The sequence below is a fragment of the Streptomyces sp. NPDC087844 genome, assembly GCF_044742785.1.
In the GTDB taxonomy this organism is placed as follows: Bacteria; Actinomycetota; Actinomycetes; order Streptomycetales; family Streptomycetaceae; genus Streptomyces.
Genome location: NZ_JBIUVD010000022.1, coordinates 1 through 55957 on the forward strand (window position 1 = coordinate 1; position 55957 = coordinate 55957).

Below are 55957 nucleotides of genomic sequence, written 5' to 3' on the forward strand. Positions count from 1 at the left end.
GGCTTCGGGTGGCCCATTCGCGCCCGCTTTCCGCCCCACTCGCTGGTCACCGGCCCGGGGGGGGGGGGAGGGGGGGGGGGGGGGGGGGGGGGGTGGGGGGGGGGGGGCGGGGGGGGGGGGGGGGGGGGGGGGGGGGGGGGGGCGCCCGGGGGGGGGGGGGGGGGGGGGGGCGGGGGTGGGGGGGGGGGGGGGGGGGGGCGGGAGTGGGTTTCGCCCCCGCCGCCCCTACCCTCCCCCATCGTCACGTACTCGGGGGCGCTGCCCCCGAACCCCCGGTCCTCAAGCGCCGGACGGGCTGAGATGTTGCGGACGGGCTGAAAAAGAAGAACAGAGGCGGTACTACGGCGTGACCGTGAAGTGGTGGAGGATCGCCGCTGTCAGTTCCGGGTCGCCCTCTGTCTTCAGGCGGTCCGCGACCGCCTCCGGGGTCACCCGGCCGCAGGCCAGGCGGAAGTACGTCTCCCAGTCGAGGGCGAGGGTGGCGGCCGGGCCGAGGGAGGGGGCGCCGTCTATCGAACCGACGCCATCGGCGTCGACGCGGACCGTGCGCAGGAACTCCACGGGCCCGTGGACGTCGAAGACGACCGCCGAGTTGGCCGGTGCGCCCGCGTCCTTGGCGACGACCTTGGGGAGCCTGCTGAGCAGTACGTCGCGGGCGATGTACGCACCCGGGGAGTCGAGGTTGCCCGGCCGGCCGAGGGTGGTGCGCAGGTCCTGTTCGTGCACCCAGAGGTCGAACGCCCGGTTGCGCATGGACTCTTCGAGGGTGACCTCGGTGCCGAGCGGGCCGCGTACCAGCGTGTCGGGCCGGCGCGACTCGTTACGCAGCTGACGGTTGCGGCGGATGACCGTGTACTCCAGCTCGGAGGTCATCTCCGGAGCGGTGTGGTGACGGCGGACGTCGACCTGCATCTCCATGTACCGCTGGTGCTCATTCGTCACGTGGTACAGGTCGCGGGGGAGCGTGTGGATCGGCCGGGGATCGCCCAGCGCCTCGCAGTCGAGGCCGATCACATGGGAGACGATGTCGCGCACCGACCAGCCCGGGCATGGAGTCCGCCGGTTCCATTCGCCCTCCACCAGCGGCGACACCAGATCGGATATCGCGTCGATGGAGTGCGTCCAGGCATCGGCGTAGGACTGAAGGCTGGGATGCAGACTCACGGAACGGGACCCCTCGGGCGGTTGGGCGCGGGCAGTGCACAGGCAGCGGGTGTCTTGGGACGCTAAGTTACGCTGCTGTGAGGCACCCCGGCAGTGCTTTGGTGTGACGATCGTAGGCCTGTATCAAAGGCTCGGATGCCAGGACGGTGGTAGTGTGCGCGCCTCTCTCCTTCAGATCGCCGTGGACGACGGCGAATCGGTCGACGCCCGCAGGCAGCGAGTCGCCTCGCTGGTACGGCAGCAGACCGGTTCCGACCTGGTGATCCTGCCCGAACTGTGGACGACCGGAGCCTTCGCCTACGAGTCCTTCGACGCCGAGGCCGAGCCGATCGAAGGGCCCACTTGTGAAGTGATGGCCAAGGCGGCGAGCGACGCGGGCGTGTGGCTGCACGCGGGATCCATTCCCGAACGGGTGACGGGCGGGGCAGGAGCAGGAGCGGGAGCAGGGGCAGACGGGGGTCTGTACAACACCTCTCTTGTCTTCTCTCCCTCCGGTGACCTCGTCGCCACGTATCGCAAGATCCACCGCTTCGGCTTCGACAAGGGTGAGGCCGTGCTGATGGGCGCCGGCTCCGAGCTGGTCACCGTCCGGCTGCCCGAGACCACGGTCGGGCTGGCGACCTGTTACGACCTCCGCTTCCCCGAGCTCTTCCGGGGGCTCGTCGACGCCGGGGCCGAGACGCTCGTCGTCTCCGCGGGGTGGCCCGAGCGGCGGCGCTCGCACTGGACGCTGCTCGCGCGGGCGCGGGCCGTCGAGAACCAGGCGTATGTGCTTGCTTGTGGGACCGCGGGGGGGCATGCGGGGGTTCCGCAGGCGGGTTACTCGATCGTGGTCGATCCCTGGGGGGAGGTTCTCGCTGAGGCGGGGGCCGGGGAGGAGGTTCTTGTGGTGGACTTCGATCCTGCGCGGGTTGGTGTGACGCGGGAGCAGTTTCCCGCGCTGAAGGATCGGTTGTTGGGGGTTGCGACGCCGCGGCGTCGGTGAGGCGGGCGTTTTCCGCCCCCTCGCCCCCGTATCGCGCTGCGCGCTCGTCCTCAAACGCCGGACGGGCTGAAAGACGGCATCTCTCAGCCCGTCCGGCGTTTGAGGACCGGGGGTTCGGGGGCAGCGCCCCCGAGTCAGTGACGGGAGGAAGCGGGGTCAGTCCGAGTCCTTCTCCCGCTCCGCCAAGTGGATCACGCACACCGCCACCGCGATCAGCAGCGCCGGATCCGCGTCCTCCCGTACGACCTCGACGCCGTACGTCTCCCGCACCCGCAGCCAGCGGCGCGAGATGAGGGCGAGCAGTTCGCCGTCGTACTCGACGACGAACTCCCGGTCCAGGATCTTGCCGCTGACGTCCAGCTCGGTGCCGTCCGCGAGGGTGACGCGATAGTGGTTGCGCAGCAGCGACAGCCGTTTGCGCCGGAGGGTCGCCAGCGGCTCGCCGTCCCGCTCGACGACCATCGTGTCCCGCAGAGCGAGCATCTTCTTGTGGATGTCGATCAGCACGCGCCCCTGCCGGTCCTTCAGCTCGAAGGTGTCCCGCAGCCGCATCGCCTTGCCGTCAACGAGGAAGGCCTTGCGGCCCTGCTCGTCCTCGATCCAGTAGTCGTCACCGATACCCAGGAGCCGGTCGCGTACGAGGAATCTCATGTTCCTGGTGCTTCCCCGGTCGAGGGTCCGAAACGCCGCCGGTAGGCCGTAGGGCTGAGTCCCGTCTCGCGCCGCAGCCGGGTCCGCAGGTTGGCGGCGGTGCCCAGACCGCTGCGCCGCGCCACGATGTCGAGCCGTTCCTCGCCGCGTTCGATGAGCCGGCAGGCCAGTGCCACCCGCTCGCCGGTCAGCCACGCCAGCGGGGTCGTACCGAGCTGGGCCCGGAAACGGCGGTGCAGCGTGGCCGGGCTGACCGCCGCGTGCGTCGCGAGGTCCGTGACCGTGAGGGGCTCGCCGATCCGCTCCCCGGCCCAGGTGAGCAGCGGCGCCAGTGACTCGTCCGGTACGTCGGGCACGGGACGTTCGACGAACTGCCGCTGTCCGCCGTCGCGATGGGCGGCGAAGAGGAGCCGCCGGGACACGGCGTTCGCGATCTCGGCGCCGTGGTCGCGCCGGATGATGTAGAGGCCCAGATCGAGGGCTGCCGCGCTGCCCGCCGCGGTCAGTACGTCCCCCTCGTCCACGAACAGGACGTCCGGCTCCAGGAGAACCTTCGGGTGCAGCTCACGGAAGAGGTCGGCCCACTGCCAGTGCGTGGTGGCCCGGCGCCCGTCCAGGATTCCGGCCTCGGCGAGCGCGAAACTTCCTGTGCACAGGCTCACGATGCGGGCGCCCCGCGCATGGGCGCGCCGGACGGCGTCGAGGACGGCTTCCCCGCGTGGCACGACGTTGTCGGGGCGGCCGGGGACGACGAGGGTGTCCGCGCTGTTCACGGCGTCGAGCCCGGACACTCCGCTCAGCGTGAAGAAGCCGTGGTTCATCCGGACCTCGGGAGTGGGCGTGCACAGCGTCAGCTCGTACAAGGGGACCTGGGGGCCGAGTTCGGGGCGGGGCAGCCCGAACAGCTCGGTCGCGACCCCCACCTCGAAGGGGTTCGTGCCTTCGTCCACGATCACGGCGACGCGGTGCGGTTCGAAGCCGGGGCGGGGGTGAGAGCTGGGGTCTAGGTTGGGGTCAGGGACGGGGCCCGGGGCTTCATGCATGTGCTGCGAGGATCCATGCGGCATGTGCGATTTCTAGCACTCGTGTGCGGGGCCCGTCACGCCCACGATGAGTCCATGGTCAACCACTCCGTCACCAATGAACCCATCGCGCTCTCCGCGGCCCTCGGCTCCTTCAGCGACCTGTGGAGCCCTCGTATCGTCACGTCGGTCAACGACTACGACGTCCGCGTGGCCAAGGTCGAGGGCGAACACCTCTGGCACGTTCACGACGACACCGACGAGTTCTTCCTGGTCCTGAACGGCGAACTGCACATCGCGCTGCGCGAGACGGCCGGCGAACGCACGGTCGTCCTGCCCAAAGGCAGCGTCTTCACGGTCCCGCGCGGCACCGAGCACAAGCCGTACGCCCCTGTACCCACCGAGATCCTCGTCCTCGAACCGACCGGCACCTCCACGGTCGGCGACCGCCACGACGAGGTACCGGACCACGTGGACGCGACGACGGGGCATGCGTTGCGCTGAGCCGTCACCGCCGTTTCACTGCTGTGAGCAGGGCGTTCAGGGCGGTGGGGGTGGGCGAGAGTGTGGTGGTCGGGGTGTCGCTCTCGCGGAGGTGGAGGGTGGTGGGGGTGGCTGCTATCTCCAGGCAGTCCTCATCGCCCCCGCCTCCGGAGAACGACGACTTCTGCCAGTGGACATCGGGAGACATAGGGGCCCTTTCAGAGGTCCTGGGTGATACGGCGGATGAGGTCGAGGGAAGCGTCCTGTGCGGCGGCGGCACTGTCAACGCGTTCCCAGCGGGCTCGGTAGCGGTGCAGTTGGGCGGGGGCGTCTATGAAAACGGCTCCGTGGGCGGAGTCGAGTTGCACGGTGTCCAGTTGAGGGACGGATCCGCCGATGTACTGCATGGCATGCCCCGCGCCTGCGAAACCGTCGACGGTGAAGGGAATGACGCGGACCGAGAGGCTGCCTTTCTCGGCCACCTGGAGGATGTGCTCAAGCTGAGTTCGGGCGACATTTCCACCACCGACAAGCATACGTAGCGCCGCCTCGTGGATGATCACGTCATATGGCGTTCCGGTGTCGAGCACCTGCTGGCGCCGCATCCGGAACGTGACGCGTGCTTCTCGATCAACCTCTGGAAGATCGGGTTCCACGAAGATCGAAGCCGCGCGCACGTGTTCCTCGGTCTGCAGGACGCCGGGAATGTGCACAACCTGGAACGTGCGCACGTACGACGCATGATGTTCCAGCTCGGCAAGGTCGAGGGCCGCAGGAGGCAGAACGCCGCGGTACTCCTCCCACCAGCCCTGTCCCTGAGTGTTCGCCATCTCCGCCAGCGCGTCGACGAGTTGGGCATCGTCACAGGCGTAGATGTGAGCGAGTCTGCGCAGCCGCGCTTCGCTGATGCCGTTCTTCCCGGCCTCGATGTTGCTGATCTGCGCCTGGCTCGTGCCGAGGAACCCGGCCGCGTCGCGGGACACCACACCTGCGGCCTCGCGCAATCTGCGCAGCTCAGCGCCGATGCGCAGCTGCCGCGCGGTGGGGGTGATCCTCGGTGGCATGGCGTCTTCCCTATCACGTGAGAGTGCAGTTCGTCTGACGAGGTTGCGTGGGTGTAATTATCACCGCTACCGTCATCATCGTACTCACGGAGAGTGCCCATGTGGTCACCCATCCGCAACCCCCGCACGCCCGCCCCCCGTTGGAAGCGCCACCCCGACCGTCGACGCCGGGGCGCCGGACAGCAGCGTGGCCGGGCCGACGCAAACCCCCCTCACCTCACCGGAGTCGATGCCCCATGCCCTCGTACACCCTCATCTGCCCACCTCGCGACACCTCCCCCCACATCGCCCGCGAGTTCGTCGCCACCGTCCTGCACACCCTGGAACTGGACCGCGCCCTCGTGGACGACGCGATCCTCTGTACCTCTGAGCTCGTCACCAACGCCTGCGTACACGCCAAAGGCGACGGCACCGTGCTGTGGCTGGCGGTGGAGGAGGGGCGGCTGCGGGTGGTGGTGTACGACGGGGACGAGAACCCGCCGGTGATAAGGGAACTGTCGACCGAGACGTGGGAGCGTGGCGGCGGCCGGGGCCTGTACCTGGTGGACAGCCTCACGGCGGGCCGCTGGGGCCACGGTCCGGACATCCCGTACGGCGGGCAGACCCACCCGGAGGGCAAGGCGGTCTGGTTCGACCTACCCGTACCGCGTCCGGTGGCACCATGACCGGGCGGCAGCAGCAGTGGCAGCAGCGGGAGCGGGAGTTGGAATCGGCGGCCGTGCTGCTGGGTGTCGCCCGCTCGATGGCCGTCGGTCGGAGCGGCGGGGCGACGAAGAAGTACCGGTCCGGCACCGGGCGGAGGAGATCGGCACAACGCCGCAAACCACCACACCGCCCGCCCCTAGGATGACCCGCATGGCAATCGAAGGTGCTCAGACGCCCCCGGACGTGGTGGAGGACGTGTTCGACGGACGCGCCACGGACATCGAAGTGGAGGATGCCGGCGAGGACACCACCCATATCCGGCGGCCATGGAACCCGGACCAGATCAGGGTGAACACGAGCCAGTTCTCGCTGCGTAACATCCTCGACCAGATCGACGAGGGCTCCATCGAACTTGCCCCGGACTTCCAGCGGTTGCAGGTGTGGCGGGTCGACCAGAAGTCCCTGCTCGTCGAATCCCTGCTGCTGCAGATCCCGCTGCCCGCCTTCTACTTCGCGGAGGACGCGGACGGGTCGTTCAGGGTCGTCGACGGCCTCCAGCGGCTGTCCACGCTGCACTCCTTCGTCCGGGGAGGGGAGACAGGCTTCGCCCTCGGCAAGCTGGAACACCTGGACGACCTCAAGGGCCTGCGCTTCAGCGATCTCCCCGTACCGTTCCAGCGGCGCATCAACAACACTCAGCTGATCGTCAACGTGATCGACCCGACGACACCGCGCGGCGTCACGTACGAGATCTTCAAGCGGATCAACACGGGCGGAACTCCGCTCAACGCGCAGGAGATCCGGCACTGCATGAGCAGTCCGCGCAGCCGGGACATCCTGCACCGGATGACCCACACGGACGCCTTCGCCAAGGCCACCGGCGGCCGTCTGACCAACCACATCCGAATGAACGACCGGGAGATGGCGCTGCGGTTCGCCGCGTTCTGGCTGAAGGGCGTGGCGGCGTACCACGAACGGCCGGTCATGGAGCAGTTCCTCATGGACACCACCGAGATGCTCGACTCGGCGAAGCAGGTGCCGGACGAGCGGGTGGCGGAGCTGGAGGCCGCCTTCGAAAGGGCGATGGGCCACGCGTACCTGGTCTTCGGCGAGCACGCCTTCCGCAAGTGGCCGCAGGGGGACGACTACCGTCGCCCGATCAACCGCGCCCTGTTCGAGACCTGGTCCATGGCCCTGGCCGACCCCGACCTCACGACCGCGAATCTGCGCACGCGACGCACGGCGATCGTGCAGGCCGCCCGCGAGCGGATGACCGCCGACGTCACCTACCTCAACGCCATCACCTCCTCCACCGCCGACCGTCACCGTGTGGACTACCGGTTCAAGGCCGCCGTGGCGGATGCCGGAGCCGGCCGGTGATCACTTCCCTGGAGATCCGGGGCTTCAAGCGGTTCGAGGCCCAGTCGTTCGGCCTGCGCCCGCTGACCGTCCTGACCGGAGTCAACGGCGGCGGCAAGAGCACCGTGATCCAGTCCCTGCTCCTGGCGAGGCTGGCGGGTACGGCAGGCATGGCGAGCGGCGCGTCGGGTGGAGGCACGGTCCGGCTGAACGGTCCGCTCGGGCTGGCCCTCGGCGAGGCACGGGACGTGCTGAACTGGACGTCCGACGCGCGGGAGATCACCGTACGGCTGGGCGGCCCGGACGGTGAGTCATGGGTGTACGTCTTCGGTCTGCCCGACGCCGAGCAGGCGCTGCACCTCGACGTACGGCGGCTGCCGGTGGCGCTCGTGCCCGGCATCGGACCACGTGTCGTGGATCCCGCTTTCACTTATCTGTGCGCCGAGCGTCTCGGCCCACGCGACACGCTGGCGGTGTCCGCCGAGGAGCCGGACCGGATCGGGGTGGGGGTGCGGGGCGAGTTCACGGCACAGGTGCTGGCGCTGCGCGAGTCGCGCGTGGTCAGTACCCGTGAGGAGGTCCGGGGCTCGCTGCGCCATCCGAAGGCCGCCGGTTCGCAGTTGAGGGTCCAGGCCGAGGCATGGGCATCGGAGATCATCCGGCCGCTGCGGATCACCGCCCGGGTTGCCGTGGGCATCATGGCCGGGACGATCCGCTTCGGCGAGCCGGGCCTCATCGGCGAGGAGATCCGCCCGGCCAACACCGGTTTCGGCGTCTCGTACGCCCTCCCCGTCATCGTCGCCGGCCTCCTCACCGAGCCGGGTGACCTGTTGATCGTGGAGAACCCGGAGGCACATCTGCACCCCACGGGACAGTCGCGGCTGGGCCGGTTCCTCGCGCGGGTGGCGGGCAGCGGGGTGCAGGTCGTGGTGGAGACGCACAGCGACCACGTCCTGAACGGGGCCCGGCTCGCCGTGGCGCAGGACCGCTCCCTCCCGGCGGAGGACATGGTGACGCACTACTTCGACCACGATCGGACCCTGCCCATCGACATCAACGACAAGGGTGAACTCAGCCACTGGCCCAGCGGCTTCTTCGACCAGATCGAGACCGACCTCGGGAGGCTCGCCCGTGCTCGACGTGGCAGGTGACGACGGACGGAACGTCTCGGGTGCCGCCCCGGTGACCGATGCCGATGCCGACTACCGCGTGGTCGTCGGCGAGGAGTGCTTCGACTGGCGGGAGCTGACGGACTCCGGTCTGATCGATGCCCTCGACGCACTCGCCGAGTTGTTGGAGCCACTGGCCGACGGCCGCAGGGCCGCGTTCATGGATCCCGCGTACGACACCGAATGCCGCCCGTCGATCGCGCTGCAGGACGCGCTCTACTCACCGGACGGCGTACTGCCCCGTGACGAGCGGGTTCGTCTGCTGAAGCTGCTGGGCAAGTGCAAGCGCGTGGAACCCGGCGAGGCGGATCTCCCCCAGCCGGTCCGTGTCGGCGACGGCCCTTGGCGCGAGCCGTCCTGGGGCACGGCACATGCCCTGGCCAGAGCGGCGGAAGGCCGAGCCATGTCCTGCCTCCTCGCACCGTATGCCAAGGAACCCGACTGGCCGTCCGGATGGGTCACCGTCACGCGGACGACGGAGGCGGGCCACGACGAGGTGAAGGCGCACGTGCTGCGGTCGCCGAAGGACGCACCGGGCTTCTGGCGAGGCCTGCTCACCGACGAACCCGTCGGGGCCGAGCACTTCTTCACCTTCATGGTGGACGCGTTTCCCCAACTGCTCTTCGCCGACTCCCTGCGCCTGCATCACTTCAAAGGTACCTACACCGAAGTTCTGCCCTGGCTGGTGAAGCTGCTCGGCGCGCTCAACGACCACTTCACCGGGACACTGGTCGACTGTGGCGGCGACCTGAGCCAGGTCATGCGCAGATTCGACGCGCTGGGTCTGGACATCTCACCCGAGAGCGCGAACACGAAGAAGAACGCGAAGGCGTGGGAACAGCGCAACGTCGACCATGAGGGCGCCACCTACCGCTGCGACTGGCACGGCAAGCGCTTGTGGGACCGCGACCGGGTGCACTTCTCCCTCCCGATCGCCGCGTACGACGACCGGGTTCTTGTGGGGATCTTCGTGGGACATCTGGCGACCTGAAGTCACCTCGGTCGACGCGAAGTCGCCACACCCTGGTACGTGTATCAGGTGAGGCGTGTCAGGTGACGCCTACGCCGGTCAGCCGCCGTAACCGTCGCTGTAGCCGGTGGTGTTGCGGTGGTGCTGGTCGTCGATCACCGTGGTGGTCGGCGGCGCTATGACGGCTCGCCGACGCTTGGCGATGCTGCTGAAGGTCGCCACGCCGATCAGGCCGACGATCATGAAGATGACGCCGACCAGGTCGAGGTTGACCCCCTGCATGTCCCAGTCGGTCGCGAACGTGAGAATCGCTCCTGCGGCGATCAGAATGATGCATCCGCCCAGGCCCATGGATGTCGCCTCCTGTTGCGCACGGTCTCGTGCCGGGCCCGGAGACCGTACGGTTCCCGGGTCCGGGTTCGAGTACCCGGGCCCGGCATCTCCATGCAGCAGCGGACTCGGTCCCTCCGTACGGAGTGGACGGTACTTCGGGAAGCGGTGGGCCCAACTAGCCCTCCAGGAACGCCACCAGCGCGTTCGCCAGCAGGAACGGGTCGTCCGCGCCGCACAGTTCGCGGGCGCTGTGCATCGACAGGATGGCCACGCCGATGTCGACCGTCTTGATGCCGTGGCGGGCCGCGGTGATGGGCCCGATGGTCGTGCCGCAGGGCATGGAGTTGTTGGAGACGAAGGTCTGGAAGGGCACGCCGGCCTTGTCGCAGGCCATGGCGAAGACCGCACGGCCCGAACCGTCCGTGGCGTAGCGGTTGTTGACGTTCACCTTGAGGATCGGGCCCTTGCCCGCGCGCGGGTGGTGCGTCGGGTCGTGCCGCTCCGCGTAGTTCGGGTGCACGGCGTGACCTGTGTCGGAGGAGAGACAGACGGTGCCCGCGAAGGCGCGCGCCCGGTCCTCGTACGATCCTCCGCGCGCGAAGACCGAACGCTCCAGGACGCTGCCGAGCAGCGGGCCGTCCGCTCCCGTGTCGGACTGGGAGCCGTTCTCCTCGTGGTCGAACGCCGCGAGGACCGGGATGTACGGCAGCGCCTCCTCGGAGGTGGCCACGGCCGACAGCGCCGCCGTACCGGCGTGCACGGACAGCAGGTTGTCCATGCGCGGGCCCGCGACGAGGTCCCTGTCACGGCCCAGGTAGGCGGGCGGTTCGATCGAGTGGACCATCAGGTCCCAGCCGATGGTCTCGCCCTCGGGGATTCCGGCCTCCTGCTCCAGGAAGCGGATCAGATCGCCGTCGTGCACGTCGTCGCCGAGGCCCCAGACGGGCTGCAGATGCCGCTGCTTGTCGAGCTTGAGGCCCTCGGCGCTGACGGAACGGTCCAGGTGGATGGCGAGCTGCGGCACCCGCAGCAGCGCGCGGTCGATGTTCACGAGCCGGGTCGTACCGTCCCGCAGCGACAGCCGTCCGGCCAGCCCGAGGTCGCGGTCGAGCCAGGAGTTGAGCAGCGGACCGCCGTAGACCTCGACCGCGACCTGTCTCCAGCCGTGGCCGCCGTTGTCGGGGCGCGGCTTCACCCGCAGGTTGGGGGAGTCGGTGTGCGCTCCGACGATGCGGTAGGGGGTGTGCGGCTCGGCGCCCTCCGGCACGTACCAGGCCACGATCGCGCCGCCGCGCAGCACGTACTTGCCGCCCGTGGTCCCGTCCCACGCGTCGGTCTCCGCGACCTGGCGGAAGCCGGCCTTCTCCAGCCGCTCGGCGGCGTTCGCCACCGCGTGGTACGGGGACGGGCTCGCCGCCAGGAAGGACATGAGGTCGTCGGTGTGGCCGCGGTCGAAGCGTGGGGGTGTGCGCATGGGTTCACCTTAACGACGTACGAGGGCCCGCTCCCGGGGAAGGGAACGGGCCCTGGTGAGGGGTATGTACAGACGGCTCCGCCGAGGAAGGGGGAGCGTTGGCCGGTGGGGGCCGGTGGGGGCCGGTGCGGGCCGGTGGGGGGCGGCCGCGCAGTTCCCCGCGCCCCTGGAGGGCGGGGCTGCGCCCCTGCCCGGTGGGCTGCGCTCTCGGGTGCGGGTCGCGTGTGGCCGGCCGCGCAGTTCCCCGCGCCCCTGGAGAAAGGCGGGGGCTGCGCCCCGCCTTTCTTCTTCAGCTCTTCTTCAGCCCGTCCGGCGTTTGAGGACGAGCGCGTTCAGCGGGATGCGGGGGCCCGGGGGCGGCAGCCCCCAGAGGTGGGCTCCGGTCAGGTCAGAACGCCGTCTCGTCCAGCTCCATCAGGTCCAGCTCGACCGCCTCGGCGAGCTTGCGCGCGCCGGTGACGCCCGGCAGGACGTTCGCGGCGAAGAACCTGGCCGCCGCGATCTTGCCGGTGTAGAACGCACGGTCCTTCGCCGAGGCCGTCTCCAGCTTCTCGGCGGCCACGGCCGCGCCCTTCAGGAGCAGGTAGCCGACGACGACGTCACCGGAGGCCATCAGCAGGCGGGTGGTGTTCAGCCCGACCTTGTAGATGTTCTTGACGTCCTGCTCGGTCGCCGCGAGGTCGGTGAGCATCAGGCCCACGATGGCCTCCAGCTCGACGGCCGCCTTGGCGAGGTGCTCACGGGCGCCGGACAGCTCCTCGCCGCCCGTGCCGAGCGCCAGGAACTTCTTGATGTCCTCGGCGAGCGAGTTCAGCGCCGCGCCCTGGTTGCGGACGATCTTCCGGAAGAAGAAGTCCTGTCCCTGGATCGCGGTCGTGCCCTCGTAGAGCGTGTCGATCTTCGCGTCGCGGATGTACTGCTCGACCGGGTACTCCTGGAGGAACCCGGAGCCGCCGAAGGTCTGCAGCGACTGGGCGAGCTGCTCGTAGCCCTTCTCGGAGCCGTAGCCCTTCACGATCGGCAGCAGCAGGTCGTTCATGGCCTCCAGGACGGTGGCGTCCGCGCCCTCGGCCTCCTTGACCTGGATCTCGTCCTGGATCGCGGCGGTGTGCAGCACCAGCGCGCGCATGCCCTCCGCGTACGCCTTCTGCGTCATCAGCGAGCGGCGTACGTCCGGGTGGTGCGTGATGGTGACCTTGGGCGCGGTCTTGTCCATGAACTGCGCGAGGTCGGGGCCCTGGACGCGCTCCTTGGCGTACTCCAGGGCGTTCAGGTAGCCCGTGGAGAGCGTGGAGATCGCCTTCGTGCCGACCATCATGCGGGCGAACTCGATGATGCGGAACATCTGGCGGATGCCGTCGTGCTTGTCGCCGACGAGCCAGCCCTTGGCGGGGTGGCGGTCGCCGAACGTCATCTCGCAGGTGTTGGAGACCTTGAGGCCCATCTTGTGCTCGACGTTCGTCGCGTACACGCCGTTGCGCTCGCCCAGCTCGCCGGTCTCGAAGTCGAACTCGTACTTCGGTACGAGGAAGAGGGACAGGCCCTTGGTGCCGGGTCCCGCGCCCTCGGGACGGGCGAGCACGTAGTGGAGGATGTTCTCCGACATGTCGTGCTCACCGGACGTGATGAAGCGCTTCACGCCCTCGATGTGCCAGGAGCCGTCCTCCTGCTGGACCGCCTTGGTGCGGCCGGCGCCGACGTCCGAGCCGGCGTCCGGCTCGGTGAGCACCATGGTGGAGCCCCACTGCTTGTCCACGGCGATCTTCGCGATGTGCTTCTGGACCTCGTTGCCCTCGTCGAAGAGGATGCCCGCGAACGCGGGGCCCGAGCAGTACATCCAGACCGCCGGGTTCGCGCCGAGGATCAGCTCCGCGTACGCCCAGATCAGGGAGCGGGGCGCGGTGGTGCCGCCGATCTCCTCGGGCAGGCCGAGCCGCCAGTACTCGGAGTCCATGAAGGCCTGGTAGGACTTCTTGAAGGACGCCGGCACGGGCGCGGTGTTGGTCTCCGGGTCGAAGACCGGCGGGTTGCGGTCGGCGTCCGTGAAGGACTCCGCCAGCTCGTTCTCCGAGAGGCGGGTCAGCTCTTCGAGGATGCTCTTGGCGGTCTCGGTGTCCATCTCCGCGAACGGGCCGGTGCCGTACAGCTTGTCGCGCCCGAGCACCTCGAAGAGGTTGAACTCGATGTCGCGGAGATTCGACTTGTAGTGCCCCATGGCGACGGCTCCGTTAAAGGATCGGGGAGGTGGTGATTCCTCGTACCTGGTTCGGGCTACGTGGTGCGGGTCTGGTGCAGGTCTGGTGCGCGTCTGGTTCACGTACCGACTAGTAGCTACGATGATGCTACCCGTCGGTAATAAGAAGCAACCCCTGTTTGCCCAAGTGTGAGCAGGGTCTACATTCGGCTGCGAGTCGAGGGGTCCGCCACCTGTTCGAGGAAATAGGCCAGTGGCGACCTTGGGCCCCCGTGCCGTCGGTACTCTTGCCCCCATGTACGGCTACGACCAGAACGTGGGACCGGGGCAGCAGCAGTACACGCAGCCCCAGCCGCCGCCGCAGCAGCAGATGCCCGGTGGGGTCGGCGGGGCCGGCGGGTACGGCCAGCAGCCGCCGCTCTACCCCGAGCCGTCGCCGCCCTCGCTCGCGGACGCGGTGCGCGCGTTCACGACGGGCTCGCTGACCCCCGAGGACTTTCAGCAGGTCTTCGCCACGTCCAAGGTCTACTGCCCGCGCGGCGACAATCCCGGCTTCCTGGCGCTGCACAACACGCAACAGCCCGTGATCCCGATGTTCACCTCGCTCAAGGAGCTGCGCCGGTACGCCGGCAAGGAGTCCAAGTACTTCGTGATCACCGGAGCCGAGGTGATCGATCTGCTGCCCACCGGCTACGGCTTCGTCGTCGACATGGAGGGCGAGCACCGCATCGTCTTCGACGCGAAGGCGGTCGAGCAGATGGTGGACTTCGCGATGCGCCGGATGTACGGCTGAGCCCGCAGTCTTCAGGGACGCGGGGAACGGCGCAGTCTTTCGCCCTTCAGGGGCGCGGGGAACGGCGCAGTCTTTTGGGGGCGCGGGGAACTGCGCAGTCTTTTGGGGGGCGCGGGGAACTGCGCGACCAGCCGCAGACCGGCCACAGACCGGCCGCAGCCGCAGCCGCACGACGACCTCACTCCTCTCACCCCGCCCGATCCCCGATCCCTCACCCCGCCCCCGCACCCAAACGCCTGGAGGGAATTCCCTCCAGGCGTTTCGTGTTGCGGGTGGCAAGAAGTTCTACGTTCAACTAAACTCCGAGCACAAGGAGGTACCGACATGCCTGCAGTGACCGTCGAGAACCCGCTGACCCTGCCCCGTGTGGCGGCATCGGCAGAGGCCGTCGCCCGTCCCGTGCTCACCGTGACCACCGCGCCCAGCGGTTTCGAGGGTGAGGGCTTCCCGGTCCGACGCGCGTTCGCCGGGATCAACTACCGCCATCTCGACCCGTTCATCATGATGGACCAGATGGGTGAGGTGGAGTACGCGCCGGGAGAGCCGAAGGGCACCCCCTGGCACCCGCACCGCGGCTTCGAGACCGTGACCTACATCATCGACGGCGTCTTCGACCACCAGGACTCCAACGGTGGCGGCGGCACGATCACCAACGGCGACACCCAGTGGATGACGGCGGGCTCGGGCCTGCTGCACATCGAGGCCCCGCCGGAGTCGCTCGTCGTGTCGGGCGGTCTCTTCCACGGGCTCCAGCTGTGGGTGAACCTGCCGGCCAAGGACAAGATGATGGCGCCGCGCTACCAGGACATCCGCGGTGGTTCGGTCCAGCTCCTCTCCACGGCCGACGGCGGCGCGCTCCTGCGGGTCATCGCCGGTGAACTGGACGGCCACGAGGGTCCCGGCATCACGCACACGCCGATCACCATGGTTCACGCGACCGTGGCGCCCGGCGCCGAACTGACCCTCCCGTGGCGCGAGGACTTCAACGCCCTCGCGTACGTGATGGCCGGCCGCGGCAGTGTCGGAGCGGAGCGCCGTCCGGTCCACACCGGCCAGACGACCGTCTTCGGAGAGGGTTCCTCGCTCACCGTCCGCGCGGACGAGAAGCAGGACGCGAACACTCCTGACCTGGAGGTCGTCATCCTGGGCGGCCGGCCGATCCGTGAGCCGATGGCCCACTACGGCCCGTTCGTGATGAACACCCAGGACGAGCTCCAGCAGGCGTTCGAGGACTTCCAGAAGGGCCGCCTGGGCACGGTCCCGGCGGTGCACGGCATGTCGGAGGGCGGGCTCTAGAGCTCACCGGGACGACTCACCGGTAACGACTCACCGGGATTGACGAAAAGGGGCCCCGTCCGGTTCGCGAACCGGACGGGGCCCCTTTTCGTCATTCGGACCCCGCCCCGGCCCCTGCCCCGACCCCCTCCTCGTACAGCTCGAACCAGATGCTCTTGCCCTCGCCCCGAGGGTCCACCCCCCACGCGTCGGCGAGCAGCTCGGTGAGGACCAGGCCCCGGCCGGAGGACGCCAGTTCGCCCGGGTGGCGCCGGTGGGGGAGGTCGTCGCTGCCGTCCGACACCTGGATCCGTATCCGGCGGTCGTCCGCCGCGCCCGTCATCTCGGCGACGAGGAGCGCGTCCCCGTCCGTGTGGACGAGTACGTTCGTGACCATCTCGGAGACCAGCAGGACCGCCGAGTCGACCTGGTCGACGGAGGGCCAGTCGTGCAGGAACTCCCGCAGTTGCTGCCGTGCCAGCGCGACCTTGTGCGGCTCGGCCTGCGCGACGGTCAGCATGGTGCGCCGCACGGTGGCCCGCGTGGTCGCCGAGACGTCGGGATCGCAGCCCTCCTCCCCCGCCCGGCACAGCAGCAGCACCGCTATGTCGTCCTCGCGGCGGTCCGCCAGGGGGCCCGTCGTGTGGTGCGAGGAGGGCCCGTGCACGGCCCGGACCAGCGCGTCGGCGAGCACCTCCATGTCACCGTCGTGGCTCTCCAGGATCTCGCGGATCCTGAGCCAGCCGGTCTCCAGGTCGTGCCCGCCGGTCTCGATCAGCCCGTCCGTGCAGATCAGCATCGTCTCGCCGGGCTCCAGCACGAGCCGTGTCGTCGGATAGTCGGCGTCCGGGTCGATACCCAGCGGCAGCCCGCCCGCGGTGGGCCGGGTCAGTACGGTCCCGTCCGCCATGCGTATCGCCGGGTCCGGATGCCCGGCCCTGGCTATCTCCAGCACGCCGCTCTCCGGGTCCACCTCCACGTACAGGCAGGTCGCGAAGCGTGGGTCCGCGATCTCGTCGTCGGAGGTGATCCCGCACAGGAAGCGTGAGGCGCGGGAGAGGACCGCGTCCGGGCGGTGTCCCTCCGAGGCGTACGCCCGCAGCGCGATCCGCAGCTGGCCCATCAGCCCCGCCGCGCGTACGTCGTGGCCCTGGACGTCGCCGATGACCAGCGCGAAGCGACCGCCGCCGGGGTTGGTCCGCGAGGTGCCGCCGGGCAGCGGGATCATGTCGTACCAGTCACCGCCCACCTGGAGCCCGCCGCCGGTGGGCACGTACCGGGCGGCGACGCTCATGCCGGGGATCTTCGGCCCCAGGGTGGGCAGCATCGAGCGTTGCAGCCCGTCGGTGAGTTCCCGCTCGGACTCGGCGACCCCGGCCCGGGAGAGGGCCTGCGCCAGCATCCGCGCCACCGTCGTCAGCACGGACCGCTCGTCGGGCGTGAAGGTGACCGGATACGTGAAGGCCGCCATCCACGCGCCCATCGTGCGTCCCGCCACCGTGAGCGGCAGAAACGCCCAGGACTCCCGGCCGAAGCCCTCGGCGAGCGGCCAGGCGGCCGGATAACGGCCGCGGTAGTCGTCCGGGGAGGACAGATAGACCGCGCGACCGGTGCGGACGACCTCCGCGGCCGGGTAGTCCGTCTCCAGCGGCATGTGCGAGAACGGCTCCTCGTCACCCGGCTGCTGCCCGAAGTGGCCGATGACGGTGAGCCGGTCGGCCTCCGCGCCGAAGACCGCGAGCCCGTCCGGTGAGAACCCGGGCATCGACAGGCCGGCCGCGACCCGCAGCACTTCCTCCGTGTTCCGTGCCTCGGCCAGCGCACGCCCCGCGTCCAGCAGGAACGCCTCACGCGAGCGCCGCCAGTCACCGGTCACGGGCGTACGCGCCGCGGCGCCCGGCGACGGCTCGGTGACCTCCTGGAGGGTGCCGATCAGCTGGTACGCCCCGGTGTTCGGGTCGATCGAGGGCTTGGAGCGGCTGCGTACGGTACGGAGCACGCGGCCCTGGTCGTCCATGACCCGCAGCCGCAGCTCGGCGAGTGTTCCCTCGGCGGCGGCGAGCTGGACGACGCCGTTGACCTCGTTCCAGTCGACGGGGTGGAAACGGGCCCGTACGCCTGCCTCTGTCAGCACGGTCGGCTGCGAGAGCAGGCCGAGAAGCCGGGAGGCCTCGGCATCGAGGGTGACCTTCCCGGCGGCGTCGTCCCACCTCCACAGGCCGGTGGCGAGGGTGACGAGGACATCCCCCACGGACGGAAGGGGATCACCTGTGCGCATTGACCCACTGTATGAACAGGGGAACGAAGGGTGCCACCGCGGCCCCGCCAACTATTGCGGACGGCGATCACGGGGCGGCCGGTACGCTTGCACGTGTTTCACGTGAAACATGTCCCCGACCGCTAAGACTGGATGAACGACGATGCATCGGTACAGGTCCCACACCTGCGGCGAGCTCCGCGCCTCTGACGTCGGCAGCGACGTCCGGCTGAGCGGCTGGCTGCACAATCGGCGAGACCTGGGTGGCATCCTCTTCATCGATCTGCGGGACCACTACGGCATCACGCAGCTCGTCGCCCGCCCCGGCACCCCCGCGTACGAGGCCCTCGACAAGGTCTCCAAGGAGTCCACCGTCCGGGTCGACGGCAAGGTCGTCTCCCGCGGCGCGGAGAACGTGAACGCGGAGCTGCCGACCGGTGAGATCGAGGTCGAGGTGAGCGAGGTCGAGCTGCTCGGCGCCGCCGCCCCGCTGCCCTTCACGATCAACACCGAGGACGGGGTGAACGAGGAGCGGCGCCTGGAGTACCGCTTCCTCGACCTGCGCCGTGAGCGCATGCACCGCAACATCCTGCTGCGCACGTCGGTCATCTCCGCCATCCGGCACAAGATGACCACGCTGGGCTTCAACGAGATGGCGACCCCGATCCTCAGCGCCACCTCCCCCGAGGGCGCGCGCGACTTCGTAGTCCCCTCCCGCCTCAACCCGGGCCGCTTCTACGCCCTGCCGCAGGCCCCGCAGCAGTTCAAGCAGCTGCTGATGATCTCGGGCTTCGACCGGTACTTCCAGATCGCGCCCTGCTTCCGTGACGAGGACGCGCGCGCCGACCGCTCGCCGGGCGAGTTCTACCAGCTCGACGTGGAGATGTCCTTCGTCGAGCAGGAGGACGTCTTCCAGCCGATCGAGAAGCTCATGACCGAGCTGTTCGAGGAGTTCGGCAACGGCCGGAACGTCACCTCCCCCTTCCCGCGGATCCCGTTCCGCGAGTCGATGCTGAAGTACGGCTCCGACAAGCCGGACCTGCGGGCCCAGCTGGAGCTCGTCGACATCACCGACATCTTCGAGGGCTCCGAGTTCAAGGCCTTCGCGGGCAAGCACGTACGGGCCCTGCCGGTGCCTGACGTGGCCGCGCAGTCCCGCAAGTTCTTCGACCAGCTCGGTGACTACGCGGTCTCGCAGGGCGCGAAGGGCCTCGCCTGGGTGCGGGTGGCCGAGGACGGCTCGCTGACGGGCCCGATCGCCAAGTTCCTGACCGAGGAGAACGTCGCCGAGCTGACGAAGCGCCTGTCGCTCGCGGCCGGCCACGCGGTGTTCTTCGGCGCGGGCGAGTTCGACGAGGTCTCCAAGATCATGGGCGCGGTACGCGTCGAGACCGCCAAGCGCGCCGGGCACTTCGAAGAGGGCGTCTTCCGCTTCTGCTGGATCGTCGACTTCCCGATGTACGAGAAGGACGAGGAGAGCGGGAAGATCGACTTCTCGCACAACCCGTTCTCGATGCCGCAGGGCGGTCTGGAGGCCCTGGAGACCCAGGACCCGCTGGACATCCTGGGCTGGCAGTACGACATCGTCTGCAACGGTGTCGAGCTGTCCTCCGGCGCCATCCGGAACCACGAGCCGGAGATCATGCTCAAGGCCTTCGAGATCGCGGGCTACGACCGGGACACCGTCGAGGAGCAGTTCGCGGGCATGCTGCGCGCGTTCCGCTTCGGCGCCCCTCCGCACGGCGGTATCGCCCCCGGCGTCGACCGCATCGTCATGCTCCTCGCCGACGAGCCGAACATCCGGGAGACCATCGCGTTCCCGCTGAACGGCAACGCGCAGGACCTGATGATGGGCGCGCCGACCGAGCTGGACGAGACGCGGCTGCGTGAGCTGCATCTCTCGGTGCGCAAGCCGGTGAACCCGGCGAAGTAGGGCCGTGCAGCGACTGTGGGGCGGTGTCACCTTCAACTTCAACGAAGGTGACACCGCCCCACAGCTGTTCACCGGCCGGGCCCGGCCGGCTCGTCCCCGTCCGGCTCGTCCCCGTCCGGGAAGGGCTCGTAGTCCGGGAGCGGCGGGAGCCGCAGGTCGACCACGCCCGGACCCTCGTCGTGGCTCCGGGCGTAGCGGTGCATGCGCACCTCCAGGTTCATACGGCGGGACGCCTTGCTGAGGCGGCGCTTCTCGCGACGTCCGGCCTCGTCGTCATCCAGCTCGTGGTACCGGCGACGGGTCTCCCAGAAGGCACGCTCCCGGGCGGCTGCCGCCTCTCCGGGCGAGCTCACGTGGGGGTCGCCCGGGCTTTCGTCGAGTTCGTCCGACTCGTCTGCCATGAGGCACACAGTGGCATGGATCGGCGATGACGACGCGTGAACCCGCGACTGCCTTGACGACGAACAGATGGCCGTCGTTCCGTCGTGCCAGGTCTCGGCAACGTTGATCACGGGCGGCAGAAGCCGGCTGCCCGGCCGATCAATTCGCGCCACGTTTCGCACGCGAACGGTAATCCACAGTCCGCGCCCACGCTATTGACAGCCTTCTTACCTAGCTTCCTCGCTCATGACGGAGAACATGACAGAAGGTCAGCCGGCCCAAGGGCCGAAACACAAGCGGAGCGTGACGCGCCGCAAGGTCGTCGTGGCAGGTGGCGCGGCGGTCGCCGCGGTGGGTGTGGGCGGCACGATCGCTGCGACCGCGAACGCCGGCCAGACGGCCGCGAGCGCGAAGGGCGCGTCGGCGAGCGCCACCTCGACCGCCGCGGAGGGCTGCTACAAGCTCACCTCGGAGACCACCGAGGGGCCGTACTACATCGATGCCGACAAGCTCCGGCAGGACATCACCGAGGACAGAGAGGGCATTCCGATGACTCTCCGTCTCAAGGTGATCGACAACGAGACCTGCAAGCCCATCAAGAACGCCGCGGTCGACATCTGGCACTGTGACGCGCTGGGTCTCTACTCCGGTTACGAGGATCTCTCCGGCGGTGGCGGCGGTGGCGGCACGCCTCCCAGCGGAACGCCCACCGACGTGCCCTCCGGCACCCCGACCGGTGCCCCGACCGGTGCCCCGCCCGGCGGTGGCGGTGGCGGCCACCAGGAGCCCACCGACGACAAGCGCTACCTGCGCGGCACGTGGAAGACGGACAAGCAGGGCTTCGTCACCTTCAAGACGGTCTTCCCCGGCTGGTACCAGGGCCGTTGCGTCCACATCCACACCAAGGTGCATGTCGGCGGCACCTGGACGGACGCCGGTTACGAGGGCGGCAACACCTGCCACACCGGCCAGTTCTTCTTCGACGAGGAGTCGGTGCTCGCCTCGGCGGAGGTCGAGCCGTACTCCACGTCGACGACCGAGCGCACGACGCTGACCGAGGACACGATCTACGACCAGTCCGGTACGGCCGGCGGTCTCCTCAAGCTCAAGTACAAGAAGAACGCCATCGCGAAGGGGGTTCTCGGCTCGATCACCATGGGAGTCGACCCGGACACGACGCACGAGGGCACGGACGACGCGGTGCAGCCGGGCGCGTCGGCTTCGGTTTCGGTTTCGGCTTCGGCTTCGGCGAGTTGAGCGGGTGACCGCCGGCTGAGTCGGCGGCACTGGAACGCGCACGGCGAATGGGCCCGGGACGAGGGACGTCCCGGGCCCATTGGGGTGATCAGGTGACCCACAGGGTGTTCGTCAGGTGCGCACAGCAGCGGGGCGTCTGATGGCGGGTGCGAGGTGAGAACACCCCGCGGGACGCCGACGGCGCCGACGGCGCAGGCGGCGCAGGCGGCGCCGGTCGAGATCACCGGAGGAAACATGGGATTCGCCGTGCTGCTCGCACTGTTGCTGATCGCCGGAGCGGTGGTCGCGAGGCGCCGCTGGGGCCGGACGCGCGGACTGTCCGACCGGTCCGACTGGTCCGGCCGGTCCGACGCGTCCGACCTGTCCGACCTGGACGCGGAGGCCGACGCCAACCGCTGGGTGGTGCGGCTCGGTGGCAGCCTGTCCGCTCTCGACGTACGGGCCCGGGCGGGAGCCGACGTGATCGCGGCGCAGGCCCTCACGGCCGCCGCCGAACGCCTGCGCACCGCGCGGGCCGAACTGGCCACCGCCCGCACGGCGGCCGAGTACGCCCTGGTGACACGGACGGCCGTCGAGGGCCTCGGCCATGTCCGAACGGCCCGCGCGTCTCTCGGCCTCGACCAGGCTGACGCGAACGGGCTCACGCGGGTCGCTTGAGGCACCCTCAGGTGTCGTACGTGCCGTCCCAGGGTGGGCCGAAGCCGAGGCGGTCCGGGTACAGCTCGGCCCAGGGTTCGCCCTCGTCCTCACCGGTCAGCAGGCCGAACAGCACGCCGTCGCGGGTGAGCCGGAAGGGCTGGACCGCGATGTCCGTGTAACGGCGCCGCGGGAGGCTCCGAAGGAGTTTCGCGAGATGGGCCTGTGCCTGGGCGAGGACCGAGTCGGGCCCCTGCTGGTTGCGCTGCTGCTCGGCCCAGCTACCGGCGCACCAGATCTCCGAGTCACGGTAGCGACCCTCTGTATCGAAGGTGTGAAGCACCGTGAAGAGTCGTTTGTGCTCTTCCCAGCCGTCGTCGGGGCGGTAATCCTCGGGGAAGGCGTAGGTGACCGACCCCAGGAATTGCCCCTCCGCGTAGTGACCGATGGCATCGGTGCGGTGGCGCGGCTCGTACGCGATCGGGATGACCTGGGGGACTGCCATGACGAAACCATACGGATGAATCGTGCACATGCCAGGAGCGGGGTCCCGTAACGGGGCGGGCGCAACCGGGCGTTACGGCTTCGTTATCAGCTGAGCCAGAACCCAACACCGTGCGTATTCCCTCTTGATGCTCATGACCATGATCAACCGCCGTGCGACCAAGCCGTCCCCGACCGCGAGATCCCGCCGCCGTCGCAGAGGCTCCGCGGGCGGGGGCGGGGGCGGCGGAAGGGGGAAAGGGCCCCTGTTGTGGGGCTTGGCGGCGCTGGCGGTGTTATCGACGGCGGCTCTGGCGGTGAACGGAACGACGCCGGCGGCTTCCAGCTCGGACAGCTCCGACAGCTCCGACGACTCCGACACCTCCGCCGACGAACCGGAGGCGGCGGTCGACGAGTCGAGCCAGCCCTCGCCCGAGAGCAAGCCCAGTGCGAGCCCGGGAAACAAGGAATCACCGGACTCGGCCCCCTCGTCCTCCCCGTCGTCCTCCCCCTCCATCCCCTCGTCGGGACCCGGGACGTTCACCACGGCCGGTGGCGGGAGCGGAACCGTGGGAAAGGGCGCCCGCACCCTGCGCTACAAGGTCGTGGTCGAGAACGGTCTCGCGCAGTCGGCGGCGGACGTGGCCGGCCAGGTGGAGGAGGTGCTGGCGGACCGACGAGGCTGGACGGCCGACGGCAGGTCAGGCTTCAAGCGGGTCTCGACAGGTTCGGCCGACTTCGTCGTACGGCTCGCGACACCGGGAACGGTGGACGAGATCTGCGGCCGCTACGGCCTGAACACGCGTGGCGAGGTCAACTGCAGCGTGGGCAAGGACGTGGTGGTCAACCTCAAACGCTGGCTGCTGGCGACCCCGGTCTACGCCGACGACGTGGACGCGTACCGCGCGCTCATCATCAACCACGAGGTGGGCCACTTCCTCGGCCACGGCCACGTGACGTGCCCCGGAGCGGGCAAACCGGCCCCGGCGATGATGCAACAGATCAAGGGGATGCGGGGGTGCACCCCGAACGTCTGGCCGTACGACACGAAGGGGCGGCTGGTTACGGGGCCGAGGGTGCCGTGACCGAGAACTTCGGGGTGACCTGACCCCCACCAGCACGTGGCTAGTCGTCGGTGAAGATCGCGTCGGCGGAGGGGGCCGCGATGGCCCGTCGGTGCCAGTGGCGCAGGATCTCGGGGTCGTCGCAGCTGGTGATGCGTTCCCGGACGGCTTCAGGGACGTCGATACCGCGCGCCTCGAAGACATCCAGGATGGCCTCGGCCCGGCCCTCCGCCCGGGCCTGCGCCCGGCCCTCCTCGCGGGCCTCTTCGAAGATGAATGACTTGTAGAAAGAAAGGTCCACGGCCACGAGTGTCCTCCAAAATGCTGCGGCGGGTAGCTTGCCCAGGCCGCGTGAGATGAATTCGATGACTGGGTTCTTGACCGCGTCCGGTTCGTCCCGCAGCACGGTCGTCACTGCTTTGAGTATCGTCCCGATCTCAGGGCCCTTGCCGTGCGTGATCGCGGACAGTGTCGCGAGCGCGAGATCCTTGCGTACCTCCGCCGGGCTGGTGATCAGCGGCATGTTGTGCGGCCCCGCGACCAGCGGGCGCAGGGTGAGCAACGGCCACTGCGGCGGCCCGAACTGGACAGGCTGTTCCGCCCACTTGGCCGTCGCGTGGTCCTGGCAGACGACCAGCAGCATCGGCTGCAGCCGGTACTTCGCGAGCAGGTCAGCAACGCGTCGTACAACAAGCCCAGTTGGGCTGATTCACTCGCAGGGGTGAACGCCGCCGAGTTTGCCGGAGCGTATGCCGTGGAGGAGGTGGGCGAGGGGGGTGGGGGTGGTGACGAGGTGCGTGGAGGGGGCGTCGCTCTCGCGGAGGTGAACGGTGTGGGCCTCGGTGGCGACTTCGACGCAGTTGTTGCCGTCGGCGCCTCCGGAGAAGGACGACTTCTGCCAGTTGTCGGGTGTGGTCACGGGTTGCCTCACAGCTCCTTGGACAGCTTGTGGATGAAGTCACGCGACGGCTCGGGTTCGAGTGACACAGCCTCAACTTTGTCTGCGAACTCTGCGGACAGACCGAGAAGATCCAGGTCCACCAGATCCGCAAGCTCGCAGACCTCGACCGGCTCGGGCAGGAACAACCCAACTGGGCGGCTCTCATGGCCAGGAAACGACGCAAGACACTCGTGGTCTGCTCAACCTGCCACGACGGCATCCACGTTGGACGCGCAACCGCAGCTCACGGCAGTCACTGGAGAGCCCGTTGCGATTAACGTCGCACGACGGGTTCGGGAGGAGGCCGCTGGGAAAAGGGGCAGCTCTGCTGCCACCTCGCCCGGCGGCCCACCTCACCCTCGGCGCCGCGTGACGCAGTTACTCCGGTGCCCCGCCGAACCGCTCCTTGTACGTTTCCAGGTCCTCGTCCGTGATCTTGGCGAAGAGGACCGGGGGGACCGTGAAGGGGGTGCCCGCGGGGAGGGAGTTTAGGGACTTGGCCTCCTCCTGGGTCACCCACGTCGCCGTGTCGTTCGGGAGGGTGAAGGCCGCTCGCATGGCCGCCGACGACGACGGGATGAAGGGCTCCGAGACCACCGCGTACAGGTGGATCAGGTTCATCGCCGTGCGCAGCGTGAGCGCCGCGCCCTCCGGGTTCGTCTTGATCTCCAGCCAGGGGGCTTTCTCCTCCAGGTAGGAGTTGCCCGCCGACCACAGGGCGCGCAGGGCAGCCGCCGCCTTGCGGAACTGGAGCGCCTCCATCTGGGACTCGTAGTCGGCGAGGAGTGCCGCGATCTCCTCGCCGAGCTTCGCCTCCGGGGCGCCCGCGTCCGCGCCCGCGGGTACGTCGTCGCCGAAGCGCTTGCGTGAGAAGGACAGGACGCGGTTGACGAAGTTGCCGAGGGTGTCGGCCAGGTCCTTGTTCACCGTCGCCGTGAAGTGCTCCCACGTGAACGACGAGTCGTCCGACTCCGGGGCGTTGGCGATCAGGAAGTAGCGCCAGTAGTCCGCCGGCAGGATCGCCAGGGCCTGGTCGGTGAAGACGCCGCGCTTCTGCGACGTGGAGAACTTACCGCCGTAGTACGTCAGCCAGTTGAAGGCCTTGAGCTGGTCGACCTTCTTCCACGGCTCCCGTACGCCCATCTCCGTCGCGGGGAACATCACGCTGTGGAAGGGGACGTTGTCCTTCGCCATGAACTCCGTGTACCGCACGTCGGAGGCGCCCGCCGGCTCGTACCACCACGACTTCCAGTCCCGGTTCTCCTCCGGAGCGGCGTCCGCCCACTCCTTCGTCGACCCGATGTACTCGATCGGCGCGTCGAACCAGACGTAGAAGACCTTGCCGTCGGCGGCCAGCGTCGGCCACGTGTCGGCCGGGACCGGTACGCCCCAGTCCAGGTCACGGGTGATCGCGCGGTCGTGCAGGCCCTCGGTCAGCCACTTGCGGGCGATGGAGGACGCGAGCTGCGGCCACTCGTCCGCGACCTCGTCGATCCACGCCTCCACCTCGCCCTGCAGCTTCGACTGGAGGAGGAAGAGGTGCGTCGTCTCGCGCACTTCGAGTTCCGTCGAACCCGAGATCGCCGAGCGCGGGTCGATCAGGTCGGTCGGGTCCAGGACGCGCGTGCAGTTCTCGCACTGGTCGCCGCGCGCCTTGTCGTAACCGCAGTGCGGGCATGTGCCCTCGACGTAACGGTCCGGCAGGAAGCGGCCGTCGGCCGGCGAGTACACCTGCCGGATCGCGCGCTCCTCGATGAAGCCGTTCTCGTTCAGCCTGCGGGCGAAGTGCTGCGTCAGCTCCGCGTTCTGCGGGGAGGAGCTGCGGCCGAAGTGGTCGAAGGCGAGGGCGAAGCCGTCGTAGATCGCCTTCTGCGCGTCGTGCGCTCCGGCGCAGAATTCGGCGACCGGCAGGCCCTGCTCCTTCGCCGCCAGTTCGGCCGGGGTGCCGTGCTCGTCCGTCGCGCAGATGTAGAGGACATCGTGGCCGCGCTGGCGGAGGTACCTGGCGTAGACGTCCGCCGGGAGCATGGACCCCACCATGTTGCCCAGGTGCTTGATCCCGTTGATGTACGGAAGGGCGCTGGTGATGAGGTGTCGAGCCATTGCGGGCTGCTCCCGAGTCGCTGCGTGGGGTGACGTCCGGTCGAGTGTTGCTTCGACTTTCGGCCGTCTTACGAACCTTGAAATCGTAGCCGACATGGGTGGGCCGCCCGCTCCTCGTTTTATGGGACGAGAAGGGGCGGCCGGAGTGGGGTCCCGCGAGGGGTCACGGGCGCCAGTTCGCCAGTACGCCCTCGTAGATCTCCGCGTCCGTGAGCTCGCGGGGCGTCGGGCCCGCGTGGAAGAAGGCGGTGTTGTCCGACTTCAGCTTGCGGAGGTAGTCGAAGGCCTTGTTCTCCTGCTCGCCGAACGCGACGAAGGAGAAGAAGAGGCCGGGGTGGCTCTTCGCCGCCGCCGTCAGGGCCTGGGTGGCCGGGGTCTTGGCGTCCGGGGCGCCGTCCGTCTGGAAGACGACCAGGCCGGGCTGCGCGGGAGTGCCCGACTTCTCGTGCAGGGCGATCACTTCCTCCACGGCCGCGTGATAGCTCGTACGGCCCATGCGGCCGAGGCCGGCGTGGAGTTCGTCGATCTTGTTGTCGTGCTCGGCGAGGGTGAGTTCGCCGGTGCCGTCCAGCTCGGTGGAGAAGAAGACGACCTGGACGTTCGCCTCCGGCGTGAGGTGGGCCGCGAGGGCGAGGGTCTGCTCGCCGAGGGCCTGTGCGGAGCCGTCCTTGTAGTACGGGCGCATCGAGGCGGAGCGGTCGAGGATCAGGTAGACCTTGGCGCGGGCGTCGGTGAGGCCCTGGTTCGCCAGGGCGGTGGCGGCGGCCTTGTAGGCGCTGAGGAGGGCGGGGGCCTGGGACGCGACGACATCTTCGGGCTTGCTCTCGCCTTCGGCCCCGGCCGCGGCTTCGGGTGCTGCCTCGGCCCTGGCTTCGGGTGTCGACGGCTTCTCGGCCTCTGCCACGAGGGGCTCGGGCTTGGACTCCGACTCCGACTGGGGTTCGGGCTTGGACTCCGAGTCGGGTTCCGGCTCCGGGGTCACCTCGGCGACGGCCGCCTCGATCTCGGCCTCCGCCTCGGCGGCCTCCGCGGCGGCGACGGCCTCGGTCTCGGGCTCGACCACCGGCTCGGTGTCCGGCTCCGGCTCCGGGACGAGCTGGATGACCAGCTCGGGTTCGACCTCGGCCGCGGCAAGCACGGGCTCGGGTGCCGACTCGGGTGTCGGCTGGGGTGCCGGTTCGGCCGTGGTGACGGGCTCGGCCTCCGTCTTCGCGGGCTCGGGCGCCACCACCGGCTCGGCCGCCGGAGCGACCTCGGTGACCTCGGTGACCTCGGCGGCGACGGGCTCGGGCGTCGGCTCCGGCGTCGGCTCCGGTGCCCTCTCGACGACGGGCTCCGGCTCTGCTTCCGCCTTCGCGGGCTCGGCCGCCACGACGGGCTCCGGCTCAGCCGCGGCCTCAGCCTTCGCTTCCGGCTCAGCCTTCGTTTCGGGCGCGGCCTCCGCGACAGCCTTCGCTTCAGCCTGAGCCGCAGGCGCTGGCGCCTGCTTCGGGACCGACACGTTGTCGAACGCCGCCGAGACCAGGTCGTCCACCGTGGACGCCTTGGATCCGGTCTCGCGCTCGGTCTCGCGATCGGTCTTGGTCTTGGTCTCGGTCTTGGTTTCGGTCTCGCGCTCGTTCGTCGTCCGGTCCGTCGTCCGGTCCGTCGTCCGGTCCGTCGTACGCCCGGCGACGGTCACGGCCACGGCCTCGGGCTCGCGCTCCGTGGCCGGTGCGGGGACAGAGACCTCAGGCTCGGCTGCCGCAGGCGTGGGCTCGGGAGCCGTCTCCTGCCGGGCCGCCGGCACGGTCGGCTCGGCGGCGGCAGTTGCGGAAGGGACCGCGGCAGCGGCAGCGTCCCCCTTGCGTGACTTTCCGAACGCATTCCGCAGGCGGGTGAGAATGCCCATGTGCGCAACCCTTCGCATGAGTTGGTTCCGTCAATCCCTGGCCAGGACGGACACGTAAGGTTAGCCGCCAGGACCGAAGATCTTTATCGCGCCCAAACATGGACCCGGTTCCCGCACGCCTGTCGGGGGCAAAGCCCTATTGGCTGGGCCCAGTTCACTCTCCGTTCACCTTCCGTCCGCGCTCTCGCACGCGCGTGCCCCTAGCGTCACGGCAGACACAGACATAGGGGAGTGAACGTGCGCAACCTGCTGCCGCTGATCGGCTCGACCGGCTCACACCCGGGCGGCCGTTCCGAGATGACCTGTCGGTACCGCTGTGGTGACGCCTGCTTCCACCCGGCGCCCAACACCAGCGCCAACGAATACGTCGGCGACGTCATCGCCGGAGCGCTCAGCCGTCGTTCCATGATGCGCGCCGCCGCCGCGGTGACCGTGACCACGGCGGCGGCCGGGAGCGCGGTCCTCGGCGCCGGAGCGGCCCCCGCCGCCGCCCAGTCCGCCGCGGCTGCCACCGCCTCGAAGGGTTCGCACGGCTCGCAGGGCTCGAAGGGCAAGGCCGCCCGCGGCCTGCGCTTCACCCCCGTCGCGCCGAACACCACCGACGCCGTCACCGTTCCCGAGGGCTACGGCCAGAACGTGGTCATCCGCTGGGGCGAGCCCATCCTGCGCGGCGCCCCGGCCTTCGACCCGGACAAGCAGACCGCCAAGGCGCAGGCGGGCCAGTTCGGATACAACTGCGACTTCCTCGCCCTGCTCCCGCTGCCGGGCGAGCGCGGCCGTCAGCTGCTCGTGGCGAACCACGAGTACACGGACGAGATCCTGATGTTCAAGGGCTACGACCCCGCGAACCCGACCCGCGAGCAGGCCGAGATCGCCTGGGCCGCGCACGGTCTGGGCGTCGTCGTGGTCGAGGAGGAGCGCGGGACCGGCAGGCTCACCGCCGTGCCCCGCCACCACCTCAACCGGCGTGTCACCGCGACCACCGAGTTCAAGGTGACGGGCCCGGCCGCGGGCTCGGCCCTCCTGAAGACCTCCGCCGACCCGACCGGCAAGAAGGTCCTCGGCACGCTCAACAACTGCGCCGGCGGCGAGACCCCCTGGGGCACGACGCTGCACGGCGAGGAGAACTTCAACCAGTACTTCGCAGGCGCGAGCCGCACGACGGACGCCCGCTACGGCATCGGCACCGGCGCCACCGAGCGCAAGTGGGAGCGTTTCGACAAGCGCTTCGACGTCGCCCAGGAGCCGAACGAGGTGCACCGCTTCGGCTACATCGTCGAGCTGGACCCGTACGACCCGGCCTCGACGCCCCGCAAGCGGACCGCGCTCGGGCGGTTCAAGCACGAGGGCGCGACGATCCGTCTCACGGACGACGGCCGCCCGGTCGCCTACACCGGTGACGACGAGCGCTTCGACTACATGTACAAGTTCGTCGGCAGCAAGCGGATGCGCCACGGCAACAGCCGCGCCGCCCGCGAGCACAACCTGACCCTGCTCGACGAGGGCACGCTGTACGTCGCCAAGCTCACCGGTGACTCCCCGGCGATCGAGATCGACGGCACCGGCAAGCTCCCGTCGGACGGCGAGTTCGACGGCAGCGGTACGTGGATCCCGCTGGCCACCGCCACCGCCAAGGGCGCCGTCTCGCACGTCGAGGGCATGACCGCCGAGGAGGTGTACGTCTTCACGCGCCTCGCCGGCGACAAGGTGGGCGCCACGAAGATGGACCGCCCGGAGGACATCCAGCCCTCCCCGCACACCGGCAAGGTGTACGTCGCCCTGACGAACAACACCAACCGCGGTGTCGGCTCCAACGCCAAGGTGGACGAGGCCAACCCGCGCAACGCCAACAAGCACGGGCACGTCCTGGAGCTGACCGAGCGCCGTAACCGCGCCGACGCCACCAGCTTCGCCTGGTCGCTGTTCCTGGTCGCGGGCGACCCGAAGGACCCGGCGACGTACTTCGCGGGCTACCCGAAGGACAAGGTCAGCCAGATCTCCTGCCCGGACAACGTGGCCTTCGACCCGCACGGCAATCTGTGGATCTCCACCGACGGCGCCCAGCTCGGCTCCCACGACGGCCTGTTCGGCGTGGCGACGAAGGGCGACCGGCGCGGGGAGCTGAAGCAGTTCCTGACCGTGCCGAAGGGCGCCGAGACCTGCGGTCCGCTCGTCCAGGACCGACGGGTCCTGGTGGCGGTCCAGCACCCGGGTGAGATCACCGGCGCGACCGTCGAGAACCCGGCGAGCGTCTGGCCTGACGGCCCCGGCAAGATGGTCCGCCCGGCGGTTGTGGCCGTCTGGCGCAAGGACGGCGAGGACATCGGCGTGTGACGCGCACCTGAACGCAGCACCTGAACGGAGCGCATGTATGACCGGGGCGCCACCTGGCAACAGGGGGCGCCCCCAACCAAACGCCGTGATGTCTCAATCCCCAGGGCAGGCCATGGCGGTCCGCACGGCGGGTCGGGCCTCCTTGAGCCGGTCCAGCCGTTCGTACAGTGCGCGCAGCATGCGGGCCTTGTTCCGTACCCCGTGCAGATTCCGGGAGCGCTGGGAGAGGCGGCCGTCGGCCTCGGCCAGCACGATCTCGGCGAACAGGCGTCGGCCGTCGTCGTCGGGCAGCCTGCCCGCGTGTTCACGCACCGCGGCGGCGACCGCACAGGCGGCTCCGGAGAGCAGGAGCCCGACCTGTTCGTAGTCGTCGGGCCGCAGAGCCGCCGGTTCGGACCACGAGAGCACTGCCCGGACCACGAGCTCGTGCGTCGCGCGATCAGGCGGCAGTTCCGCGCCGGGCCGGCCCTCGGGGCCGTACAGCACGGTGTGGCCGTTCCTGGCATGGGCGTCTTCACCGACGCAGGGGGAGATGAGCGCCCGCAGGTGGTCGGCGAACCGGGCCGCGATCAGCACCGGCGGTGTGCCGCGGGGCGGGTGGCTGACCCAGTCGGCCGCGATCGAGCCGTCCCGCGGCGTACTCGGGACGAGCAGTTGGTGCGTGCTGGACAACACCCGTACGCCGAGGATGTTCGCGAAAGTGCCCGCGGAGTCGGTCGGCACCGCGACGTAGAGCCGGTCGCGCAGGTGGTCGGCGAGGACCTGGTGGCCACACCGGGTGCCCGCGCGCATGGCGGTGAGCGCGTCCAGTCCCGCCGCCATCGGCTGGACGGCCACCGTGTCCCAGTCCCGGCCGCACGGTGTCCAACTGGTGCGGTTCCGGCTCCCCCGCCACAGCCTGCGCTTGGCGTCGGTGACCGTGGCCAGCTCGTGCCAGGTCGGATCGGCGGGTTGTTCGGCCCGGGCCGTTCCCACGGCGGAAGCATTCGCCATCGCGTTCTCCCTGATCAGTCGTCGCGTCACAGTCCACGAAAACAGCACCGCCTCCCGGGGTGCGACGTCGGACCGATGAAAGAGCGATGCAAATCGATCCCGCCGGAGTGAATGAAGCCCGGCATGGAGGTGGGGAAACCAGGCGGACGGTACGGTCTCTGCAACCCTTCGACGCGAGGACCCGGAGCCGGTATGGCCGAGTACCAAAAGCCCGTCCCCAACACTCAGCTGCGTGCTGTGCGCGATCTCGAATTCCAGATGAGCCGCAGTGAGTTCGCGAAGAAGATCAACGAGATCGGCAGGGCGATGGGCGAGAACGTCGCCTGCGGGCCGCGTCTGGTGGCGGACTGGGAGGACGGGACGGTCTTCTGTCCCCGGGCCGTCTACCAGCGCATCCTGACCATGATGACGGGCGGTCGGACCATGGCCGCGCTCGGCTTCCGGCCGCCGGCCACGGCAACAGTCACGGCAACGGCCGCTCGATCCGATGCCGGACCGTACGGACCACAGGAGGATGCAGTGAACCGACGAGACTTCCTGCTCGACGGTGCGGGCGCGATCCTGAATTTTCATCTCCCGCTCGGTGACGGTCAGGCGCCGGGCAAGATCGGTGCGAGAGAGGTACGCGCCGTCAGATCGGCTGTGAGCACCCTGTTCGCGCATGACCACGACCACGGCTCCGCGCCGCTGCGCCAGGCCGCGTCCCAGGCGTTGCAGACCGCCTATCAATGGCTCCAGACGGGTACGTACACCAGCGGCACCGAATCGAAGCTCCGCTCGGCCACCGGCGCCCTGGCGATCGCTGCCGGATGGCTCTCCTTCGACTCCGGCCGCACGAGCGACGCCCATTCGCTGTACGGCGAGGCCTTCGCCGCCGCCCGGATCGCCGACGACCCCGAGCTGGAGGCACAGGCCTTCGGTTGCCTGTCCTTACTGGCGAAGGCATCGGGACGCCCCCGTGAGGCGATCTACGCCGCGCAGGGCGCACAGACCGTGGCCCGTGATCTCGGTTCTCCCAGAATGCTCTCGCTGTTCCACATGCGCGAGGCCGGCGGCTGGGCGCTGCTGGGTGACGCGAGTGCCACCGACAACTCGATCGTTCGTGCCCACGCCCTTTACGCCAAGGGTCCCACCGACGTCGATCCACCCTGGCTCGACTTCTACGCACCGGGTGAACTCGCGGGTCTGGAAGGCCTCTCCCGCGCTGATCTCGGTCAGCACGCGCGAGCCGCCTCCAGCGTCGAACAGGCCGTCCTCCTGCACGGCAACGCCTTCGCCAGGAACAGATCCCTGTACACCGCCGACGTGGCCATCCAACTGGCGTTGAAGGACCGTCCCGAACCGGAGGCGGCCACCGAAGCCGCGAGGCGGGTTCTCACGTTCCTTCCCCAGGTGCGCTCCGGCCGGCTGCTGCAGGCCCTGCACAACATCGCCAGCGCCCTTCAGCGGCACGGCCGCGTCCCCGTGGTCGCCGACTGGATCGACGAATACCGCACCATCACCGCAATCGGAGGAGGACGGGCGTGACCGGCACAGACATCGTGATCCGCACCCACTGCCCCGGCCAGGTCCCGGCGATGCTCGACACCCTGGCCGACATCTGGTCCGACGCCCACCCCGAACTCGTCAACACCCCGAAGGCGTTCGCCGACGGCCTCTCCGCCTCCGCGCTGCGCCGTCAGATCACCCATCACCTCCGCCACGAAGGCTTCATCCTGGCCGCGGCCTACGCGAGCGGCTTCATGGTCGGCTTCGGCTACGCCTTCCCGTGCACGCCCGAGTACTGGTACGGAGAACTCCTCCCCGAGATCCCCGAACCCGTCCGGGCCGGCCGCCTCATGGGCCTGTGCGAGCTTGCCGTCACCCCCGCCCACCAGTCCCGCGGCATCGCCTCCCGCCTCCACGCGGAACTCCTCAAAGCCGTCACGCCCGACTACGCCTCGCTGTTGGTGAGCCCGGACAACACCGTCGGCCGGACCGTGTACGAACGCCTCGGCTACACATACGCGGGCCCGTACCGGAACGAGCCCGGCGGCCCGGTCTACGACCTGCTCCTCCTTCGGGTCGATACCTAGGACCGGGCAGGTCCCGGGGGACTGCGATCGGGGCGCTCCCGCGGCTCGCATCCCCGGACCGGCGGTCCGCCGGACGGTCGTCCCGGTCCGGCGGTCCGGGGATGTGCCGGTCCGGCGGTACGGGGGATGGTTTCGCGCGTTTCGACAAGGCGCCCGGTGATCGTCCGGGACCTGTTCGCGTCGTCGGCCGCGGCTGTCACACACTCACCCGATCCAGCCACTCGCGGTACCCCGGGGCCTCCCGGGCGATCTCCGCGTACGCCTCCCACAGTTCCGGGAACACAAGGTCCAGTTCCCCCTCCGTACGCGCCGCGAGCATCAGCCGGACCCCCAGGGGATCCCCCTGGATCCGCCGCACCGCCATCTCCGGCCGCGGCTGGCACGTCGGCTGGCACACCGTGACGACCTCGCCGGTCGCGACCAGCGAGGCGGCCGTGTGGTAGTCCCCGTGCAGCACCCGCGGCCGCAGCCCCGCCGCCCGCAGCATGCGGTGCACGGCGTCCCACTCGCCGTCCACCGTCGGATCGATCATCCACCGGTCACCGGCCAGGTCCGTGAGCCGGACCTCCGTGCGCGCGGCAGCCGGATGGTCGGCCGGCAGCGAGACGAACTGCGGTTCGCGGTCGACCAGGACGCGCAGCGCCAGCCCGTCCGGGACGCGCAGCGGGCTGCCCTCCACCTCGTGCACGAAGGCCACGTCGAGCCGGCCGGCGGCGAGCATGCGCAGCAGGGCGTTCGGGGAGACGTCCATCTGCAGGACCGGTTCGCGCTGTCGTGCGCGCAGCCGGCGCAGCCAGCCCGCGAGGGCGCGGCTGGCGGTGGAGCCGATACGGAGCTGGGGCCCGTCGGCGTCCGTCGCGGCGGCCCGTGCCTCCGCGACCAGCGACCGCATTTCGGCCACCAGCGGGCGGGCGCGGCCCAGGACGACCAGGCCGAGCGTGGTCGGCCGGCAGCCGGTGCGTTCGCGGAGGAAGAGGGGGCCGCCGAGCTCCTGCTCGATGCGTTTGAGCTGGGTGCTCAACGAGGGCTGGGCCACGCCGAGCTGACGGGCGGCCCGGTGCAGGCTGCCGGTGTCGGCTATGGCGCACAGTGCGCGGAGGTGCCTGACCTCTAGGTCCATGCCGCCGGAGCCTAAAGCGGAAGTACAGCTTTCACCAGACGCACAAACCCCACTCAAATCAAGTGAGTCGGGCGATCAAATTCGTACGGATAGCTGTGTCCTATCGCCTGTTGGCATCATCACAGCCGCCTCACAGACGCCGACACTCCTCGGTGACGACTTCACCCCCCACGCAAGGAGTCATCGATGCGACTGTCCACACCCATGCTCTCGGCCGCGCTCGGCCTCGGTCTCACCGCGGCCGCGCTCGGTACCGTCCCGGCCTCGGCGGCCCAGGCACCGGAGCCGGCGTCCACCGGTTCCGTCGCCTCCGTGACGGGCGCGGGCTACAACGGTTCCGGCGAAGAGGCGAAGGCCAACGAGGCCTTCTTCGAGGCCGTGCTGAAGTCCGTGGCCGAGAAGCGCGCCGCGAACCCGACGTCCGCCGCCGCCGTCACCGTGGTCTACAACGCCTCGGCGGCGCCGTCCTTCGCCACCCAGATAGCCCGCAGCACGTCGATCTGGAACAGCTCCGTCTCGAACGTCAAGCTGCAGGCCGGCACCAGCGGTGCGAGTTTCACGTACCGCGAGGGGAACGACTCGCGCGGTTCGTACGCGTCCACGGACGGGCACGGCAGAGGCTACATATTCCTCGACTACAGGCAGAACCAGCAGTACGACTCCACGCGCGTCACCGCCCACGAGACCGGGCACGTGCTCGGACTCCCCGACCACTACTCCGGGCCGTGCAGCGAGCTGATGTCGGGCGGCGGGCCGGGCACGTCCTGCACGAACGCGAACCCCAACAGCGCGGAGCGCTCCCGCGTGAACCAGCTGTGGGCCAACGGGCTCGCCAAGGCCCTGGCGAAGGTCAACCAGGACTAGCCCTGCAGGTCTCAGCCGTCGTCGGGGCGGTGCGGAGTCGGCGCCGCATCGCCCCGACGCCGGGACCGACAGGTCCCCCTCGGACGCACCACCCACCCCCCACGGACGTGGGCCGCCCCTCCTGCACAGAGGGCGGCCCACGTCGTGTTCTCCGGGTACGGATTCCGCTACGTGCTCTTGCGGAGGGTCAGGTCCACGACCAGTGCCCGGTGGTCGGTGTTCGCCAGGTCCAGGAAGCGGGTCCTGGTCGCCGTGAAGCCCCGGGACACCAGGACGTGGTCGATCTGGGCACCGAAGGCCGGGGCCGTCAGTGCGGGCCAGCTCGGGGTACGGGTGTCGCCGGTGAGGCGGGCGCCGTCCATGAAGCCGGTGTCCAGGATGCGGCGGAAGGCCGCGTGGTCCTGGGTGGCGTTGAAGTCGCCCGCGACGACCGTGGGCCGGTCGATGTTCGCGGCGGCGTAGTCGCGCAGGGCGGCCAGCTCCTCGCGCCAGGTGCCCAGATGGGACGGCAGCGGCGGCATGGGGTGGGCCAGCTGGAGGCGGATCTCCTGGCCGTCCACGTCGGCGGTGGCGCCGGGCATGCCCATGGTGGCGGGGATGCCCTTCGCGGGCGTGAGGGGGTGGCGGCTCAGGATGACGGAACCGTCGGACCCCTCGGACGTGGTGCTCTCGACGGTCTGCCGGTAGAGGTAGACGCTTCCCTTGTCCTTGTCCTTGTTGCCCTTCCCCGTGGCCTTGGCGTCCTCGGCGTCCTTGCCGAAGGCCTGGTCCAGCTTCTTCTCGCAGGTGTCCTCGCACTCCTGGACGAAGACCAGGTCCGGGCGCTGTTTCGCTACCGCTTCGATCAGGCCGTCCGTGGCCTGGCCGAACTCGACGTTCGCGGTGAGCACGCGGATCTCGGCGACCGGTACGCCGCCGGGTTCCATCGTCTTTCCGTACGGCTCGATGTACCAGGCGATCACGGCGAGGGCGGCCACACCCCACACGAGGCCGATGCGCCAGCGGGACAGCGCGGCGAAGAGGAGGGCGATGCCGGTGGGGGCGAGGAGCCAGGGGAGGAAGGCGAGCAGTTGGGGGATGGGGGTGACGGCGTCGGTGTCGGCTGTGCGGCAGCCCAGGACGACGCTCACGGTGAGGAGGAGGAAGCCGGCGAACCAGGCGCCTGCCGTTGTGCTGCCGCGCCGGGACGCCGGGGCGTCGTCGTTCCCGGTCCACGTGCTCGTCTCGGCTGTCGTCGTACTGCGCAAGGCCACGTCTTCCACTTCTTCCGCCCCACCCACCCCGGTCCATCTGCATGGATCCTCTCTCAAAGACGGGGGGAGTGCGTGCGGGGTTGCGTGGTGGGGGGCGTCCGCGGGTCGAGTGGGGGCGGATCGCGCCGTTCCCCGCGCCCCTTGGAGGACGGGGCTGCGCCCCAGCCCCGCCCTTAGGGGCGCGGGGAACGGCGCGGCCGACCCCCACCGGGCCGCAGGCGGCGAACGAGCCCGTCAGACCCGGTTCAGCAGGCCGGTCAGGGCCTCGTTGAAGTGTGTTGGTTGTTCCAGGTTCGGCAGGTGGGAAGCGGAACCTACGACACACAGCGTCGAGTCCGGCAGAGCCGCGTGCATCGCCCGCGCGTCCGACACCGGCGTGAACTCGTCGTCCTCCCCCACCACCACCAGCGCGGGAACGCCGACCCGAGTCAGCAGCTCCCGGTAATCCAGTCGCTCCGCCCGCCCCCGCAGGGCCGCCGCGGCCCCCTCCGCCGACGTACCGGTCATCATGCGGTGGACGTGCGCCGCCACCTCCGGGCGGGCGTACGGCGCGACCATCTTGTACAGGACCTCCTCGGCGTACCCGCCCATCCCCTCGCGCAGCAGCCGGTCGGCCGTCGCACCCCGGGACTGCCTTCCCTGCGGGGTCTCCGCCGCCGGGAACGTGTCCGCCAGGAGCAGGCCCCGGATCCTCTCGGGGAACAGCCGGTAGCACTCCATGGCGATCTGGCCGCCCATCGACAGCCCCCCGAGGACGAATTCGGGCACCCGGAGGTCGTCGAGGAGGGCCGCCACGTCCTGGGCGAAGACGGAGAGCGGGGTGGTCCCGGGGACGACCGGGGACGCGCCGTAGCCCCGCAGGTCCGGCACGATCACCCGGCGGTGCGGGGCGAAGGCCGCCACCTGGGGAGCCCACATCGTGCGGTCGAAGGGGTGGCCGTGGATCAGGACAAGAGGCAGCACCGAGGCGGCATGCGGGCCTTTGTCCTCGTATGCGAGGAAGGGAGCCATGACCGGACCCTAGATCCCCGCAACTCCTCGGTGCAATAAGGTGCAATAAGATCTTTGCTCTCGGTGCAATCCGAATCCGAATCCGAGAACGGGAGGGGTGGGCGTGGAGGACTACCGGCGTATCGCCGACCGGCTGGCCGAGGAGATCTACTCGGGGCGGCTGAAGGCAGGTGAACGGCTGCCTCCCCAGCGCGTGTTCGCCCGGCGCCGGCACATCGCGGGGTCCACGGCCGGGCGGGTGTACGGCGAGCTGGTGCGGCGCGGGCTCGTCGTCGGCGAGGTCGGGCGCGGCACCTTCGTACGGGCCGCGCCGCCCCCCTCGGGCCGGGCCCTCGCGGAGGCCACGCACGACCACGACTCTCGGATGAAGGTCGACCTGGAGCTCAACTACCCCGCCGTACCAGGGCAGTCGGAGCTGATGGCAGCCGGACTCGCGCCGCTGCTGCGGGCCGACGTGCTGGGCGAGGCCACCCGTACCGTCCCGGCGACCGGGACCGCCGCCGCGCGCGAGGCCGTCGCGGGACTGCTCGCGGGTTCCGGGTGGCGGCCCGCGCCCGGGCAGCTCCTCTTCGCGGGCAACGCCCGGCAGGCCATCGCGGGCGTCCTGGCCTCGCTGGTACGGCCCGGCGGGCGGGTCGGCGTCGAGGCGCTCACGTATCCGCTGGTCAAGGAGATCGCGGAGCGGATCGGCTGCACGCTCGTGCCGCTCGCCACGGACGAGGAGGGACTGCGGCCCGACGCCGTCACCGCCGCCCACCGCGCCGCCCCGCTCTCCGCCCTCTACGTCCAGCCGACGCTGCACAATCCGACCGGAGTGACGGCGGGGGATCAGAGGAAGCGCGAGATCGCCGCTGTCGTGCGGGACTTGGACCTGCCCGTCGTCGAGGACCGCGTCTGGTCCTTCCTCCATGAGGAAGGCGTGCCGTTCGCCGCGTACGCGCCCGAGCGCGTCCACGTCGTCGACGGGCTGTCGAAGCGGGTCGCGCCCGGGCTGACCGTCGGTTTCCTCGTCGTGCCCGAGGAGCGGCTCAGGGCGGTGGCCGCGGCCCTGCGGTCGGGCGGGTGGACGGCGGGGCGGTTCGCGCTGGAGGCGGGTACGCGGTGGATCCGGGACGGGACCGTCGAGCGGCTCGTCGGGAGGAAGCGGGCCGACGCGGCCCGGCGCCAGAGTGTCGTCGCGGAACTGCTCGACACGTTCACGGTACGGGCCGACCCGTACGCGTACTACGCCTGGTGGGAGCTGCCCGCACCCTGGCGCGCCGACACCTTCACGGCCGCCGCCGCCGCACGCGGGGTCGCGGTCACCCCGGGACCCGCCTTCGCCGTGGGGCCGCGGGGCGCGCCCGACGCCGTCAGGCTCGGGCTCGCGTCGGTTCCGGTACCGGTGCTGGGACAGGCGCTGCGGACGCTGCGCGACGTCGCGCGCGGGCGTCCGTGAGCCAGGTCGCCAGCGCCACCGTGAGACCGAGGGCGAGGATGAACCAGGTCGCGGTGCGCAGGGTCGCGGTGAGGGCGTCGTAGACCGCGCCCGCCGCGGCGCGGGAGACGTGTTCGGGCAGGCCCGCGAGGGTCATGGCCCGGCCGATGACCGTGGCCAGGGCCAGCAGGGCGGCGCCCAGGGCCATGCCGAGCGCGGTGGCCGTGACGGCACGGCGGCGGTGTACGGCCAGCAGGATGCCGCCGAGGGCCAGGGCGACCGCCGCCAGCGGCAGCCAGAAGCCGGCGATCTCCAGCATGTGGAAGCCCTTCCGCAGGGAGCTCAGTTCTTGGGCGCCGAGGACCGTGACCTCGGTGTGCTCGACGGGAATGCGGTTCGCCAACGGCACGCGGTCGTCGGCCAGTTGCGCCTTGAGGCGGGCGGTGACCGGGGCCAGGTCGAGCGTGACGGCACCCTCGCTGTCGCTGCGCAGGGCCCGCAGGACGGCGTCGTGCGCGGCCCGGTTCGCCGTGGTCCAGGCCGCGCGGAAGGCCTCCGTACCGGTGAAGGACCGCACTGCCCGGTGGACGTACGCGCGGACCTCCCCCTCCAGCGGCCCGACCTCGACCTCGCTCATGATCCCGTCCGTGACGGTGTCCGCGATCGCGCCCTGTACGTCGGGCCCGGCGGCGAGCGGCGCCATCGTGTCGACGTACCGCCCGGTGTCGCCGATCTCGTACTTCGCCCACGCCGAGAGCCCGCCCAGCGGCACGAGGACGCAGGCGAGCACGATCAGCAGCGCCGAGAGGACTTTCCGCAGCGCCGAGAGGTCTTTGCGCATTCCTCAAGGAAGAACCCCGGCCGGGCCCCACGCCATCCTGGCGCGGCCGGGGTGACTGCATCCGGACGCGGATTGCGTTCTTCCGGGGGACCAGGACCGCCCCTTCGAAAGCATCGAAAGCATCGAAAGCATCAAAAGCATCGGAGGCTTCGGAGGCTTCGGCGGGTCGGCTGCCGGTGATCGGCTGTCGGCTGTCGCCTACTTGCGGTTGTAGAGCCTCATCGTCACGGGGCCGAAGACCGCGACCAGTACCCCGGCCCAGCCCAGCGACCACGCGATCTCGGCGCTCGGCCAGGAGCCCTCCATGAGGCCGCGGACCGCCGAGGCGAGGTGGGTGACGGGGTTGTTGTTGACGAAGGCCTGGAGCCAGCCCGGCATCGTCTCGGGGCGGACGAAGATGTCACTGAGGAAGGTCAGCGGAAACAGGATCATCATGCTCACGCCCATGACCGACTTCTCCGTGCGCAGCAGCAGGCCGAACATCGTCCACACCCAGGAGAAGGCGAACGAGAAGACGATGAGGAGGACGACGCCCGCCACCACTCCCTGGACGCCGCCGTCCGGACGGAAGCCCATGATCAGGCCCACCGCGAGCATCACGACCGACGCGATCGTGTAGCGCAGGGCGTCCCCGAGCAGATAGCCGACCAGCGTCGACGGGCGCCAGATGGGCAGCGAGCGGAAGCGGTCGAAGACACCCTTCTCGATGTCGATGTTGACCGCGAGGCCCGTGTACATCGTGATCATGGTGACGGACATGACGAGGATGCCGGGGAGGAGGTACTGGATGTACTCCTCGGGGGAACCGGCGAGCGCGCCCCCGAACAGGTACGTGTACATCAGCACCAGCATGATCGGGAACGCCGTCACGTCGAAGAGCTGCTCCGGTACGTGCTTGATCTTGAGGATGGCCCGCCAGCCGAAGGTGAGGGACGTCTGCAGGGCGTTCGGGCGCGGCGGGCGCTCGCCTGCGACCAGGATCGCGGCGAGGCTCTCGGTGCGGACCGGCGCGAGGTCCGCGGTGTCCGCGGTTCCGGTGCCGGTGCCGGAGGACTGGGTCGCGGTGCTCATGCCGTGGCCTCTTTCTTCAGCTGTGTCGGGTCCTGTGGCGGGTTCTGCGTCGGGCCCTGTGTTCCGGTCGGGGTCCGCGGGTGGTCGGGTTTGCCGGTGAGGGCGAGGAAGACCTCGTCCAGGCTCGGCTGGCCGAGGGAGAAGTTGTCGACGGTGATGCCCGCGCGGGCGAGTTCGGCGAGGGCGCGGGAGGCCTTCTCGGCGGCTGCGGCGCCGTCCGGCGAGCCGTTGCCGACCCGGGCCGTCAGCGCCACCGGGTCCGGCTCCAACTGGACGTCGGTGCCCAGGGCCTGCCGCAGCACCCGCTCGGCGTCCGGGCGCCGGTCCGCGTCCCGCAGCCGTACGTGCACGGCGCCCGCGCCCACCGACGCCTTCAGTTCGCCCTTGGTGCCCTCGGCGATGACCTTGCCCTTGTCGATGACGGCGATCCGGGACGCCAGCTGGTCGGCCTCGTCCAGGTACTGGGTCGTGAGCAGGACAGTGGTGCCCTGGGCGACGACCGCCCGCACGATCTCCCACACCTGGTTGCGGCTGCGCGGGTCCAGGCCCGTCGTCGGCTCGTCCAGGAACAGCAGGTCCGGGGTGTTCAGGATGGACGCGGCGATGTCGATACGGCGCCGCATGCCGCCCGAGTAGTTCTTCACCTGCCGACCGGCCGCCTCCGACAGGCCGAAGGCGTCCAGGAGTTGGGCCGCGCGGTCGTACGAGGCCTTCTTGGCGTGGCCCGTCAGGCGGGCCAGCAGCACGAGGTTCTCGGTGCCGGTCAGGTCCTCGTCCACGGACGCGTACTGGCCGGTGAGGCTCACCCGGCCGCGGACCGCGTCCGCCTCCCGTACGACGTCGTGGCCGAAGACGCGGGCCTCGCCGCCGTCGGGACGCAGCAGGGTCGCCAGCATGCGTACGGTCGTCGTCTTGCCCGCGCCGTTCGGGCCCAGCAGGCCGTAGACCGTGCCCGGCTCGATCCGCAGGTCCACGCCGTCGACCGCTCGGGTGTCGCCGAAGGTCTTCACCAGGCCCGCGGTCTCGATGGCCGGCCCGGCCCAGTGGTCGGTGCGGTTGCTGCTCGTCATGTCGGTCCGCCCATCCGCGTCGTTCTGGTGACTGATTCCGTAACTGGTTACGGGATGCAGACCCTCGGGGCCGCGCAAACTCATCGGTGGGGCGGTGGGGGCTCGTCGCGCAGTTCCCCGCGCCCCTTCGAGGCGGGGCTGCGCCCCGGCCCGGTTGTCGGCCGCGGGTGCGGTGGGGGCTGATCGCGCCGTTCCCCGCGCCCCCAAGGACAAAGGACTGCGCCGTTCCCCGCGCCCCCAAGGACAAAGGACTGCGCCGTTCCCCGCGCCCCCAAGGACAAAGGGCTGCGCCCCAGGGGCGGCGAGAGCCGGGGCGCAGCCCCGCTTTCGAGGGGCGCGGGGAACGGCGCGGCCAGCGCTCGCCGGGCCCGCATCGATTCGCGGTGGGGCGTGCTTTCGAGGGGCGGGCCGGCCCCAACCGGGCCGCAGGTCACATGACTGCCGGGTTCGCGGGGGGCGCGAACCCCGGCGTGCGGGGTGCTCTCGTGCGTGCTTCGCTGGGCGGATGAGTGGCGGCGCGGAGCAGGGAACGCGGGCCCAGCGGCAGCAACTGCTCCGTGTGCGCGGACGCAGCGTCGCCTGGGCACCCCCGCTGCTCCTCCTCATGGCGATCGCCGTGATCGACAGCAACACCTCGGGCGAGTTCAGGATCATCTCCTGGATCGTCCTCGTCCCCGGCATCGCCGCGGCCATCTGCGGAGTGCGAGGCACGGCCGTCTTCGCCGCCCTCGCCCTCGTCACGTACATCGAGGTGGACGCCGCCTGGCCGCACCAGGACCAGACCGGCCTGCCCGACTTCATCCTCGTCGCCGTGGGCGGCGCCCTCGCCACCACGGCGTGTGCCGTACGCGTCCGGGAAGAGCGGCGCATGCTGCACATGCGGGACGTGGCCGACACGACCCGCCGTACCGTGCTGCGCCCGATGCCCACCCCCTGGGCCGGCCTGGACCACGCGGCCGTCTACCTCGCCGCCGACAGCGAGGCCCGCGTCGGCGGCGACTTCTACGACATCCAGCCGGGCCCGCACGGCACCCGGGTCCTCCTGGGGGACGTCCAGGGCAAGGGCCTGCCCGCGGTCGCCGCCGCCGCCGCGCTGCTCGGCACGTTCCGCGAGTCCGCGTACCACGAGGCGTCCCTGGCCGTCGTCGCCGAACGGCTTGAGGCACGGATGCGCCGCCAGCGGCAGTACGTGGCGGACCTGGGCGAGGAACCGGCCCGCGGCGTGGAACGCTTCGCGACCGCGGTCCTCGTCGGGTTCCCGCCGCCGGGTGCTCCGGGCGGGCGTATCGAGGTCGTCAACTTCGGGCACGAGCCCCCGCTGGTGGCCGGTCCGTCCGGGGTACGCCTCCTGCCGCCCGGCGACGGCCTGCCGCTCGGTTTCGGCGGGCTGGCCGGGCCGGCCTCGGACGTCCCGCCGGTCCGCCGGGTCCCCTTCGCCCCCGACGAGACCCTGCTGCTCGTCACGGACGGTGTGACCGAGGCCCGGGACGCCGAGGGCGCCTTCTTCCCGCTCCACGAACGCGTCGCCCTGGCCGTCTCCGTCGACCCCGGCGTCGCCCACCCCCGCCACCTGGTGGAACTGGTCCGCGAAGGCACCCTCCGCCACAGCACGGGCCACCTGGTGGACGACACGACGATCTTCGCGGTCCGCCCGGCCCGTGGGTGAGCCGGACGCCGAACAAACCCCCACCACCCACCCCTATCACCCCCACCGCAACCCCCTTTGCACCCGCACCGGTTACCGTGCTGCCGTGGTGATCGATGGGGAAGAGAAGGGGAGGGGGACGGCGATGCCCGGAACCGTACTGCTGATCGCCGCGTCGCCGACAGGCAGGGGCTGCCTCGTCGACGCCGCGTCCGTGCTCCCCGTACTGGCCGCGGTGGCGCCCTCCGTGCTCTCCGGAACGGACACCGCGAACGTGGTCGAGCTCGCGGACCCCCTGCAGCCGCAGGCGGTCCTGACCCGGCTGCGGGCCGCCGCGACGGCCCCCGGCCCGCTCACGGTCTTCCTCACCGGGCAGCTCCAACTGGACCGCCGTCAGCGGCGTCCGCACCTGGCGCTCGCCCGGACGACCCCCGCGACCGTCCGCTACACCGGCTTCCCGTGGCACTGGATCCGTGAGGAGCTCCGCCTGCGCGCCCCGGGCAGTACGACGCTCCTCGTCGACCTGCACACCGACGCGGAGACCTGGCAGCAACTGGCCGGCCAGCCCCTCACCGGGGGCCCCGGAGTCGCGCTGTACGGCCGCGTGGCCCCGCCTCCCCCGCGACGCGCGATGGCGGTACCCACGTACATGAAGTCCCTGGCCACGATCCTCCGCAGCGGTCACCGTCCGCCGCTCGCGCACCTCCACCAGCAGGCGCTGACCCGCTCGTACGGCGAGGACCCGGACTCCGCCCACCGGGACCTCGTACTCGCGGTCGAGCCCAGGTACCGCGCGGGGGTTCCGATGCCGGGGCCGGCGACGGCCCACGGGTACGCGGCGGCGCCGGCCGCCGCACCCGCGCCCGTGCCCTACCTCGCCGCCGTACCCATGCCCGCGACCCCGCCCGTGGCGGTGCCGGTTCCCGTGCCCGCCCCGGTGGATCCGCATGCCGAGATCACCGCCGCCGTGCAGAGCGGGCGGCATGCCGAGGCCGCCGTGCTGGCCGAGCGGTGGGAGCGGACCGCGCTGCGGACCTACGGGCCGGGCGCCGACGAGGTCGTGCACTGGATGGAGGTGCGCGCGGACCTGGCCATGTTCGCGGGCGACGCCGAGCTGAGCTGCCGGATCTGGCTGGCGGTGGCCGACGCGCGGCTGACCGCGGGGCAGCCCCCGGACGCGCCCGGTGTCGAGGCGGCCGTCGACCGGGCGCACCACCAGTGGGGCCGTATCGGCGACTCGACGCGGGCCCGTGAGCTGGGACCCGCGCTGGCCGGCCTGCGCGGCCGGGTCCCCGGGCGCCGGCAGGGCGCGCTGGACGACATCCGGCGCAACCTCAGCCGACTCCGGACGCAGGTCTGAGCGCGCGGCCACAGGGCCTGGAAGCCCCCTAGGGGGCGAACATCTTTAGCGCCGCTGACACCAGCGTCCGTACGCCGGGGCCGACCGTCGCCAGGGTCGGCCGTTCGCCGTTGCGCGGCACCCTGACGGCGGGGGGTTCGGCGGGAGAGGTCACCGGGTCAGCGTATGTGGCGCGTGTATCACTCGTATGGCGGTGTTCAGCGCGGTTGTGGCCGGGTGCCGCTGCTATCCACGAGGGAGGGGGACGACACCCACCGAAGGAAGTGCGGCATGGCAGGCACGCTCGCCATCAACTTCACCCAGGGGCTCGACGACGCCTGGTCGAAGATCGCGACATTCGTCCCCAAGCTCATCGGGTTCCTCGTCATCCTGGTGATCGGCTGGATCATCTCGAAGATGATCGCCCGCGTACTGGACCGGGTCCTGCGCAAGGCGGGCTCCGAGCGCCTGTCGGAACGGGCCGGCACGGAACGGCTGCTGAGCGAGTCCAAGTACGACATGACGGGGATCGTCTGCAAGATCGTGTACTACGCGCTGATGCTGATCACGCTGCAGCTCGCGCTCGGCGTCTTCGGCGCCAACCCCGTCAGCGAGATGATCAACGGGATCGTGGCCTGGCTGCCGCGCGGCATCGTCGCCGTGGTCCTCGTGGTGATCGCGATGGCCATCGCGAACGGGGTCCGCACCGTCGTGGGCAGCGCGCTGTCGTCCGTCTCCTACGGGAAGACGGTGGCGACCATGATGTGGGCCTGCATCCTCGCGCTGGGCGTGATCGCGGCGCTCGGCCAGGCGGGCATCGCGACGGCGGTCACGCAGCCGGTGCTGTACGCGGCGCTCGCGGCCGTGGCGGGCATCCTGATCGTCGGTGTGGGCGGCGGCATGATCATGCCGATGCGGCAGCGGTGGGAGCGGTGGCTGGACACGGCTGAGCGGGAGTCGACGAACGCGAAGGGGAGCATGTCGGCGTATCAGTCGGGCCGTGACGACGCCCTGCGCGGGCAGCCGGCGCGCGAGCGGACGGATCGGGGCTCGGGCCCGGACTCCGGCTCGACGATGGACATGTGACCCGTGTGACTCACCTGCGGGTCGGTGGGGGCGTTCGCGCAGTTCCCCGCGCCCCTTGAGTGGGCTGCGCCCCGGCTTTCCTGTCATGTGCGGGTCGGTGGGGGTTGAGCGCGCAGTTCCCCGCGCCCCTGAAAGATGAGAAGCAGGGGCGCAGCCCCGCTTTTCAGGGGCGCGGGGAACTGCGCGAACGCCCTCACGGCTAGTGGTCGCGCTGGGGCGGGATCAACCCGTGCAGGTCGACCAGCCAGGTGATCGCCGTCAGGCGGCACACCGCGTAGTCGTGGCCCACCGGCTCCCGCCAGTCCGTCTCCGCGAGCCCGTCCAGGAAACCGAGGGCGTAGTCCGTGAGGGTCTCGCGGTCCGGCGGGAGCGGGACCAGACCGGGGCCCGCCGCCGTCAGCCGGTCGCGCAACTCCGCCACGTGCTGATCCACGGCCGCCGTGAACGCCGGCTCGAACGCGAACTCCGCGAAACGCGGCGCGTACGTGCGGGTGATCTCGACGAGGGGGGACAGGGGGGCGGAGGGCGACATCCGTCCACCGTAGAGGGGGCGGAACGGCGGGAGGAGGGGTGTTTGGGATGGTTTCCGTCACATCGGGGCACGTGGGGCAGGCGGGGCAGGCGGGGCCCGTCAGAGCGGCGGGTGGGCCGGGGCCGGGCCCAGTGTCGTCGTCCCGGGAGCCGTCCGGTGGCCGAGCCCCGTCCGGTACGCGTCCAGCGCCGCGTCGATCCGGCCCGTACGCCGCAGCAGGTCCCCGAGGAGGCGGCACAGGTCGGCCAGGTCACCCGCCGCGCCCGCCCGCTCCAGCAGGCTGAGCGCGCGGACGTAGTGCTCCTCGGCCGTCTCGGTGTCCCGGCTGTCCTCCGCGATGATGCCGAGCAGCCGGTGCGCGCCCGCGGAGTGGACGGCCCCGCGCTCCGAGCTGAGGTCGCCCAGGACGCCGTGAAGCAGGGACGCGGCCTCGTCCGACTTGCCGCGCCGGTGGAGCACGTCCGCCAGTTCCACCGCGACCTGGCTGGTGTAGAGCGCGGCGCGCTGCGCGGAGTGCATGGCCTGCGCCTCGCGCAACTCGCTCTCGGCGCGCTCCAGGTCACCGTTCTGCGCGTACAGGTACCCGCGCATCCAGTGGCAGTTGGCCAGCTCGGTACGGATCTGGAGCTGCCGGTACAGCTCCGCCGCCTTGCCCAGGGACGCGTCGGCCTCGGCCATCCGCCCCTCGGCGATCATCGTGCGGGCGACGGACCGGTGCATACGCGCCAGCAGCGCGGGGTCGCCGACCTGTGGGGCCAGCGCGAGCGCGAACTCCGCCGCCTGCGCCGCCCGCGCGTGCGCCCCCATGTCCATGTAGGGCGCGATCACCGCCGAGTAGAGCAGCAGCAGGGCGTCCGGGTCGTGCAGCCCGCCCTTGTTCAGCTCGTCGATGGCGGATTCGAGCAGGTAGCAGGCGTACCGGAGTTCGCCCGCGAGGTAGTGCGAGACCGCACGGCCGCGCAGGGCCGGGACGCGGACGGGCAGCGGTTCGTCCGCGAGCCGCTTCTCCGACTCCTCGAAACGCAGCCGGGCCGTCGCCAGGTCGCCGGTGTCCATGGCGCACTCGCCGAGGCCGAGCAGGGCGGCGGCGCACTCGGCGTTCAGGCCGTGGGCCTGCGCCTCGGCGAGCAGCGCGGTGTACTGCTCGGCGGCGATCTCCGCCTCGCCGGTCGCCAGGGTGCGCTGGGCGTCGGTGAGCCGCAGCCGCAGGTCGGTGGCGAGATGGGCGGGCCGCCCGGTGGCCAGTTCCTCGTAGGCGACCCCGAGCCGTTCGGCGATGTGCCGCAGTGCCTCCTCGGAGGGCCGTACGCGTCCTGCCTCCAGCGTGGAGACGTACGCGGGGGTGTAGGCGGGTTCCGCCAGTTGTCTCTGTGTCAGCCCGCGTTCCGTACGCAGTTGCTGCACTCTGCGCCCGATGATTCCCGGGTCGTCGCGCTCGGCCATGGCGTAAGCATGCCAGTAAGCCGACTTACACCTGTCCGCTATCCAACTTCCTGTTGAAACGGCCAAGTTAAGTCTTGCGGGATGGCCGTCGAACGGCTCAATGCGGCCCTTGCCCCGGAGGCGAACACGCCCTAGGTTAAGCGGCGCGTTAAGCGCACGATGAAGCACATTTAATACGCTGGCCTACGTTGACGTTGCGAGGTTGCCGCCGTGTTCCGACGCATTGCCACGCGCTATCTTCCGGCTCGTTTCATCGCGGCGTTCGGTGCGGCCGTGGTGGCGTTCGCCGCGCTGGTGAGCGCGGCGAACGCGGTTCCCCACTAGGTCCCGCGTCAGTCCCGCGCCCCTGAGAGGGCACCCCGACGTGGGCCCGACAAGCCCTGCCCAGGTTGTGCACAGGAGCCGTCGCTAGCCTGTTCTCTCGTATGGAGAACGGACGGAATGCAGCCGACGCGGTGCGGGTGGTGGCCCGGGCGCTCGTGTACGCGGTGGTCGGCGGGGTGGCGTTGCTCGCCATCGTCACCGTCGGGTCGGTGCTCGGGCCCATGGTCGTGCTCGATCTCGCCACCCCCGCCATGGCCGCCTGGTGGACGGTCTTCACCGCCGTCGCCGTGCAGGGCATCCCCTTCCTCCTGCTGGGCACGGTCGTGTCGGCGGCGATCGGGGCGTTCGTGCCCGAGCGGGTCTTCCGACGCGTCCTGCCGAAGAACCCGGCGCTCGCCGTGCCCGTCGCCGGGGCGGCCGGGGCCGTCCTGCCGGGGTGCGAGTGCGCGTCCGTGCCCGTGGCGGACAGTCTGATGCGGCGCGGGGTCGCCCCGGCAGCGGCCCTCGCCTTCCTGCTGTCCGCGCCCGCCATCAACCCGGTCGTCCTCGTCGCCACGTCCATCGCCTTCCCGGGAGATCCGGCCATGGTCGGCGCCCGGCTCGTCGCGTCCCTCGCCACCGCCGTCGCGATGGGATGGCTGTGGGTGCGGTTCGGCAAGGAGGAGTGGCTGCCTTCCGTACGGCGCGGAGGCGGTGGAGGCGGTACGGCGAGCGCCGGGGGTGGCTGGCCGGGCTTCCGGGACGGGCTGCAGCACGACTTCCTGCACGCCGGGGGCTTCCTCGTGCTGGGGGCTGCCGCCGCGGCGACGTTCAACATCCTGGTGCCGCGGTCCCTGCTCGACGTGTTCACCGGCTCGCCCTGGCTGTCGGTGCTGCTGCTCGCCGTCCTCGCCGTCGTACTGTGCGTGTGTTCCGAGGCGGACGCCTTCGTGGCGGCCTCGCTGACCGGGTTCTCGCCCACGGCCCGGCTGGCCTTCATGGTCGTCGGGCCCATGGTCGACCTGAAGCTCATCGCTCTCCAGGCGGGGACCTTCGGGCGGGCGTTCGCGGTGCGGTTCTCGTCCGTGACGTGGGTGGTGGCCGTGGTGAGCAGCGTGCTGGTGGGCGGGTGGCTGCTGTGAGCGCCCGCGCCCGCGCCCGCGTCCGCCCAGGCCCGCGCCCGCGTCTGCGTCTGCGTCCGCAGGGCGTGCTGCTGATCCTGTGCGGGTCGGCACTGCTGCGGATCGCCCTCTTCAGCGAGCTGTACCTACGCTATGTGAAGGAGGGCCTGCGCCCGTACCTCGTCGTCTCCGGCGCGGCACTGATCGCACTCGGCCTACTGGGTCTGCTCGCCCGAACCCACGACGAGGACGAGGACGAGTACGAGTACGAGCACGAGTACGAGCACGACGAGTACGGGGACGAGTACGAGTACGAGGGAGCAAGTGACCGTGAAGGCGCCGATCCCGACCGGGCGGAGGACCACGCCCAGGAGCACGACCACGCCCACGACCACACCCGTAACCCCCGCATCGCCTGGCTCCTCACCGCTCCCGCCCTGGCCCTCCTCCTCTTCCCGCCGCCCGCGCTCGGCTCGTACAGCGCGGAACGCGAGGAGGCGAGGGTCGCGGCACAGGGTGCCGGCACCTTCCCGAAGCTCCCGGCCGGGGACCCCCTCGACCTGACCCTGGGCGTGTTCGCCTCGCGGGCGGAGTGGGACACGGGCGCGTCCCTGAAGGGGCGCACGGTCCGGCTGACCGGCTTCGTGACCCGCGACGACGACGGCACCTGGTCCGTGGCCCGGCTGCTCGTCACCTGCTGCGCCGCCGACGCGCAGGCGTTGAAGGTCGAGATCCGCGGCGAGGACGCCCCGGCGGCCGACACCTGGGTGGCGGTCACCGGAACCTGGCACCCCACGGGAGAACCCGGTACGGACGCGGCCCGTCCCGTACTGGACGCCGTGTCGATGAAGACGACGACGGCGCCTTCGGACCCGTACGAGAAGCGGTGAATCGCTGAATCGCTGAATTGCCGAGTCGTTGTCAGTGGTGGCCTGTTGACTTGGCTCATGACCGACAAGACGAGTCACAGCGATGTCCACCCCGGCACGGCTCCCGCGCCCGGCACCGGGATGGTGGAGCCGTCGCGGTTCAGGATCCGTGACGTGCGGATCGATGGCCGGGGCGCCGTGGTGAGAGTCCGGGGAGGCGGTTCGCACCGGATCGGCTTCGATGTGCTGCACGACTGTTCGGAGTGCGGGAACGCCGTCAACCAGGTGATCGTCGGACTGGCGGGCGAGGACCGGGCCCAGGCGTCGGTGTGGAACGGCAAGCAGCGCAGCGGCGGCGGCCTGAAGGTGGTCAACGCCGGTACGAGCGTCGAGGCGCCGGCGGAGGACAACCCGGGTCCGGCGGAGTGGGTGAGCGTGTCGTGCGAGCTCGTCGTCCCCGACGAACCCGGCGTGTACTCGGTCCGGGCACGGTACGCCCAGGCGTACCAGGGACGCCTGATGACTGCCGAAGGCCGTGCGATTGCCCAGCCGGAGTACGAGGACGTGCTGGGCTGGTGGAAGGTCGACCGTCCGCAGGGGCCCGGCCCGGAGTCGGCCATAGGCACCATCATCGTCGAGGCGTGAGCCGGAACCCCGGCACGGCGTCCGTATCCCTCGTGATCCCTCGTGATCCCTCGTGCAAGGCGGTGTCGGTCCGTCGCGGTCGGTGGTGTACTGCCTTCCATGCCGTCCGGCGACGAAGAGCGGGAAGCGCTGAAAGAGGGCTCCTTCATCGCGGTGGGCGCATCGGCGGTGCTCGTGGTGACCGGTCTCCTCTTCGGATTCCCATGGCAGTTGTCGCTGCTGCTCGCCGTCATCACGTTGGCGCTGGTCGGTGTGCTCACCGGCCTGACACTGCGTGACACGCGACAGGCGGCCCAGCGAAGGGCGGTGAGCCACGCAGTCCTGTCCGCCTGGGCCGACCGCAACGAGGGATGCTTCGGCACCGCTTCCACGGCGTTCACCGGCGATGCCACGCGATGGCAGCTGTCCGCGAGCTCCTGGCACCGCGGCGAGCTGTTCGCCCTGGGCCGCCGGGAAGGCACCGAGGTGGGCGTCGTCTGCTCGGCGGAGGACACGGGCGAGGTGCTGGCGGAACTGACGACGATTCTGGTCCTACTGCCTGAGCGTCGTCCGCCCGCACGGCTGCGCCGCCGGGACATAAGCCGACTCGACCTGCCGTACAGCGTGGCCTCGGTGGAGACGAACGGCCGCGAACTGAGCGTCCGCTACGAGGGCTGGCCGCGGTCGCCCTCGATGCTGGACACGATGACCACCGCGACGATCCGCCTGCAACCGGACCTGCCCACGGAGTGACGTGCCCGGGTAAGTAGTCCATTCGGGACCGATGCCCCTCATTCCGGCGTTACAGTTCCCTCCTGCATGCGCAGGGTGTGGGGCGCGTCACACATTGCGACAAATGAGCCGTCAGGTAACTCCTGGTCGGCGGTGCATCCGGGGGGGCCTTGTGCACAAGTTGGTCAAGGGCGCCAATGTCGAACTGACGGCGTTGAGCGAAGATGTGGGCTCTGTGATGGTGAGCCTGGGCTGGAGCAGCCCGACGGGCGAAGGCGACGCGGACGTGTCCGTCCTTCTCCTGACGTCGGGCGGCAAGGTTCGCAGCGACGCGGACTTCTACTTCTACAACAATCCCGTGGCGGCGGACGGTTCCGTGCAGTTGTTGGGCAAGACGCCCACGGCGAACGGCAACGAGGACCGCATCACCTTCGATCTGACCGCGATTCCAGCGGACGTCGAGCAGATCATCGTGGCGGCGAGCCGCTACAACGGAGCCGGCTTCGGGGACCTGGACGATGTCCGGGTGACGCTGGCCGACGGTTCCGGCGAAGGGCTGCTGCGGTTCTCCATCGAGGATGCCGGGGCGGTCGGCGCACTGCTCTTCGGCGAACTGTACCGACGGGCCGGCGACTGGAAGTTCCGCGCCATCGGGCAGGGATACGAGTCCGGACTCGCCGGTCTGGCCCAGGACTACGGCGTCGACGTCGACGACGACGCGGGGGAGGTCGAGGAAGCCCAGGCGGCGGCAGAGGCGGGGGCGGAAGCCGCGGCCGATTCCGTGGCTGTGGAGGCGGTGTCCCCGGCAGAGACGGGGACGGTTTCGACGCCCGTCCCTGCCCCGTCCCCCACTGCCGCTCCCGATCCCGATCCCGCTCCCGCGCAGGTCACGGCGGAGCCGGTGACGAAGGATTCCGCCGAGCCGATGGCCAAGTCGGTGCCCCGACCCCGTACGGCCAAGAAGAAGGTCACCTTGCCCAAGGTGGCCAAGAAGCCGCTTGCCGAGAACGACTCCTGGCGGGCGGCCCGGCTCTTCCCGGTCTCCGCCCTCAAGAGCGACCGGGACAGGGAGACCCGCGCGACTTCCGTGCTGCTGTCCGTGATGGCGCAGGTACCGGAGTTCGGCCGGCGGCTCACCGCGGAGTTCGGGGCGCCCGCCGGACGCATGGAGACGTTCACCGAGGTCTCGTTGCCGAACGGCGACTCTCCGCGCCGGCCGGACGGTGTGATTCGGGTGGAGCGTGCCGGCAAGCTGTGGACCGCGCTGATCGAGACCAAGACCAACGGCAACAGTCTCAAGGCGGACCAGGTGCAGGCGTACGCGGACATAGCGGCCCGGCGCGGCTACGAGGCCGTGATCACCCTGTCCAACGACGTGGAGCTGGACGGCAGCCCGCTGGTCGATGTGAAGACGGATGGCCGACGCAAGCACAAGGTGGCGTTGCGGCACCTGTCGTGGGCTGACGTCACCCACCAGGCACAGATGCTGATTCGCCACGAAGGCGTCGGCAACGCGGCGCACGCGTGGTTGCTCCAGGAACTCCTGCACTACCTCCAGCACGACAACTCCGGATGCCACGGCTTCCAGAACATGGGGCCGGCCTGGGTGCCCGTGCGCAACGGGATCGACGACGAGACTCTCTGCCAGGGCGACAGACTGGCCGTGGAGGTGGTCGAGAACTGGGAACGCCTCGTGCGGCAGGTGTGCCTGCGTCTGGGCGGCGAGCTGGGGCAGAAAGTGCTCCCCGTGCAACGGGCGAAGCGCGGAACCGACCCCCGCGTCCGTCGCGAGACCCTCGCCGACCAGCTCTGTCTGGCGGGCAGACTGGACTCCGAGCTCCGTATCGAGGGCACACCGGGCATTCTCGCGCTCTCCGCGGACCTGCGGACCGGCAAGCTTCGTACATCCATCGAGATCGCCGCCCCCGAGCAGGGCTACCCGCTCACCTGGGCCAAGCGGCTTGTCCGTCAGCTTTCCGACGCCCCTGCCGACCTGCACGTCGAGACCCTGCTGGTGGGTCAGTCGGGCGGGCCTCGCGGAACTCTGGAACGACTCCGTCCGGAGCCCGGGGACATCCTTCCCAGGAACGACGCCGAGATCGCCGGCTTCCGGCTGTCCCTTTTCCGGAGCATGGGCAGTACCCGGGGCACCGCCGAATCCGGGTTCATCCGCAGTGTCGACGAGGCCGTCGACCGTTTCCATGACCACGTGGTCACGCGCCTGGACCGGAGCCCGGTCTCAGCCCGGCGGTGAGTTTCGCCCGTGCATCCAGCCCTGGGGGAGCCAGGGCAAGTGGTCCGGGTGCGGGGGTGGGGGGCTGGTGCGGGCCAGGAGGATGGCCACGTCGTCCTCCGAGGTGGCCGGGTCCAGGTGGGTGGTGACCGTTTCCAGGAGGGTGCGGAGGGGGGCCGCCGGGTCGATGGGGAGGTCGGCCAACGTGGTGAGGCCGGTTTCGATGTCGCGGTCGCGGCGTTCGATCAGGCCGTCGGTGCACAGGAGGAGGACCGAGCCGGGAGCGACGGGGATCGTGGTGGCCGAGAAGGAGCCCAGGCCCACTCCCAGAGGTGGCGCGACCGGGAGGTCGAGCAGGGTGCGGGTGCCGTCGGGGGCCACGAGCAGTGGGGGGACGTGGCCGGCGTTGGAGAAGGTGGCGCATTCCCGGCGGGGGTCCAGGAGGGCCAGCAGGCAGGTCGCCACCCGGTCCAACTCCAGGGTGAGCGCGGTGCGTTCGGCCTGCAGCAGGATGAAGTCCGGGGTGCTGCTCTGGACGGCCAGGGTGCGCAGCACCGAGCGGTACTCGCTCATCGCGGCGGCCGCGCGGATGCCGTGCCCCATGACGTCCCCCACCACCAGCAGGGTGCGGCCGTGGGGGAGCGCGAGTGTGTCGAACCAGTCGCCGCCCACCTCCGCCCCCGCGCCCGCCGGCAGATAGCGGCCCAGGGTCTCCACACCGGGGCCCGTGACGGTCGGCGTGTTCAGGAAGGCCCGCTGCATCTCCAGTGCCGTCTCGTGCTCGCGGGTGTAGCGGACAGCGTGCGCGATGCCCGTGGCGGCCCGGTCGGTGAGGTCGCCGAGCAGTTCCGCGTCCGCGTCGGTGAGGTGGGCGGAGTCACCGGCCCGGAACACCATCACCGCGCCCACCAGCTCATCGTGGACCGCGAGGGGCAGATAGATCCCGGAGTGCGCGCCCATCCGGCGGAAGTGCTCCTTGCGTTCGTACGACACCGAGAACTGGCGCAGGGCCTCGTCGGCCGGGTGGGTGAGGACGAGCGGGCGCCGGTCGGCCAGCACGTGGGCCATGGGGGACCCGGCCCGGTACACGACGAACTCGCCGAGGAGGCCGAGCGGCGAGGACACCTCCGCGAGTTCCGGTGTGGTGGCGAGCGCGATCCGGCGCAGCCGCAGCGGATACCGGGCCGAGGTCACCTGGGTGGTTCCCTCCGGGTCCACCACGTCCACCGCCGCGTAGTCCGCGAAGCGCGGCACCAGCAGGTCGGCCAGCGACTGACAGGCCTGGCCGAGGTCGAGGGTCGCGCCGGTGCTGCGGTTCGCCTCGTCGAGCAGCACCATGCGGTTGCGCGCCCGGACGAGGTCCTCGCGCTCGCGCAGCGCGTCGGTGACCTCCAGGACGACGGCGGCCACCCCGAGGACCTCTCCGGACGGTCCGGACAGCCGGTGGTAGGCGCC

At 70.4% G+C, this 55957-nt stretch carries 52 protein-coding genes and 1 pseudogene (1 of these 53 cut by a window edge); 27 read left to right on the top strand and 26 right to left on the bottom strand.

The window, feature by feature from the left end; genetic code table 11:
• Positions 1 to 339: 339 nt before the first annotated feature.
• Entirely contained in the window at positions 340 to 1164 is an 825-nt protein-coding gene (locus ACIOKD_RS32740; protein ID WP_402091249.1) for a maleylpyruvate isomerase family mycothiol-dependent enzyme, read from the bottom strand.
• Between the two features lie 154 nt (positions 1165 to 1318).
• On the opposite strand from ACIOKD_RS32740, the gene ACIOKD_RS32745 reads away from it, so the two are divergent.
• Positions 1319 to 2149, top strand: a complete 831-nt coding sequence (locus ACIOKD_RS32745) for a carbon-nitrogen family hydrolase (protein ID WP_402091251.1) — start codon at positions 1319 to 1321, stop codon at positions 2147 to 2149.
• Between the two features lie 156 nt (positions 2150 to 2305).
• Here the strand turns inward: ACIOKD_RS32745 and ACIOKD_RS32750 are convergent, their stop codons facing one another.
• Together ACIOKD_RS32750 and ACIOKD_RS32755 are read right to left on the bottom strand one after the other, a co-directional pair.
• The gene (locus ACIOKD_RS32750; RefSeq protein ID WP_402091254.1) at positions 2306 to 2800 is read right to left on the bottom strand and encodes an LURP-one-related/scramblase family protein; all 495 of its coding nucleotides are present in this window, start codon (positions 2798 to 2800) and stop codon (positions 2306 to 2308) included.
• The gene (locus ACIOKD_RS32755) at positions 2797 to 3756 is read right to left on the bottom strand and encodes a GlxA family transcriptional regulator (RefSeq protein ID WP_402091256.1); all 960 of its coding nucleotides are present in this window, start codon (positions 3754 to 3756) and stop codon (positions 2797 to 2799) included. The genes ACIOKD_RS32750 and ACIOKD_RS32755 overlap by 4 nt, the downstream gene beginning before the upstream one ends.
• A gap of 162 nt (positions 3757 to 3918) precedes the next feature.
• On the opposite strand from ACIOKD_RS32755, the gene ACIOKD_RS32760 reads away from it, so the two are divergent.
• Positions 3919 to 4326, top strand: a complete 408-nt coding sequence (locus ACIOKD_RS32760; RefSeq protein WP_402091258.1) for a cupin domain-containing protein — start codon at positions 3919 to 3921, stop codon at positions 4324 to 4326.
• Positions 4327 to 4330: 4 nt separating this feature from the next.
• On the opposite strand, the gene ACIOKD_RS32765 is transcribed toward ACIOKD_RS32760, so the two are convergent.
• Both ACIOKD_RS32765 and ACIOKD_RS32770 read right to left on the bottom strand, forming a co-directional pair.
• Positions 4331 to 4513 (bottom strand): DUF397 domain-containing protein, encoded by a 183-nt coding sequence (locus tag ACIOKD_RS32765; RefSeq protein WP_402091260.1) that lies wholly within the window; start codon positions 4511 to 4513, stop codon positions 4331 to 4333.
• A 10-nt stretch (positions 4514 to 4523) separates the two neighbouring features.
• Positions 4524 to 5369, bottom strand: a complete 846-nt coding sequence (locus ACIOKD_RS32770) for a helix-turn-helix domain-containing protein (protein ID WP_402091262.1) — start codon at positions 5367 to 5369, stop codon at positions 4524 to 4526.
• A gap of 236 nt (positions 5370 to 5605) precedes the next feature.
• Here ACIOKD_RS32770 and ACIOKD_RS32775 point away from each other — a divergent pair, with 236 nt between their 5' ends.
• From ACIOKD_RS32775 to ACIOKD_RS32795, 5 genes are read left to right on the top strand one after another with little or no spacing between them, the layout of a single operon-like run.
• Entirely contained in the window at positions 5606 to 6034 is a 429-nt protein-coding gene (locus ACIOKD_RS32775; RefSeq protein ID WP_402091264.1) for an ATP-binding protein, read from the top strand.
• Complete coding sequence (locus ACIOKD_RS32780; RefSeq protein ID WP_402091266.1) at positions 6031 to 6219, top strand: hypothetical protein; 189 nt, start codon at positions 6031 to 6033, stop codon at positions 6217 to 6219. The genes ACIOKD_RS32775 and ACIOKD_RS32780 overlap by 4 nt, the downstream gene beginning before the upstream one ends.
• A 5-nt stretch (positions 6220 to 6224) precedes the next feature.
• On the top strand, positions 6225 to 7394 hold the full coding sequence (locus ACIOKD_RS32785; protein ID WP_402091268.1) for a DUF262 domain-containing protein: 1170 nt from the start codon (positions 6225 to 6227) through the stop codon (positions 7392 to 7394).
• On the top strand, positions 7391 to 8524 hold the full coding sequence (locus ACIOKD_RS32790; RefSeq protein ID WP_402091270.1) for a DUF3696 domain-containing protein: 1134 nt from the start codon (positions 7391 to 7393) through the stop codon (positions 8522 to 8524). Before ACIOKD_RS32785 ends, ACIOKD_RS32790 begins: the two co-directional genes overlap by 4 nt.
• Complete coding sequence (locus tag ACIOKD_RS32795; RefSeq protein ID WP_402091273.1) at positions 8505 to 9533, top strand: hypothetical protein; 1029 nt, start codon at positions 8505 to 8507, stop codon at positions 9531 to 9533. Before ACIOKD_RS32790 ends, ACIOKD_RS32795 begins: the two co-directional genes overlap by 20 nt.
• Before the next feature lie 78 nt (positions 9534 to 9611).
• Here ACIOKD_RS32795 and ACIOKD_RS32800 read toward each other — a convergent pair whose 3' ends face one another.
• The 3 genes from ACIOKD_RS32800 to ACIOKD_RS32810 form a co-directional block, all read right to left on the bottom strand.
• Positions 9612 to 9863, bottom strand: a complete 252-nt coding sequence (locus ACIOKD_RS32800) for a DUF6458 family protein (protein WP_402091275.1) — start codon at positions 9861 to 9863, stop codon at positions 9612 to 9614.
• 157 nt (positions 9864 to 10020) lie between these two features.
• Positions 10021 to 11319, bottom strand: a complete 1299-nt coding sequence (locus ACIOKD_RS32805) for a M18 family aminopeptidase (protein WP_402091277.1) — start codon at positions 11317 to 11319, stop codon at positions 10021 to 10023.
• A gap of 388 nt (positions 11320 to 11707) precedes the next feature.
• A complete protein-coding gene (locus ACIOKD_RS32810; RefSeq protein ID WP_402091279.1) occupies positions 11708 to 13534 on the bottom strand; it encodes an acyl-CoA dehydrogenase in 1827 nt (608 codons plus the stop codon).
• Between the two features lie 274 nt (positions 13535 to 13808).
• On the opposite strand from ACIOKD_RS32810, the gene ACIOKD_RS32815 reads away from it, so the two are divergent.
• Complete coding sequence (locus ACIOKD_RS32815) at positions 13809 to 14306, top strand: SseB family protein (RefSeq protein ID WP_402091282.1); 498 nt, start codon at positions 13809 to 13811, stop codon at positions 14304 to 14306.
• A 324-nt stretch (positions 14307 to 14630) separates the two neighbouring features.
• Positions 14631 to 15602 carry a pirin family protein gene (locus ACIOKD_RS32820; RefSeq protein ID WP_402091285.1) on the top strand — a complete coding sequence of 324 codons (972 nt, stop codon included), beginning with the start codon at positions 14631 to 14633 and terminating at the stop codon, positions 15600 to 15602.
• A gap of 91 nt (positions 15603 to 15693) precedes the next feature.
• Here the strand turns inward: ACIOKD_RS32820 and ACIOKD_RS32825 are convergent, their stop codons facing one another.
• Positions 15694 to 17859 (bottom strand): SpoIIE family protein phosphatase, encoded by a 2166-nt coding sequence (locus ACIOKD_RS32825; RefSeq protein ID WP_402091287.1) that lies wholly within the window; start codon positions 17857 to 17859, stop codon positions 15694 to 15696.
• Between the two features lie 142 nt (positions 17860 to 18001).
• Between ACIOKD_RS32825 and aspS the strand changes: the two genes are divergently transcribed.
• Positions 18002 to 19771 (top strand): aspartate--tRNA ligase, encoded by a 1770-nt coding sequence (gene aspS, locus ACIOKD_RS32830; protein ID WP_402091290.1) that lies wholly within the window; start codon positions 18002 to 18004, stop codon positions 19769 to 19771.
• 68 nt (positions 19772 to 19839) lie between these two features.
• Here the strand turns inward: aspS and ACIOKD_RS32835 are convergent, their stop codons facing one another.
• Entirely contained in the window at positions 19840 to 20172 is a 333-nt protein-coding gene (locus ACIOKD_RS32835) for a hypothetical protein (protein WP_402091292.1), read from the bottom strand.
• A gap of 226 nt (positions 20173 to 20398) precedes the next feature.
• Here ACIOKD_RS32835 and ACIOKD_RS32840 point away from each other — a divergent pair, with 226 nt between their 5' ends.
• A complete protein-coding gene (locus ACIOKD_RS32840; RefSeq protein ID WP_402091295.1) occupies positions 20399 to 21409 on the top strand; it encodes an intradiol ring-cleavage dioxygenase in 1011 nt (336 codons plus the stop codon).
• Between the two features lie 234 nt (positions 21410 to 21643).
• A complete protein-coding gene (locus tag ACIOKD_RS32845; RefSeq protein ID WP_402091297.1) occupies positions 21644 to 22066 on the top strand; it encodes a hypothetical protein in 423 nt (140 codons plus the stop codon).
• A gap of 7 nt (positions 22067 to 22073) precedes the next feature.
• Here ACIOKD_RS32845 and ACIOKD_RS32850 read toward each other — a convergent pair whose 3' ends face one another.
• Entirely contained in the window at positions 22074 to 22550 is a 477-nt protein-coding gene (locus ACIOKD_RS32850; RefSeq protein WP_402091299.1) for a hypothetical protein, read from the bottom strand.
• Between the two features lie 139 nt (positions 22551 to 22689).
• Here ACIOKD_RS32850 and ACIOKD_RS32855 point away from each other — a divergent pair, with 139 nt between their 5' ends.
• Positions 22690 to 23613, top strand: coding sequence for a DUF3152 domain-containing protein (locus ACIOKD_RS32855; RefSeq protein WP_402091565.1), 924 nt, complete (start codon positions 22690 to 22692; stop codon positions 23611 to 23613).
• A gap of 40 nt (positions 23614 to 23653) precedes the next feature.
• On the opposite strand, the gene ACIOKD_RS32860 is transcribed toward ACIOKD_RS32855, so the two are convergent.
• Complete coding sequence (locus ACIOKD_RS32860; protein ID WP_402091301.1) at positions 23654 to 24235, bottom strand: hypothetical protein; 582 nt, start codon at positions 24233 to 24235, stop codon at positions 23654 to 23656.
• A gap of 66 nt (positions 24236 to 24301) precedes the next feature.
• Positions 24302 to 24511, bottom strand: a complete 210-nt coding sequence (locus ACIOKD_RS32865) for a DUF397 domain-containing protein (protein WP_402091304.1) — start codon at positions 24509 to 24511, stop codon at positions 24302 to 24304.
• Positions 24512 to 24606: 95 nt separating this feature from the next.
• Here ACIOKD_RS32865 and ACIOKD_RS32870 point away from each other — a divergent pair.
• Positions 24607 to 24810 (top strand): annotated as a pseudogene (locus ACIOKD_RS32870) (hypothetical protein); the annotation flags it as partial.
• Positions 24811 to 24910: 100 nt separating this feature from the next.
• Here the strand turns inward: ACIOKD_RS32870 and metG are convergent.
• Positions 24911 to 26635, bottom strand: a complete 1725-nt coding sequence (gene metG, locus ACIOKD_RS32875; RefSeq protein WP_402091306.1) for a methionine--tRNA ligase — start codon at positions 26633 to 26635, stop codon at positions 24911 to 24913.
• A 163-nt stretch (positions 26636 to 26798) separates the two neighbouring features.
• Entirely contained in the window at positions 26799 to 28526 is a 1728-nt protein-coding gene (locus ACIOKD_RS32880) for a VWA domain-containing protein (RefSeq protein ID WP_402091309.1), read from the bottom strand.
• 237 nt (positions 28527 to 28763) lie between these two features.
• Between ACIOKD_RS32880 and ACIOKD_RS32885 the strand changes: the two genes are divergently transcribed.
• On the top strand, positions 28764 to 30860 hold the full coding sequence (locus ACIOKD_RS32885) for a PhoX family protein (RefSeq protein ID WP_402091566.1): 2097 nt from the start codon (positions 28764 to 28766) through the stop codon (positions 30858 to 30860).
• Positions 30861 to 30953: 93 nt separating this feature from the next.
• Here ACIOKD_RS32885 and ACIOKD_RS32890 read toward each other — a convergent pair whose 3' ends face one another.
• Positions 30954 to 31853: a hypothetical protein gene (locus ACIOKD_RS32890; RefSeq protein ID WP_402091312.1), complete on the bottom strand. Its 900-nt coding sequence runs from the start codon at positions 31851 to 31853 to the stop codon at positions 30954 to 30956.
• A 192-nt stretch (positions 31854 to 32045) separates the two neighbouring features.
• Here ACIOKD_RS32890 and ACIOKD_RS32895 point away from each other — a divergent pair, with 192 nt between their 5' ends.
• Positions 32046 to 33380, top strand: coding sequence for a hypothetical protein (locus ACIOKD_RS32895; protein WP_402091314.1), 1335 nt, complete (start codon positions 32046 to 32048; stop codon positions 33378 to 33380).
• Positions 33377 to 33928, top strand: coding sequence for a GNAT family N-acetyltransferase (locus ACIOKD_RS32900; protein ID WP_402091316.1), 552 nt, complete (start codon positions 33377 to 33379; stop codon positions 33926 to 33928). Before ACIOKD_RS32895 ends, ACIOKD_RS32900 begins: the two co-directional genes overlap by 4 nt.
• Before the next feature lie 196 nt (positions 33929 to 34124).
• Here ACIOKD_RS32900 and ACIOKD_RS32905 read toward each other — a convergent pair whose 3' ends face one another.
• The gene (locus ACIOKD_RS32905; RefSeq protein ID WP_402091318.1) at positions 34125 to 35048 is read right to left on the bottom strand and encodes a LysR substrate-binding domain-containing protein; all 924 of its coding nucleotides are present in this window, start codon (positions 35046 to 35048) and stop codon (positions 34125 to 34127) included.
• Positions 35049 to 35234: 186 nt separating this feature from the next.
• Between ACIOKD_RS32905 and snpA the strand changes: the two genes are divergently transcribed.
• On the top strand, positions 35235 to 35912 hold the full coding sequence (snpA, locus tag ACIOKD_RS32910; RefSeq protein WP_402091320.1) for a snapalysin: 678 nt from the start codon (positions 35235 to 35237) through the stop codon (positions 35910 to 35912).
• A 167-nt stretch (positions 35913 to 36079) separates the two neighbouring features.
• Here snpA and ACIOKD_RS32915 read toward each other — a convergent pair whose 3' ends face one another.
• Together ACIOKD_RS32915 and ACIOKD_RS32920 are read right to left on the bottom strand one after the other, a co-directional pair.
• Positions 36080 to 37159, bottom strand: a complete 1080-nt coding sequence (locus ACIOKD_RS32915; RefSeq protein ID WP_402091568.1) for an endonuclease/exonuclease/phosphatase family protein — start codon at positions 37157 to 37159, stop codon at positions 36080 to 36082.
• 240 nt (positions 37160 to 37399) lie between these two features.
• Positions 37400 to 38176 (bottom strand): alpha/beta fold hydrolase, encoded by a 777-nt coding sequence (locus ACIOKD_RS32920; RefSeq protein WP_402091322.1) that lies wholly within the window; start codon positions 38174 to 38176, stop codon positions 37400 to 37402.
• A gap of 103 nt (positions 38177 to 38279) precedes the next feature.
• Here ACIOKD_RS32920 and ACIOKD_RS32925 point away from each other — a divergent pair, with 103 nt between their 5' ends.
• The gene (locus tag ACIOKD_RS32925) at positions 38280 to 39614 is read left to right on the top strand and encodes a PLP-dependent aminotransferase family protein (protein WP_402091324.1); all 1335 of its coding nucleotides are present in this window, start codon (positions 38280 to 38282) and stop codon (positions 39612 to 39614) included.
• Here ACIOKD_RS32925 and ACIOKD_RS32930 read toward each other — a convergent pair.
• From ACIOKD_RS32930 to ACIOKD_RS32940, 3 genes are all read right to left on the bottom strand, one after another.
• A complete protein-coding gene (locus ACIOKD_RS32930; RefSeq protein WP_402091326.1) occupies positions 39529 to 40434 on the bottom strand; it encodes a hypothetical protein in 906 nt (301 codons plus the stop codon). The genes ACIOKD_RS32925 and ACIOKD_RS32930 overlap by 86 nt on opposite strands.
• Positions 40435 to 40632: 198 nt before the next feature.
• Complete coding sequence (locus ACIOKD_RS32935; RefSeq protein ID WP_402091328.1) at positions 40633 to 41505, bottom strand: ABC transporter permease; 873 nt, start codon at positions 41503 to 41505, stop codon at positions 40633 to 40635.
• Positions 41502 to 42575 carry an ATP-binding cassette domain-containing protein gene (locus ACIOKD_RS32940; RefSeq protein ID WP_402091330.1) on the bottom strand — a complete coding sequence of 358 codons (1074 nt, stop codon included), beginning with the start codon at positions 42573 to 42575 and terminating at the stop codon, positions 41502 to 41504. The genes ACIOKD_RS32935 and ACIOKD_RS32940 overlap by 4 nt, the downstream gene beginning before the upstream one ends.
• 505 nt (positions 42576 to 43080) lie before the next feature.
• Here ACIOKD_RS32940 and ACIOKD_RS32945 point away from each other — a divergent pair.
• Positions 43081 to 44241, top strand: a complete 1161-nt coding sequence (locus tag ACIOKD_RS32945) for a PP2C family protein-serine/threonine phosphatase (RefSeq protein ID WP_402091333.1) — start codon at positions 43081 to 43083, stop codon at positions 44239 to 44241.
• 124 nt (positions 44242 to 44365) lie between these two features.
• Positions 44366 to 45580: a hypothetical protein gene (locus tag ACIOKD_RS32950; RefSeq protein ID WP_402091335.1), complete on the top strand. Its 1215-nt coding sequence runs from the start codon at positions 44366 to 44368 to the stop codon at positions 45578 to 45580.
• A 28-nt stretch (positions 45581 to 45608) separates the two neighbouring features.
• Here the strand turns inward: ACIOKD_RS32950 and ACIOKD_RS32955 are convergent, their stop codons facing one another.
• Positions 45609 to 45734 (bottom strand): hypothetical protein, encoded by a 126-nt coding sequence (locus tag ACIOKD_RS32955; RefSeq protein WP_402091338.1) that lies wholly within the window; start codon positions 45732 to 45734, stop codon positions 45609 to 45611.
• A gap of 116 nt (positions 45735 to 45850) precedes the next feature.
• Between ACIOKD_RS32955 and ACIOKD_RS32960 the strand changes: the two genes are divergently transcribed.
• Positions 45851 to 46645 (top strand): hypothetical protein, encoded by a 795-nt coding sequence (locus tag ACIOKD_RS32960; protein ID WP_402091340.1) that lies wholly within the window; start codon positions 45851 to 45853, stop codon positions 46643 to 46645.
• 199 nt (positions 46646 to 46844) lie between these two features.
• Here the strand turns inward: ACIOKD_RS32960 and ACIOKD_RS32965 are convergent, their stop codons facing one another.
• Positions 46845 to 47177, bottom strand: coding sequence for a DUF6401 family natural product biosynthesis protein (locus ACIOKD_RS32965; protein ID WP_402091342.1), 333 nt, complete (start codon positions 47175 to 47177; stop codon positions 46845 to 46847).
• A 99-nt stretch (positions 47178 to 47276) separates the two neighbouring features.
• Positions 47277 to 48620, bottom strand: a complete 1344-nt coding sequence (locus tag ACIOKD_RS32970; RefSeq protein ID WP_402091345.1) for a helix-turn-helix domain-containing protein — start codon at positions 48618 to 48620, stop codon at positions 47277 to 47279.
• A 425-nt stretch (positions 48621 to 49045) separates the two neighbouring features.
• On the opposite strand from ACIOKD_RS32970, the gene ACIOKD_RS32975 reads away from it, so the two are divergent.
• From ACIOKD_RS32975 to ACIOKD_RS32995, 5 genes are all read left to right on the top strand, one after another.
• Positions 49046 to 50065: a permease gene (locus tag ACIOKD_RS32975; protein ID WP_402091347.1), complete on the top strand. Its 1020-nt coding sequence runs from the start codon at positions 49046 to 49048 to the stop codon at positions 50063 to 50065.
• Positions 50053 to 50934, top strand: a complete 882-nt coding sequence (locus ACIOKD_RS32980) for a TIGR03943 family putative permease subunit (RefSeq protein WP_402091349.1) — start codon at positions 50053 to 50055, stop codon at positions 50932 to 50934. The genes ACIOKD_RS32975 and ACIOKD_RS32980 overlap by 13 nt, the downstream gene beginning before the upstream one ends.
• Positions 50935 to 50991: 57 nt before the next feature.
• The gene (locus ACIOKD_RS32985; RefSeq protein ID WP_402091352.1) at positions 50992 to 51558 is read left to right on the top strand and encodes a hypothetical protein; all 567 of its coding nucleotides are present in this window, start codon (positions 50992 to 50994) and stop codon (positions 51556 to 51558) included.
• A 99-nt stretch (positions 51559 to 51657) separates the two neighbouring features.
• On the top strand, positions 51658 to 52290 hold the full coding sequence (locus ACIOKD_RS32990) for a hypothetical protein (protein WP_402091354.1): 633 nt from the start codon (positions 51658 to 51660) through the stop codon (positions 52288 to 52290).
• A gap of 103 nt (positions 52291 to 52393) precedes the next feature.
• Positions 52394 to 54523, top strand: coding sequence for a TerD family protein (locus tag ACIOKD_RS32995; protein ID WP_402091356.1), 2130 nt, complete (start codon positions 52394 to 52396; stop codon positions 54521 to 54523).
• Here the strand turns inward: ACIOKD_RS32995 and ACIOKD_RS33000 are convergent.
• Positions 54509 to 55957, bottom strand: partial view of a SpoIIE family protein phosphatase gene (locus ACIOKD_RS33000; protein WP_402091358.1) — the 3' portion only. Its footprint extends 399 nt past the window's final position; only the last 1449 of its 1848 coding nucleotides appear in the window; its start codon lies beyond the right edge, outside the window; its stop codon occupies positions 54509 to 54511. The genes ACIOKD_RS32995 and ACIOKD_RS33000 overlap by 15 nt on opposite strands.

Coding starts and splice junctions, on each gene's coding strand:
- ACIOKD_RS32970 (WP_402091345.1), bottom strand. CDS start 48,620: ATGGCCGAGCGCGACGACCCGGGAATCATCGGGCGCAGAGTGCAGCAA.
- ACIOKD_RS32770 (WP_402091262.1), bottom strand. CDS start 5,369: ATGCCACCGAGGATCACCCCCACCGCGCGGCAGCTGCGCATCGGCGCT.
- ACIOKD_RS32945 (WP_402091333.1), top strand. CDS start 43,081: ATGAGTGGCGGCGCGGAGCAGGGAACGCGGGCCCAGCGGCAGCAACTG.
- ACIOKD_RS32780 (WP_402091266.1), top strand. CDS start 6,031: ATGACCGGGCGGCAGCAGCAGTGGCAGCAGCGGGAGCGGGAGTTGGAA.
- ACIOKD_RS32975 (WP_402091347.1), top strand. CDS start 49,046: ATGGAGAACGGACGGAATGCAGCCGACGCGGTGCGGGTGGTGGCCCGG.
- ACIOKD_RS32835 (WP_402091292.1), bottom strand. CDS start 20,172: ATGGCAGACGAGTCGGACGAACTCGACGAAAGCCCGGGCGACCCCCAC.
- ACIOKD_RS32760 (WP_402091258.1), top strand. CDS start 3,919: ATGGTCAACCACTCCGTCACCAATGAACCCATCGCGCTCTCCGCGGCC.
- ACIOKD_RS32845 (WP_402091297.1), top strand. CDS start 21,644: ATGGGATTCGCCGTGCTGCTCGCACTGTTGCTGATCGCCGGAGCGGTG.
- ACIOKD_RS32890 (WP_402091312.1), bottom strand. CDS start 31,853: ATGGCGAATGCTTCCGCCGTGGGAACGGCCCGGGCCGAACAACCCGCC.
- ACIOKD_RS32775 (WP_402091264.1), top strand. CDS start 5,606: ATGCCCTCGTACACCCTCATCTGCCCACCTCGCGACACCTCCCCCCAC.
- ACIOKD_RS32930 (WP_402091326.1), bottom strand. CDS start 40,434: ATGCGCAAAGACCTCTCGGCGCTGCGGAAAGTCCTCTCGGCGCTGCTG.
- metG (WP_402091306.1), bottom strand. CDS start 26,635: ATGGCTCGACACCTCATCACCAGCGCCCTTCCGTACATCAACGGGATC.
- aspS (WP_402091290.1), top strand. CDS start 18,002: ATGCATCGGTACAGGTCCCACACCTGCGGCGAGCTCCGCGCCTCTGAC.
- ACIOKD_RS32855 (WP_402091565.1), top strand. CDS start 22,690: ATGATCAACCGCCGTGCGACCAAGCCGTCCCCGACCGCGAGATCCCGC.
- ACIOKD_RS32820 (WP_402091285.1), top strand. CDS start 14,631: ATGCCTGCAGTGACCGTCGAGAACCCGCTGACCCTGCCCCGTGTGGCG.
- ACIOKD_RS32785 (WP_402091268.1), top strand. CDS start 6,225: ATGGCAATCGAAGGTGCTCAGACGCCCCCGGACGTGGTGGAGGACGTG.
- ACIOKD_RS32895 (WP_402091314.1), top strand. CDS start 32,046: ATGGCCGAGTACCAAAAGCCCGTCCCCAACACTCAGCTGCGTGCTGTG.
- ACIOKD_RS32950 (WP_402091335.1), top strand. CDS start 44,366: ATGCCCGGAACCGTACTGCTGATCGCCGCGTCGCCGACAGGCAGGGGC.
- ACIOKD_RS32800 (WP_402091275.1), bottom strand. CDS start 9,863: ATGGGCCTGGGCGGATGCATCATTCTGATCGCCGCAGGAGCGATTCTC.
- ACIOKD_RS32815 (WP_402091282.1), top strand. CDS start 13,809: ATGTACGGCTACGACCAGAACGTGGGACCGGGGCAGCAGCAGTACACG.
- ACIOKD_RS32805 (WP_402091277.1), bottom strand. CDS start 11,319: ATGCGCACACCCCCACGCTTCGACCGCGGCCACACCGACGACCTCATG.
- ACIOKD_RS32940 (WP_402091330.1), bottom strand. CDS start 42,575: ATGACGAGCAGCAACCGCACCGACCACTGGGCCGGGCCGGCCATCGAG.
- ACIOKD_RS32960 (WP_402091340.1), top strand. CDS start 45,851: ATGGCAGGCACGCTCGCCATCAACTTCACCCAGGGGCTCGACGACGCC.
- ACIOKD_RS32920 (WP_402091322.1), bottom strand. CDS start 38,176: ATGGCTCCCTTCCTCGCATACGAGGACAAAGGCCCGCATGCCGCCTCG.
- ACIOKD_RS32905 (WP_402091318.1), bottom strand. CDS start 35,048: ATGGACCTAGAGGTCAGGCACCTCCGCGCACTGTGCGCCATAGCCGAC.
- ACIOKD_RS32810 (WP_402091279.1), bottom strand. CDS start 13,534: ATGGGGCACTACAAGTCGAATCTCCGCGACATCGAGTTCAACCTCTTC.
- ACIOKD_RS32860 (WP_402091301.1), bottom strand. CDS start 24,235: ATGCTGCTGGTCGTCTGCCAGGACCACGCGACGGCCAAGTGGGCGGAA.
- ACIOKD_RS32995 (WP_402091356.1), top strand. CDS start 52,394: ATGAGCCGTCAGGTAACTCCTGGTCGGCGGTGCATCCGGGGGGGCCTT.
- ACIOKD_RS32840 (WP_402091295.1), top strand. CDS start 20,399: ATGACGGAGAACATGACAGAAGGTCAGCCGGCCCAAGGGCCGAAACAC.
- ACIOKD_RS32935 (WP_402091328.1), bottom strand. CDS start 41,505: ATGAGCACCGCGACCCAGTCCTCCGGCACCGGCACCGGAACCGCGGAC.
- ACIOKD_RS32765 (WP_402091260.1), bottom strand. CDS start 4,513: ATGTCTCCCGATGTCCACTGGCAGAAGTCGTCGTTCTCCGGAGGCGGG.
- ACIOKD_RS32750 (WP_402091254.1), bottom strand. CDS start 2,800: ATGAGATTCCTCGTACGCGACCGGCTCCTGGGTATCGGTGACGACTAC.
- ACIOKD_RS32985 (WP_402091352.1), top strand. CDS start 50,992: ATGACCGACAAGACGAGTCACAGCGATGTCCACCCCGGCACGGCTCCC.
- ACIOKD_RS32965 (WP_402091342.1), bottom strand. CDS start 47,177: ATGTCGCCCTCCGCCCCCCTGTCCCCCCTCGTCGAGATCACCCGCACG.
- ACIOKD_RS32880 (WP_402091309.1), bottom strand. CDS start 28,526: ATGGGCATTCTCACCCGCCTGCGGAATGCGTTCGGAAAGTCACGCAAG.
- ACIOKD_RS32825 (WP_402091287.1), bottom strand. CDS start 17,859: ATGCGCACAGGTGATCCCCTTCCGTCCGTGGGGGATGTCCTCGTCACC.
- ACIOKD_RS32990 (WP_402091354.1), top strand. CDS start 51,658: ATGCCGTCCGGCGACGAAGAGCGGGAAGCGCTGAAAGAGGGCTCCTTC.
- snpA (WP_402091320.1), top strand. CDS start 35,235: ATGCGACTGTCCACACCCATGCTCTCGGCCGCGCTCGGCCTCGGTCTC.
- ACIOKD_RS32850 (WP_402091299.1), bottom strand. CDS start 22,550: ATGGCAGTCCCCCAGGTCATCCCGATCGCGTACGAGCCGCGCCACCGC.